Annotated in this window: 49 protein-coding genes, 1 tRNA gene and 2 pseudogenes (1 of these 52 running past the window's edge); 22 read left to right on the forward strand and 30 right to left on the reverse strand. The window is 42.8% G+C overall.

Annotation, left to right across the window (positions count from 1 at the left end; translation table 11 throughout):
- Nucleotides 1-391: 391 nt before the first annotated feature.
- Nucleotides 392-643 carry a hypothetical protein gene (locus FTV14_RS06505; RefSeq protein ID WP_180053578.1) on the reverse strand — a complete coding sequence of 84 codons (252 nt, stop codon included), beginning with the start codon at nt 641-643 and terminating at the stop codon, nt 392-394.
- A 72-nt stretch (nt 644-715) separates the two neighbouring features.
- Here FTV14_RS06505 and FTV14_RS06510 point away from each other — a divergent pair, with 72 nt between their 5' ends.
- The 13 genes from FTV14_RS06510 to FTV14_RS06570 all read left to right on the forward strand — a co-directional run bounded on the left by FTV14_RS06510 (nt 716) and on the right by FTV14_RS06570 (nt 18,588).
- Nucleotides 716-1,255 carry a GNAT family N-acetyltransferase gene (locus tag FTV14_RS06510; protein WP_180053620.1) on the forward strand — a complete coding sequence of 180 codons (540 nt, stop codon included), beginning with the start codon at nt 716-718 and terminating at the stop codon, nt 1,253-1,255.
- Between the two features lie 538 nt (nt 1,256-1,793).
- Complete coding sequence (locus FTV14_RS06515; RefSeq protein ID WP_180053579.1) at nt 1,794-2,669, forward strand: MetQ/NlpA family ABC transporter substrate-binding protein; 876 nt, start codon at nt 1,794-1,796, stop codon at nt 2,667-2,669.
- Nucleotides 2,670-2,741: 72 nt separating this feature from the next.
- Nucleotides 2,742-3,767 carry a methionine ABC transporter ATP-binding protein gene (locus tag FTV14_RS06520; RefSeq protein ID WP_104426216.1) on the forward strand — a complete coding sequence of 342 codons (1,026 nt, stop codon included), beginning with the start codon at nt 2,742-2,744 and terminating at the stop codon, nt 3,765-3,767.
- On the forward strand, nt 3,764-4,459 hold the full coding sequence (locus tag FTV14_RS06525) for a methionine ABC transporter permease (protein ID WP_180003144.1): 696 nt from the start codon (nt 3,764-3,766) through the stop codon (nt 4,457-4,459). The genes FTV14_RS06520 and FTV14_RS06525 overlap by 4 nt, the downstream gene beginning before the upstream one ends.
- Nucleotides 4,460-5,024: 565 nt before the next feature.
- A complete protein-coding gene (dnaE, locus tag FTV14_RS06530; RefSeq protein ID WP_180053580.1) occupies nt 5,025-8,597 on the forward strand; it encodes a DNA polymerase III subunit alpha in 3,573 nt (1,190 codons plus the stop codon).
- A 35-nt stretch (nt 8,598-8,632) separates the two neighbouring features.
- Nucleotides 8,633-9,481, forward strand: coding sequence for an RNA methyltransferase (locus FTV14_RS06535; protein ID WP_034703830.1), 849 nt, complete (start codon nt 8,633-8,635; stop codon nt 9,479-9,481).
- Nucleotides 9,481-10,290: a serine O-acetyltransferase gene (cysE, locus tag FTV14_RS06540; protein ID WP_159122783.1), complete on the forward strand. Its 810-nt coding sequence runs from the start codon at nt 9,481-9,483 to the stop codon at nt 10,288-10,290. The genes FTV14_RS06535 and cysE overlap by 1 nt, the downstream gene beginning before the upstream one ends.
- Nucleotides 10,291-10,412: 122 nt before the next feature.
- Nucleotides 10,413-11,363, forward strand: coding sequence for an ABUW_2363 family tetratricopeptide repeat lipoprotein (locus FTV14_RS06545; RefSeq protein WP_180053581.1), 951 nt, complete (start codon nt 10,413-10,415; stop codon nt 11,361-11,363).
- A gap of 124 nt (nt 11,364-11,487) precedes the next feature.
- Nucleotides 11,488-13,494: a triacylglycerol lipase gene (locus FTV14_RS06550; RefSeq protein WP_180053582.1), complete on the forward strand. Its 2,007-nt coding sequence runs from the start codon at nt 11,488-11,490 to the stop codon at nt 13,492-13,494.
- 289 nt (nt 13,495-13,783) lie between these two features.
- Entirely contained in the window at nt 13,784-16,408 is a 2,625-nt protein-coding gene (gene mutS, locus FTV14_RS06555; RefSeq protein ID WP_180025438.1) for a DNA mismatch repair protein MutS, read from the forward strand.
- Between the two features lie 204 nt (nt 16,409-16,612).
- Complete coding sequence (gene fdxA / locus FTV14_RS06560; protein ID WP_004786212.1) at nt 16,613-16,936, forward strand: ferredoxin FdxA; 324 nt, start codon at nt 16,613-16,615, stop codon at nt 16,934-16,936.
- Between the two features lie 140 nt (nt 16,937-17,076).
- Nucleotides 17,077-17,790 carry a D-Ala-D-Ala carboxypeptidase family metallohydrolase gene (locus tag FTV14_RS06565; protein WP_004786214.1) on the forward strand — a complete coding sequence of 238 codons (714 nt, stop codon included), beginning with the start codon at nt 17,077-17,079 and terminating at the stop codon, nt 17,788-17,790.
- A 132-nt stretch (nt 17,791-17,922) separates the two neighbouring features.
- Nucleotides 17,923-18,588: an O-methyltransferase gene (locus FTV14_RS06570; RefSeq protein WP_180018177.1), complete on the forward strand. Its 666-nt coding sequence runs from the start codon at nt 17,923-17,925 to the stop codon at nt 18,586-18,588.
- A gap of 170 nt (nt 18,589-18,758) precedes the next feature.
- Here the strand turns inward: FTV14_RS06570 and FTV14_RS06575 are convergent, their stop codons facing one another.
- From FTV14_RS06575 to FTV14_RS06670, 20 genes and pseudogenes are all read right to left on the reverse strand, one after another.
- On the reverse strand, nt 18,759-19,601 hold the full coding sequence (locus tag FTV14_RS06575; protein WP_034703837.1) for a universal stress protein: 843 nt from the start codon (nt 19,599-19,601) through the stop codon (nt 18,759-18,761).
- A 187-nt stretch (nt 19,602-19,788) separates the two neighbouring features.
- On the reverse strand, nt 19,789-20,406 hold the full coding sequence (locus FTV14_RS06580) for a DapH/DapD/GlmU-related protein (protein ID WP_180053583.1): 618 nt from the start codon (nt 20,404-20,406) through the stop codon (nt 19,789-19,791).
- Nucleotides 20,399-20,998 carry a YigZ family protein gene (locus FTV14_RS06585; RefSeq protein ID WP_159122803.1) on the reverse strand — a complete coding sequence of 200 codons (600 nt, stop codon included), beginning with the start codon at nt 20,996-20,998 and terminating at the stop codon, nt 20,399-20,401. Before FTV14_RS06585 ends, FTV14_RS06580 begins: the two co-directional genes overlap by 8 nt.
- Nucleotides 20,999-21,112: 114 nt before the next feature.
- A pseudogene (locus tag FTV14_RS06590) lies at nt 21,113-22,300 on the reverse strand (HlyD family efflux transporter periplasmic adaptor subunit).
- The gene (locus tag FTV14_RS06595; RefSeq protein ID WP_180053584.1) at nt 22,297-24,435 is read right to left on the reverse strand and encodes a type I secretion system permease/ATPase; all 2,139 of its coding nucleotides are present in this window, start codon (nt 24,433-24,435) and stop codon (nt 22,297-22,299) included. The pseudogene FTV14_RS06590 and the gene FTV14_RS06595 overlap by 4 nt, the downstream one beginning before the upstream one ends.
- A pseudogene (locus tag FTV14_RS06600) lies at nt 24,432-25,974 on the reverse strand (TolC family outer membrane protein). The gene FTV14_RS06595 and the pseudogene FTV14_RS06600 overlap by 4 nt, the downstream one beginning before the upstream one ends.
- 141 nt (nt 25,975-26,115) lie before the next feature.
- Entirely contained in the window at nt 26,116-26,859 is a 744-nt protein-coding gene (lptB, locus tag FTV14_RS06605) for an LPS export ABC transporter ATP-binding protein (RefSeq protein WP_004786227.1), read from the reverse strand.
- Entirely contained in the window at nt 26,859-27,425 is a 567-nt protein-coding gene (gene lptA / locus FTV14_RS06610; protein WP_004786229.1) for a lipopolysaccharide transport periplasmic protein LptA, read from the reverse strand. Before lptA ends, lptB begins: the two co-directional genes overlap by 1 nt.
- Entirely contained in the window at nt 27,409-27,957 is a 549-nt protein-coding gene (gene lptC, locus FTV14_RS06615) for an LPS export ABC transporter periplasmic protein LptC (protein WP_175967395.1), read from the reverse strand. The genes lptA and lptC overlap by 17 nt, the downstream gene beginning before the upstream one ends.
- Before the next feature lie 33 nt (nt 27,958-27,990).
- Nucleotides 27,991-28,530 (reverse strand): HAD family hydrolase, encoded by a 540-nt coding sequence (locus tag FTV14_RS06620; protein ID WP_034170294.1) that lies wholly within the window; start codon nt 28,528-28,530, stop codon nt 27,991-27,993.
- A 3-nt stretch (nt 28,531-28,533) separates the two neighbouring features.
- Nucleotides 28,534-29,511 (reverse strand): KpsF/GutQ family sugar-phosphate isomerase, encoded by a 978-nt coding sequence (locus FTV14_RS06625; protein ID WP_004786235.1) that lies wholly within the window; start codon nt 29,509-29,511, stop codon nt 28,534-28,536.
- A gap of 274 nt (nt 29,512-29,785) precedes the next feature.
- Nucleotides 29,786-29,861: transfer RNA gene (locus FTV14_RS06630), tRNA-Gly, on the reverse strand.
- A gap of 65 nt (nt 29,862-29,926) precedes the next feature.
- Nucleotides 29,927-31,348 carry a cysteine--tRNA ligase gene (cysS, locus tag FTV14_RS06635; RefSeq protein ID WP_180053585.1) on the reverse strand — a complete coding sequence of 474 codons (1,422 nt, stop codon included), beginning with the start codon at nt 31,346-31,348 and terminating at the stop codon, nt 29,927-29,929.
- Between the two features lie 331 nt (nt 31,349-31,679).
- Nucleotides 31,680-32,318 (reverse strand): autotransporter outer membrane beta-barrel domain-containing protein, encoded by a 639-nt coding sequence (locus tag FTV14_RS06640; RefSeq protein ID WP_180053586.1) that lies wholly within the window; start codon nt 32,316-32,318, stop codon nt 31,680-31,682.
- On the reverse strand, nt 32,288-32,668 hold the full coding sequence (locus FTV14_RS06645) for a hypothetical protein (protein WP_180053587.1): 381 nt from the start codon (nt 32,666-32,668) through the stop codon (nt 32,288-32,290). Before FTV14_RS06645 ends, FTV14_RS06640 begins: the two co-directional genes overlap by 31 nt.
- 243 nt (nt 32,669-32,911) lie before the next feature.
- On the reverse strand, nt 32,912-33,763 hold the full coding sequence (locus FTV14_RS06650) for an IclR family transcriptional regulator (RefSeq protein ID WP_125279305.1): 852 nt from the start codon (nt 33,761-33,763) through the stop codon (nt 32,912-32,914).
- 130 nt (nt 33,764-33,893) lie between these two features.
- Nucleotides 33,894-35,111: a CaiB/BaiF CoA-transferase family protein gene (locus FTV14_RS06655; protein ID WP_180053588.1), complete on the reverse strand. Its 1,218-nt coding sequence runs from the start codon at nt 35,109-35,111 to the stop codon at nt 33,894-33,896.
- Nucleotides 35,112-35,126: 15 nt separating this feature from the next.
- The gene (locus tag FTV14_RS06660; protein WP_180053589.1) at nt 35,127-36,329 is read right to left on the reverse strand and encodes a 3-oxoadipyl-CoA thiolase; all 1,203 of its coding nucleotides are present in this window, start codon (nt 36,327-36,329) and stop codon (nt 35,127-35,129) included.
- A gap of 12 nt (nt 36,330-36,341) precedes the next feature.
- A complete protein-coding gene (locus tag FTV14_RS06665) occupies nt 36,342-37,859 on the reverse strand; it encodes a 3-hydroxyacyl-CoA dehydrogenase (RefSeq protein ID WP_180053590.1) in 1,518 nt (505 codons plus the stop codon).
- A gap of 3 nt (nt 37,860-37,862) precedes the next feature.
- A complete protein-coding gene (locus tag FTV14_RS06670; protein ID WP_180053591.1) occupies nt 37,863-38,642 on the reverse strand; it encodes an enoyl-CoA hydratase in 780 nt (259 codons plus the stop codon).
- Between the two features lie 307 nt (nt 38,643-38,949).
- Here FTV14_RS06670 and FTV14_RS06675 point away from each other — a divergent pair, with 307 nt between their 5' ends.
- The 5 genes from FTV14_RS06675 to FTV14_RS06695 all read left to right on the forward strand — a co-directional run bounded on the left by FTV14_RS06675 (nt 38,950) and on the right by FTV14_RS06695 (nt 45,480).
- Nucleotides 38,950-40,104, forward strand: coding sequence for an acyl-CoA dehydrogenase family protein (locus FTV14_RS06675; protein WP_166135179.1), 1,155 nt, complete (start codon nt 38,950-38,952; stop codon nt 40,102-40,104).
- 57 nt (nt 40,105-40,161) lie between these two features.
- Nucleotides 40,162-41,403, forward strand: coding sequence for an MFS transporter (locus FTV14_RS06680; protein WP_125279311.1), 1,242 nt, complete (start codon nt 40,162-40,164; stop codon nt 41,401-41,403).
- Nucleotides 41,404-41,517: 114 nt separating this feature from the next.
- Entirely contained in the window at nt 41,518-43,230 is a 1,713-nt protein-coding gene (locus FTV14_RS06685) for an electron transfer flavoprotein-ubiquinone oxidoreductase (RefSeq protein WP_180053592.1), read from the forward strand.
- 389 nt (nt 43,231-43,619) lie between these two features.
- Nucleotides 43,620-44,408 carry a PaaX family transcriptional regulator C-terminal domain-containing protein gene (locus FTV14_RS06690; RefSeq protein ID WP_005235191.1) on the forward strand — a complete coding sequence of 263 codons (789 nt, stop codon included), beginning with the start codon at nt 43,620-43,622 and terminating at the stop codon, nt 44,406-44,408.
- A 94-nt stretch (nt 44,409-44,502) separates the two neighbouring features.
- The gene (locus FTV14_RS06695; protein ID WP_180053593.1) at nt 44,503-45,480 is read left to right on the forward strand and encodes a fatty acid desaturase family protein; all 978 of its coding nucleotides are present in this window, start codon (nt 44,503-44,505) and stop codon (nt 45,478-45,480) included.
- A gap of 55 nt (nt 45,481-45,535) precedes the next feature.
- Here the strand turns inward: FTV14_RS06695 and FTV14_RS06700 are convergent, their stop codons facing one another.
- Both FTV14_RS06700 and yfcF read right to left on the reverse strand, forming a co-directional pair.
- Nucleotides 45,536-46,486, reverse strand: coding sequence for a cation diffusion facilitator family transporter (locus tag FTV14_RS06700; protein WP_180053594.1), 951 nt, complete (start codon nt 46,484-46,486; stop codon nt 45,536-45,538).
- 197 nt (nt 46,487-46,683) lie between these two features.
- Nucleotides 46,684-47,331 carry a glutathione transferase gene (yfcF, locus tag FTV14_RS06705; RefSeq protein WP_180053595.1) on the reverse strand — a complete coding sequence of 216 codons (648 nt, stop codon included), beginning with the start codon at nt 47,329-47,331 and terminating at the stop codon, nt 46,684-46,686.
- Nucleotides 47,332-47,556: 225 nt separating this feature from the next.
- Between yfcF and FTV14_RS06710 the strand changes: the two genes are divergently transcribed.
- The gene (locus tag FTV14_RS06710; protein WP_180053596.1) at nt 47,557-48,276 is read left to right on the forward strand and encodes a glutamine amidotransferase; all 720 of its coding nucleotides are present in this window, start codon (nt 47,557-47,559) and stop codon (nt 48,274-48,276) included.
- A 181-nt stretch (nt 48,277-48,457) separates the two neighbouring features.
- Here FTV14_RS06710 and FTV14_RS06715 read toward each other — a convergent pair whose 3' ends face one another.
- From FTV14_RS06715 to FTV14_RS06735, 5 genes are all read right to left on the reverse strand, one after another.
- Nucleotides 48,458-49,051: a YceI family protein gene (locus FTV14_RS06715; RefSeq protein ID WP_159123750.1), complete on the reverse strand. Its 594-nt coding sequence runs from the start codon at nt 49,049-49,051 to the stop codon at nt 48,458-48,460.
- 127 nt (nt 49,052-49,178) lie between these two features.
- On the reverse strand, nt 49,179-49,634 hold the full coding sequence (locus tag FTV14_RS06720) for a GNAT family N-acetyltransferase (RefSeq protein WP_180053597.1): 456 nt from the start codon (nt 49,632-49,634) through the stop codon (nt 49,179-49,181).
- A gap of 183 nt (nt 49,635-49,817) precedes the next feature.
- Nucleotides 49,818-50,033, reverse strand: a complete 216-nt coding sequence (locus FTV14_RS06725; RefSeq protein ID WP_004786275.1) for a hypothetical protein — start codon at nt 50,031-50,033, stop codon at nt 49,818-49,820.
- 135 nt (nt 50,034-50,168) lie between these two features.
- Nucleotides 50,169-52,157 carry a transketolase gene (gene tkt / locus FTV14_RS06730; RefSeq protein WP_180053598.1) on the reverse strand — a complete coding sequence of 663 codons (1,989 nt, stop codon included), beginning with the start codon at nt 52,155-52,157 and terminating at the stop codon, nt 50,169-50,171.
- A gap of 442 nt (nt 52,158-52,599) precedes the next feature.
- Entirely contained in the window at nt 52,600-52,983 is a 384-nt protein-coding gene (locus tag FTV14_RS06735; protein WP_159123753.1) for a prepilin-type N-terminal cleavage/methylation domain-containing protein, read from the reverse strand.
- A gap of 472 nt (nt 52,984-53,455) precedes the next feature.
- On the opposite strand from FTV14_RS06735, the gene metK reads away from it, so the two are divergent.
- From metK to FTV14_RS06750, 3 genes are all read left to right on the forward strand, one after another.
- The gene (gene metK / locus FTV14_RS06740) at nt 53,456-54,622 is read left to right on the forward strand and encodes a methionine adenosyltransferase (RefSeq protein WP_004786281.1); all 1,167 of its coding nucleotides are present in this window, start codon (nt 53,456-53,458) and stop codon (nt 54,620-54,622) included.
- Nucleotides 54,623-54,956: 334 nt separating this feature from the next.
- Nucleotides 54,957-55,301 (forward strand): hypothetical protein, encoded by a 345-nt coding sequence (locus tag FTV14_RS06745; RefSeq protein WP_004786283.1) that lies wholly within the window; start codon nt 54,957-54,959, stop codon nt 55,299-55,301.
- Nucleotides 55,302-55,551: 250 nt separating this feature from the next.
- The gene (locus tag FTV14_RS06750; protein WP_180053599.1) at nt 55,552-56,763 is read left to right on the forward strand and encodes a YeeE/YedE family protein; all 1,212 of its coding nucleotides are present in this window, start codon (nt 55,552-55,554) and stop codon (nt 56,761-56,763) included.
- 47 nt (nt 56,764-56,810) lie between these two features.
- On the opposite strand, the gene FTV14_RS06755 is transcribed toward FTV14_RS06750, so the two are convergent.
- Together FTV14_RS06755 and FTV14_RS06760 are read right to left on the reverse strand one after the other, a co-directional pair.
- On the reverse strand, nt 56,811-57,320 hold the full coding sequence (locus FTV14_RS06755) for a hypothetical protein (RefSeq protein ID WP_179993375.1): 510 nt from the start codon (nt 57,318-57,320) through the stop codon (nt 56,811-56,813).
- 62 nt (nt 57,321-57,382) lie between these two features.
- Nucleotides 57,383-57,671 carry the 3' portion of a TIGR03915 family putative DNA repair protein gene (locus FTV14_RS06760; RefSeq protein ID WP_166135143.1) on the reverse strand. 491 nt of this gene lie beyond the right edge of the window, so the window shows 289 of its 780 coding nt (coding positions 492-780); the start codon falls outside the window, past its right edge; the stop codon is at nt 57,383-57,385.

Genomic DNA, 57,671 nt, shown 5'->3' on the forward strand with positions numbered 1-57,671 from the left:
TAATGGAAAAATCTAAAAGGTATGTTTTACCGAAAAAAAGAAGTAGAAACTACCCACGAGTTGTGAAAGGGAAACCACAGAAATACCCAAAAAAATGCCAGTCAATCTCTTAACTGACTGGCATTACGCTGAGTGCGGGGTTTTTAAATGCTCTCATTTTAAACAATAGGCTCTAATCCATTGCCAGAGCATCTTGGACATCTACCATTCAGCCCCATCACCACCACATTGTTTACAAAAAATTGTATCTACAGTATTAAATGTTTGTTTGTAAATATCTCTTAAATCTTTTTCTTCTAATTGGTTAGGATTTTTTGTATCTAATAAAATTGATGTATCTTTGTTTGCATTTATAAATCCCTTAATCTATTCCAGACTAACAGAACGTCCTTTATATTTTTCTAGTTAAAACTTCAGTTCTATGCTTATATAATTTTAAGCCATTATTTAATTCAATCTCCAACAGCACACACTTTTTATCATTCATACGTGATAATTTCAGAAGTCTTCCATCATCGATACAATAACGATGACTAGAATTTTCTAAAAATATTTTACTTTTCTTGCCAAAAATATAAGCATATAAATTTTTTTCTTGTGCTAAATCCTTTATATTTTCTAATGTTTTTTCTAATAGATCCATTTTTCTACTCTTAATTTGATCTCATACAATTATTACTTCAAATTTACAAATTTCAAGATAAACATGATTGCAATTATAAAAACCCCTCGCCTCATCCTCCGCCAATGGCAAGACGCTGACACTGCCCCATTTATCCAAATGTGTGCAGATGAGGATGTCATGCGTTATTTTCCCGCTCCACTGACATCTAAACAAAGCCTACAGTTTATTGAAAAAGTAACACGGCAAATTAATCAGCATGGTTGGGGTTTATGGGCAGTTGAGCTAAAAGAGACTAAAGAATTTATTGGCTTCATTGGTCTGCAACCACAACCTGATCTGTTTGAGTTTTCGCCCTGTGTTGAAATTGGCTGGCGTCTGGCGAAAAAGTATTGGCATCGAGGTTATGCTACTGAAGGTGCACGTGCAGTCCTAGATTATGCCTTTAATACTTTAAACCTAGATAAAGTTGTGTCGTTTACTGCCAAATCAAATACCCCATCTGAGGCTGTGATGAAAAAGATAGGTATGGTAAAGACTCAAGAATTTCAGCATCCAAAGCTGCCGGAAGATCACCCTTTATGTTGGCATGTATTGTATGAAATCAATCAAAGTAATTACTCAGGTAAATAAGACACGGCTCAAATCCTCCCTAAACATTTATTAAAAAAGATCTTTCAGTAGCTTAATGAGCTGATGTATTTATCATGTTTATTCATTTTTATGATTTCTATTGGATAAAATCTTATAAAGATCAATATTTAAGCGATCAGAAATTTTGGCTTATCTTCAATAAAAATAATATATTGTATTCATTAATATTTTGATCATTTTCATTCAATTTATATTCTATTAAAAAGATAAGTAAATAGTTTTTATCCACTATATTGAATAAATAATAATTGCTATGATTGCGCCCATTCAGAGCACCAAATTTGACTATATCTTTTATAAAACCTCTATTTACTCTCTCCAAATAGGGAATCTCTATAGTGGTTTGGTGAACTCTGACCCGATCGAATTAACGTGAACTGTTGCAGTACATTTGCATTTTCCCTGCCGGAGCCACATGCGACTCGATCTAAGGTCAGCTGAAAGTGTAATAAAACTCCACTTTAACATGACCTTAAAATGCATATACTTTAGGCAACACGAGAATTAGGACATCTTTATGAAAAAGCTACTTGGCGTTTTACTCAGTGCATCTGTATTGACACTAACTGCATGCGGAAAACAAGAAGCGCCTGCAACGGACGCAGCACAAAACAAAGACTCAGGTGAACTTCAAACAGTTACTATGGCATCCACTGGTTCAGATGCTGATGTATGGCGCTACATTTCAACTTTGCCTGAAACTAAACAAGCCGGCATCAAACTTGATGTGAAAAACTTCACTGACTATGTGGCGATGAATACTGCTGTTGCCAACAAAGAAATTGATGTCAATGCATTCCAGTCTTATGCCTATATGGTCGCTTATAATGACGCCAATACGCAAAAGATCGCTCCACTTTCTACGACTTATCTTGAGCCAATGGGGATTTACTCAAGCAAAGTGAAAAAAGTTGAAGAGTTTAAGCAAGGTGCGACAATTGCTATTCCTAATGATGGCGCGAATGAATCACGTGCATTGTTACTTTTACAATCTGCGGGTCTGGTAAAACTTAAACCAAACTTTGACCTGGTAAAAGGTACGCCTGCTGACATCACTGAAAATGCGAAACAGATTGTCATCAAGCCAATTCAAATGGCGACTGCAGTCCGTGTGAAAGATGAAGTAGATGCGATTGTTCTAGGTAATACTTTGGCAATGGAAGGTGGTCTGAACGTATTGAAAGATGCGATCTATTACGAAACGATTGATCAAAGTACTAAAATGAATGTTAACATTTTAGCTGTCGCTGCTGACCGTCAAAATGATCCTGTACTTCAAAAAGTTGGCCAGTTGTATCATACTCCTGCTGTGAAAGCCTATGTTGATGAACACTTCGGTGGTACTAAAGTTGCTGTAAATAAACCAGTGACTTATTTAACCGAAGAAAAGTAATACAATAATCAATATTCAGAACAGGCAAGATTTCTTGCCTGTTTTTTTATTCGTGATGCAGTATTTGACACTATGATTGAATTTAAAGACATCTCCAAACAGTATGAGCTCAAGGGTCAAACCTTACGTGCCTTGAATCGGATTAATTTACAGATTCCAACCGGCAGTATCTTTGGCATTATTGGCTATAGTGGTGCCGGTAAAAGTACCCTGATCCGCCTAATTAATCTGCTTGAACGCCCTACTTCTGGTCAGGTGATTATCAATGGCACGAACTTTACTGCTTTGGATGCCAAATCATTGCGTCAGGAACGTACCCAGATCGGCATGATTTTCCAGCACTTCAATCTGATGCAGACCAAAACGGTGGCTGCCAATATTGAAATGCCAATGAAATTGCTTGGTTGGAGTAAAGCTGAACGAGAAAAACGTCTCGAAGAACTGCTGGATTTTATTGATCTGAAACATAAGCGGCATGCTTTCCCAGATGAATTGTCAGGTGGTCAAAAACAACGTGTGGGTATTGCGCGTGCCCTCGCGAATCATCCGAAAATTCTGCTGTGTGATGAAGCAACTTCCGCACTTGATCCGCAAACCACCAAATCTGTACTGCAATTGCTGAAACGCATTAATCAGGAACAAGGCATTACCATTGTCATGGTCACCCATGAAATGGATGTGATCGAAACCGTATGTGATTATGTGGCTGTCATGGAAAAAGGTGATGTGATTGAAACCGGTTCTACCCTGCAGATCTTTAGTCAGCCGCAACATCCAACGACAAAGAACTTTATTCAGACTGTACTCCAGCAAAACTTGCCAGTGAATATTTTGGCGAATCTGGAAAATCAGAATCATCACAGTATTTATTGTTTAAAATTCTTGGGCAGCTCAGCGCAGGAAACCGTGATTCAAGGTGTGATCAAACAGTTTGATGTCAGTTTAAATATCCTGTTTGCCAATATGACAGAAATTAATGGTTCAGTGATTGGCCAGATGTTTATCCAACTTTTAGGCGATCCAGCGCAAATCACAGCGGCAATGCAATATCTGAGAGATAACGGCGTACAAGTAGATCAGGCAGGAGTACAAGAATGAGAGACTTAATTGTACAGTGGTTGACCACTATTACTGCGCCATTCTGGAAAAGTTCACTATCGATGGATCAGTTTGTTACTGCACTGCAAGAAACCTTTCACATGGTGTTCTTCGCAATGCTGTTTGGCTGTATCTGGGGCTTTATTCAGGCGATCATTTTACTTGTCACTCGTCCAAACGGCATTCTGCCAAACCGTGTGATTTACCACGTTCTAAACCCGATTGTGAATGCACTGCGTTCCCTACCCTTTATTATTCTGCTGATTGCAGTGATTCCACTCACTAAATTTTTAGTCGGTACTTCAATCGGTACTTGGGCAGCGATTGTACCTCTGACTATTTATGTCGGTCCTTATATCGGCCGTCTGGTGGAAACTTCTCTTCTGGAAGTAAATGAAGGCATTATTGAATCTGCTCAAGCCATGGGTGCAACACCAATGCAGATTATCTTTAAGTTTATTCTACCGGAAGCACGTAGCTCACTGATTCTGAATCTCACCACAGCAACTATCAGTTTGATTGGTGCAACCGCAATGGCGGGTGCCGTTGGTGCTGGTGGTATTGGTGACTTAGCGATCTCTTATGGTTATCAGCGTTTTGATACATCTGTGGTGATCATGACCGTGATTGTCTTATTGATTCTGGTGCAGATTGTACAAAGTGTTGGCGACTGGTTATCGCGACTTCGTTAAGCTAAATTCCTAAGTAAATAAAGCCCTCTTTTTAAGGGTTTTATTTTCTACCCATAAAAATATCTGCATCTTAAACATCGAAGCGAACATTTGATACATGACTTAGCAGCATGGATGCTGCCGTTGATCTGTGGCACATGGAAGTGCCATCAGATCAACGAGGGGTTTTGTTACTTTTGGCCCGTCAAAAGTAAGGCATAACTACTCAAAATTTAAATTAAAGTAAAAATAATGAAATTCTAATTTTCAAATAACTTTATGAATAAACTTACTGACACTTGAAATTCTTCTTTTACTTTTGAAAGATGAATAGCACTGCTATGCAAAGTAACAAAAATCTTCTGTTAGCTTGATGATACGTCCCAGTATCACAAGCCAACGGCGACATCCATGTCGCCTCATACAAATTCAATTTGGATACGTAGTTCTATTCCGATAAAATGATAAACATGACTTTAAGTCAATTCTAATTCACAATCTAAAAGTTCAGCATTTCCCCTCAATTTCAAACTGAAACAGTAAATCCCGTGCTAAACTATCGAGTGGTTTTTGCAGGGACTCATTTATGCACTTTGTTCATCTTGGTATTCATACAGAATTTTCGATTACTGAATCCATCGTACGTATACCTGACTTGGTCAAAGCTGCTGCGAATGACGAGATGCCAGCACTCGCGCTGACTGACTTATCCAATCTACATGCTGCTGTTAAATTCTATAAAAAATGTTTGGATAAAGGCATCAAACCGATTCTTGGCTCTGAAATTCGTCTGAATGATGCTGAGCATCGGGTTACCCTGCTTTCCATGACCAACAAAGGCTGGCGCAACCTGACCGAACTGGTGTCTGAAGGTTATATCAGCGGCCAGCAACTGGATATTCCTTGCGTACAAAAAGATTGGATCTTGAATCAGCACGATGACATGATCGTATTGCTCGGTATGCAGTCCGATGTCGGCAAAATGCTGATTACTTCAAATCCCGATAAAGCTGAACCGCTACTGCAAGAATGGGTAGAGAAATTTGAAAATCGTGTTTATCTCGCCCTCACCCGCACTGGCCGTGCTAATGAAGATACTTTCATTGAAGAAGCGGTAAAGCTCGCAAAGAAATATAATATTGGTGTAGTTGCACATAATGATGTGCATTTTATTGCACGCGAAGACTTTGAAGCACATGAAGCGCGTGTCTGTATCGCAGATGGTTATGTGCTTGGTGATAATCGCCGTCCTAAAACCTATAGCCCTGAGCAATATTTTAAAAGCTCAACAGAAATGGCGGAACTGTTTAGCGATATTCCAACCGCGATTGAAAACACATTCCATATCGCAAAACGTTGTAATGTCACCCTACGTTTAGGTTTCAACGATCTACCAGATTATCCAATTCCTGAAGGCCATACTATTGACACCTACTTCGCACATTTATGTGAAGAAGGTTTAGAAGAACGCCTGAACTTCCTGTATCCACCAGAAAAACGTGAAGAAGACTGGCCTATAATCCGTCAGCCTTATGATGAACGTCTGGCCTTTGAGATCAAGATTATTCTGGATATGGGCTTCCCAGGGTACTTCTTGATCGTCATGGACTTCATTCAATGGTCCAAAGGAAATGGCGTACCGGTAGGTCCGGGCCGTGGTTCAGGTGCGGGTTCCCTCGTAGCCTATAGTTTGAAAATTACCGATCTTGATCCTCTGCGCTATGACCTGCTGTTCGAACGTTTCTTGAACCCGGAACGTGTTTCGATGCCCGACTTTGACGTCGATTTCTGTATCGCTGGTCGTGACCGCGTAATTGACTATGTGGCACGGACTTATGGTCGTGATGCGGTATCGCAAATTGCGACTTTCGGTACCATGGCGGCCAAAGGTGCGATTCGAGATGTAGCCCGTGTCTTGGGTAAATCTTATGGTCTGGCCGATCGTATTTCCAAACTGATTCCCACCAAACCTTTGGGTTTAAGTCTGGAAGAATCTCTGGAAGCAGAACCACAGCTGAAGGATATCGTCACCAATCCATCCAATCCAGATTATGACGATGCCTCAGAAATCTGGGAAATGGCACTCAAGCTTGAAGGCATTACCCGTAATACCGGTAAACATGCCGGTGGTGTAGTGATTGCACCGACCAAACTGACCGACTATTCAGCCGTGATGTGTGATGCGGATGGTACAGCACGTGTTGCTCAATTTGATAAGGATGATGTCGAAGCTGCCGGTCTAGTGAAATTCGACTTCTTGGGTCTACGTAACCTGACCGTGATTGAAGATGCCATCAAGCACATCAATGCACGCCCAGACGTGACCGAACCGGTGAATATTTCCTATATTCCGCTGGATGACAAGCCAGCCTATAACATCTTCGCGACGGCGAATACCACCGCGGTATTCCAGTTTGAATCCGTCGGCATGAAAAAGATGTTGAAGGAAGCACGTCCTAGCAAGTTCGAAGAAATTATCGCCTTCGTATCGTTATATCGTCCGGGTCCAATGGATCTGATTCCTGACTTTATCCATCGTATGCATGGTGGCGAGTTTGAATACCTGCATCCATTACTGGAAAAGGTATTAGAGCCGACTTACGGGATCATGGTATACCAAGAACAGGTAATGCAGTCGGCACAGTTCTGTGCCGGCTATAGCTTGGGTGGTGCGGACTTACTTCGTCGTGCGATGGGTAAGAAAAAACCTGAAGAAATGGTCAAGCAGCGTAAGATCTTCATTGAAGGTGCTGCGAAAAAAGATATCGATGAAGCAACGGCGAACCATATCTTCGACTATATGGAAAAATTCGCAGGCTATGGCTTTAACAAATCGCATGCTGCAGCCTATGCACTTGTCGCCTATCAAACAGCTTGGTTGAAAGCGCATTATCCTGCTGAATTCATGTCAGCGGTGATGACCTCGGAAATGCAGAACACTGATAACGTGGTGTTCCTGATTGATGATTGCCGTCATAACGGACTGGAAGTATTACCACCATCGGTGAATATGTCGATTTACCAGTTCCATGCCAGTGATCCAAAAACCATTGTTTATGGTTTGGGTGCGATTAAAGGCGTCGGTGAAGCGGCAATGCAGTCCGTGATTGAATCACGTCAGAAAGAAGGTCCATATAAAGACCTGTTTGACTTCTGTCACCGTATTGACCTGAAGAAAATCAACAAACGTACGCTCGAAGCCTTGATCCGTGCGGGTGCACTAGATTGTCTAGGCATTGAACGTGCTGACCTAATGGCACAATTGCCTGAAGCGGTACAAGCTGCGGATCAGGCGCGTCAGAACCGTGAAACCGGGATCATGGATCTGTTCGGGGAAGTTGAAGAAGTCCAACGTAAACCTGCCAAACCGGTGAAACCTTGGTCAGATGAAGTTCGTCTGAAAGGTGAAAAAGATACCTTAGGTCTATACCTGACTGGTCACCCAATTGATGTATATCGTAATGAACTAAAAGCTTTTGTACCTTGTCAGATCAATGAATTAACCCCAACCCGTCGTGGTGTAACGACTGTGTTTGCCGGTCTGGTAGTCGATGTCGCTAACTTCCCGAACCGGATGATGGTGACATTAGATGATGGTACGGCACGTATCGAAATTTCCACCAACCATGAACGCTTCCAGCGCTTTAAAGACATCGTTCAGGTCGATAAAGTGGTAGTGATTGAAGGTGAAATCTACGAACGTGAAGGTTTTGACCGTCCACTCGGTCGTTTAACTAAGGCCTTTAGCCTGAATGAAATCCGTCAGAAACGTGCTAACAGCATCAAGATTACCTTGCAAGCTGAACATTACAGCAAAACCCTCAGCCGTGACTTGCAGCAGATTCTAGTGCCATATACCAATGTGGACATGAGCACGCATATTCCCGTGATTCTATATCTGGATTATGGCTATGCCACGGCCGAACTGCATCTGGGTTTAAGCTGGAAAGTTGCGCCGCTGGATGATCTTCTCGCCAAGCTGCGTGATTATTTTGGCAAGACTGCGCTCTATATCGAGTATCAGGTGAAGTCTAAAGCTGCACGTGCCGTATCTTATGAACAAGCCAAGCCGGTCGAGGTTCCGCCTCCACCTGCTGACATGAGTATGGACGATGCTCTGGCACAATATGAAGCTGAATCTCAGCCGCAGTATTCATAAATCTCCCATTTTAATATATCCAAACTGGAATCATCATGAGTCAAATTGACAATGCTGCTGTTTCAGCACATCTCTCCCATGTGCGTATTGTCATGGTTAATACCACCCTGCCTGCCAATATTGGTAGTGCCTTACGTGCCATGAAAACTATGGGCCTGTGCAAACTGGTCTTGGTTGCACCAAAAACCTACCCACATCCGGACATTGATGCCCTAGCTGCAGGTGCAACCGATCTGATCGAGCAGATTGAAATCGTAGAAACGCTAGAAGAAGCCATTAAGGATTGCCAGATCGTCTTTGGGACCAGTGCGCGTAGCCGCACCATTCCATGGCCTTTACTAGATGTCCGTCCAGCGGCAGAAAAAGCACTTTCTGCTGTGGTGCAAGAAAAACAGGAAATTGCGATTCTGTTTGGCCGTGAAGACCGCGGTCTGACCAATGAAGAACTGGCAATGGCGAATTATCACTTAACCATTCCTGTGAATACGGATTATGGTGTTTTGAATGTTGCTCAAGCCATTCAGGTGATCTGCTATGAACTGCGTATGGCAGCACTGGATCAGGTTGAACACCCACGTGATCCAAAAGCCACCATGCAAGTCATTGATGGCATTGAAATGGAATGGGATGAACCACTGGTGACCCATGAACAGATGGAACAGTTCTACCCGCATCTGGAAAAAATGCTGGCAGAAATTGAATTTATGGATCCAAAAAACCCACGATTACTTCCTTTACGCTTGCGTCGCCTTTTCGGACGTATACAATTAGATCGTATGGAATATCACTTACTTCGTGGTATTTTCACTCGTGTTCAGGCACTGAATAACGGCACCTGGAAAAAATCTTCCCATACATCACAACAGGATGAGGATCAAAACTAATGCTAAAACAGCTCAAAGAAGATATCCAAGCTGTCTTTGCGCGCGATCCTGCAGCACGCAATACCTTAGAAGTCTTAACCACCTACCCTGGCATCCATGCACTGATTATGCACCGTATGGCACATGAGCTATGGAAAAAAGACTGTAAAGGTACAGCGCGTGTTTTGTCCTCTTTTAGCCGTTTTGCAACAGGTATCGAAATTCACCCAGGTGCCAAGATTGGTAAACGTTTTTTCATTGATCATGGCATGGGCGTTGTGATTGGTGAAACTGCGGAAATTGGCGATGATGTCACCTTGTATCATGGTGTGACTTTGGGTGGTACCACCTGGAATAAAGGCAAGCGTCACCCGACTCTGGAAGATGGTGTTGTTGTTGGTGCAGGTGCTAAAATCCTGGGGCCATTCACGGTAGGTAAAAATGCCAAGGTTGGTTCCAATGCTGTGGTTACCAAAGCAGTTCCGCCGAATACCACAGCGGTCGGCAATCCTGCCCGATTTATTACCAAAGACCAGCCAAAAGAGGATGCTGAAGCACGTCGTCGTGATTATGCGGAAAGCATTGGTTTCCAGCCTTATGCAACGACACAGGATCAGACAGACCCGATTCTGGAAGGTATGCGTGTTCTACTTGACCGTATTCAACAAAATGAAAAACGCATGAATACACTGTGCAACCGCCTGTCTCTGCTTGACCCGACTTTTAAGAAAAACCAGTTAAATGAACAGCCGTTTAGCAAGGAAGAACTTAAAATTCTGGAAGATGCGCGCCGTGAGTGCGAAGCACAAACCAGTCAGTCCAAGGCCTGACTATAAATCGTAATTCTTTTGTAACACGCATTTGCTTGCATGATCGCAGCACTTTTCATAGACTGACGATCATGCATTTTTTGAATAGATGTTTTAAAAAATAACATGAATGGACGGATATTATGACCTTGAAGCCCTTAGCAATTGCTTGCTTAGCTTTTACCATGACGGCGTGCTCTATGGCACCGACCTCAAGCAAACAAGAACAGAAACCAGCTGATCAGGTAGTTTTTGTTGAACCTGAACTTACTCCGCCATTTTATGCTTTAAATCCATTTAACTATAACGAACCACCTCCATTTGAAGTTCATTTGCAAAAAGCCGCTGCGCAGCCAGTGACGAAAATGGTGGTCACTGATCCTAAAGATCCGTCTAAACAGTTAACCCTAGATGTGAACAAGCTGATCATCCCGATGGTGGATAGCAATACACGCAGTATGCGTTATGCAGCACTTGCCAATGAAAATGAAATCGACATTACCGAAATCGATGATTTCTTGCAGATGGTAGAAGGTAAAGCGCGTCATTATCCACCCCGCTTTAGCGACCGTCAGGAACGCCGTGGTTTTGAAGCAAAACTTCGCGAAGTTTCTCAACAGCTGGATACCTTGGCTTCACGTCCGAATGCTTCATTTGATGTCTTAATGCGTGCATTTAAGGCCAGCGTGATGGCACGTAATCTTGATTTGGGTTCTATCTATACCACCAAATCAATGACCTATGCACAGCGCATTCTTCGTATTAACCAGGATGATGCTGAAGCAAACTTCTGGTTCGGTTTTGGTCTGTCTGAAGGTGGTGGTCACCGCGAAGCAATTCAGTATCTGGACAAGGCAATGCAGGTGGGTGTTCAAGAAGCTTATTTATCTGCGGCAAATAACTACATTGCCATGGAGAATAAAAAGAACGCTGTTCAGGTTCTGAATAATTACAAAATTAAATATCCGCAAGAAGCTGAAGTCGCTGATCGTCTGATTCAGGAAATTGAAAAACAGGGTCGCTGGAACGTATGGCAAGTCATGCAAACAGCCGCTCCTGCACCAACAACCCCTGCGCCTACACCAGCACAATAAGCTATATTTCAGATTCATAATATTACAAATAGACCGCTCCGGCGGTCTATTTTTATGGGAAAAAATTAGTAAAATACAAAGCATTATCAAGCTTTATAATTTTAAATGAGTGTTCAAAGTCTTTATGCACGAGAAAATAAATAAGATAGCATTACTTTGCACTGTACTCATGACAGCTGTACTGAGTGGCTGTCAGGTGGTGAGTGTTAAAGAGCAGGCTATTAATGTCACCATCAATAATGAACGCGATAGCATTCTTACACGCGATAAGTTGAGTGAAGCCAGTCTGAATGTCCTGTCCATGACCGGACGTGAAGCACAAGTCTGTGAAAATAATCCAGAAGAATGTGTGAAAGAGCTACAAGAAATTCCACAGATTCTGGATGAGCAATTACTTTCAACATCGAGTGAATTATATCTAGCTAAATCACTCCAGCTGGGTAAATCGGCTGAATGTAAAACCAGTGCTCTGGCTAAAACCCGATCTGAAGAAAAACAGCAACTGCAAACCCAGAACCTGCAAAAATGTCAGGAACAGCAGTTACAAATGCTGGATAAAAGTATCCGCTACAGTTATGCCTATCTGTTCCAGACTAAACGTGCGCCCCAAGACCGGATTTTCGACAACCGACAAGTTCAGATTCGTGACTTTTATAACCTGGCAATTGCTCATTTAATCCAGATCTACGCAGAACGTTATAAAACCAAAGAAGCCGGACAACGCCTGCAGGTTGGAAACAGTATCTATACCATTAATCTGGACAATTTCCCCCAGCTCAAGAATCAGCCAATTGAACAGTTAATGTCGACCTATAACATGAACTTCTCTGGTCTGCGCTCGATTACCCGTCGTGACGGTTTCGGCTCTGAGTTTCTGGTGGTCTTGCCAGAAGAAGAAATTTCCAAAAAAGATAAAAAATATCTGGTCGATCCACTAAATCACCAATATCAAAATGGCATAAATCCTTTTATTCATTCAGCACGTTATCTGGCAACCACGATTACCGCCATTCCAGAATCAGCAAACTCTGTAGAACAGATCCTGAATAACAGCAACTTCCATTTAAAACTTTATGACCCGTATAAATATGACAAGATTAAAGTTGCCAATAAGGAATATGCTTTAGCGGCAAACTTTTCAGCGCCTTATGGGCTATGGCTGGCAGAAAACAATCTGGGACGCGCAGCTTATCTGACACTGATCAATCGTGACGATAATCTGGTCATGCCGCATCTGTTTATGCTGGAACCTTACAATCCAAATAAGAAGGTTTTATTGCTGATTCATGGTTTGGCCAGCAGCCCGGAAGCCTGGATTCGTTTAACGAATGATATTATGGGTGATCCGGTCTTAAGAGAAAATTTCCAGGTGTGGCAGGTCTTCTACTCAACCAACATGCCTATTCTGGAAAGCCGTTTCCAGATTAATGCGCTGCTTCAACAAGGTTTCGCGCGTATTAGCAATAATGCACCAGCCAAAAAAGAAGCTGTACTGGTCGGACACAGTATGGGTGGTGTCATTGCCCGTCTATTGGTGAGTGATGCAGATATTACCGAGCCCGCTTTTAATATTGTAAAAGATTCAAAGCTGACCAAGTTCCGGGACAATCCACTCTTTAAAGCGCGTTTCAAAATGCAGCCTGTTCCGAATTTCAGTCGTGCTATTTTCCTGGCAGCACCGCATAAAGGGACCGATTATGCAGATCGCTGGCATACCAAACTGGCACGTAAAATTATTCGTGTGCCAAGTGCCTTTTTGGGTGCATTTGCTGACACTGTCCAAGGTGAAATTGGCTTAAGTGATTTTCTGCATGAAGTTGGTCATGATCTGATTCAGAATGGGCCGAGTGATCTTAGTAAGAAATCAAAATTCACGGCACTGACTAAAGATATTAATCCGGCACCAGGTTTCAAATTTCACTCGATTATTGGCAATAATACAGATAGTGATGATGAAAACATCATGACTGATGATGTCGTTGCTTATCAGAGTGCATATCTTGAAGGAGCGGCTTCCAATAAAATTATCAAAGGTGGACATTCCGTTCAGGAAACGCCTGAGGCTGTACTGGAACTCCGCCGCCTTCTCAGATTACATCTGGTCGACCTGGGATTGTATGACCCTGATTAAATTTTGATGAAAGATATAAAAAAGCTGCCTCTGGGTGGCTTTTTTTATGGGCAACCCATGTATCAATACCCTTTTATGCTTTATATCGACTAAGTCCGTACAAATACAGATTCCTGCGGATTTATGTTTCTTTCTAAAAATTAAATTTGTTAGACTTGAGACAATTATTTTTGACATTCAAACCAGTCTTTACAGGATTTTAGCTTAGGCTATTTTCCAGGTTTTCCGAGGATAGTGTTTCGGAAAAAGATTCAGGTTTTGCTTTATATATTTAAAGGATTTTTTCTTAATGACCAGTTCAGAACTTGTGGCTGATCTCTCTAGCTTAACGCCCATGATGCAGCAGTACATGTCGGTCAAAATGCAGCATCCACACTCATTGATGTTTTATCGCATGGGTGATTTCTATGAACTGTTCTTTGAAGATGCCCATAAGGCCGCCAAAATTTTAGGCATTACCCTGACCCATCGCGGTAAAGCCAATGGCCAGCCAATTCCCATGGCCGGTGTACCTTTCCATGCTGCTGAAGGCTATCTGGCTCGTCTGGTGAAAAAAGGCGAAACGGTGGTGATCTGCGAGCAGATCGGTGAAGTGACTGGTAAAGGTCCAGTTGAACGTGGGGTCGTCCGGATTATCACTCCCGGGACTTTAACTGATGATGCCTTATTAGGTGCGCATCAAACCTCCAACCTGGTGGCTCTGTGTGTTCAACACCAACAAATCGGAATTGCACTTCTCGACCTGAGTGCGGGTTTATTTAAAGTCCAGCAAATCGATTATGACTTAAGTCAGTTAGCCATTGAATTGGCACGCCTCATGCCTAGCGAAATTGTGATTGATGAAAATCTGCAAGATCAAGCACTGGTAGAACACTTAAAACAACAGCTAGATGTTCCAATCAGTAAACGTCCGAATGTCGACTTCAACCAGAACAATGCCCAGAAGACCTTATGCGACCAATTTGCAGTAAGTACACTTTCAGGTTTCGGAATTGATCATCTGCCTTTGGCCAAAGCTGCTGCGGCTGCATTGATTCACTATGCCAAAGAAACCCAGAAAACGGCTTTACCGCATATCCGAACCATTCAACTGGAACAAAGTTCAGACTTTATTGCACTGGATCCAGTCACCCGTCGCAACCTCGAATTGATTGAGCCTTTATTTGAACATGGCACTTCATTGTTTCAGCTGATCAATGACTGTCAGACCGCTATGGGTGGCCGTCTGCTTAGCCGCACCCTGATGCAACCGCTTCGTGATACTGCGATACTGGATGAGCGACTGGATGCGACACAGGCATTGCTTGAAGGTTTCCATGAATCGCCAGTCCGTCTGGTCTTAAAAGAAATCAGTGATATTGAACGTGTACTCAGCCGTATCGCTTTAGGTAGTGCTCGTCCACGCGATCTGGTTCAATTACGTCAAGCCTGTGCACAGATTCCATTTTTACGCCATGCGTTACAACCGCTGTTAAGTCAGCAGAATTCGAAATTATTGCAACAGCTGAATGAAGAACTGGGCGATTTTCATGGCCTGCATCAGCGCCTGATGTCCGCCATTGTTGAAAATCCACCGGTATTGCTACGTGATGGCAATGTCATTGCAGAAGGTTTCGATAGCGAGCTGGATGAGCTGCGTAAAATCCGTGATCATGCCGGACAGTTCCTGATTGATCTGGAGATTAAGGAACGTGAGCAAAGCGGCATTCCTACCCTGAAAATCGGCTATAACCGTGTCAGTGGTTATTATATCGAACTGACTCGTGCACAAGCTGAACAGGCACCTGAACATTATATCCGTCGCCAAACGCTGAAAAATGCTGAGCGTTATATCACGCCTGAACTAAAAGCTTTTGAAGATAAAGTATTGTCTAGCGAATCCCGTGCACTTGCTCGCGAGAAAATGCTATTCGAAATGTTGCTGGATGAACTGCGTCAGGATATTGGCAATCTACAGATGATGAGCAGTGCGATTGCCCAGATCGATCTGTTGGCAAACTTTGCCCATCAGGCACGTTTACGCAATTGGGCACGACCAAAATTCAGCCCTGAAATTGGTGTGAAAATCGTTGCCGGCCGTCATCCTGTGGTTGAAGCCTTAAGCAAGGCAGCCTTTACTCCAAATGATACCCAGCTGGATTATCAGCACCGTATGGCCATTATCACCGGTCCAAATATGGGTGGTAAATCCACCTTTATGCGCCAGACTGCCCTGATTGCCCTACTGGCTTATTGCGGTAGTTATGTGCCAGCGCAATCGACAACACTGGGTCCAATTGACCGAATCTTTACCCGGATTGGCTCTGCAGATGATTTGTCGACTGGCAAATCAACCTTTATGGTGGAAATGACGGAAACTTCGCAAATTCTGCATCATGCTACCAGTCAATCTCTGGTTCTGATGGATGAAGTGGGTCGTGGAACCAGTACTTATGACGGGCTGTCCCTGGCTTGGGCTTGTGTGCTGGATCTGACTAAACGGATTCAATGTCTATGTCTGTTCGCAACGCATTATTTTGAGCTAACCGAACTGGACAAAGAAGCAGGAATTGATAACTATCATGTCACAGCCAAAGAACTAAATGGCAACCTTATTCTGCTGCATAAAGTCCAACATGGCCCAGCTAGCCAGAGTCATGGTTTACAAGTGGCTAAACTGGCAGGTATTCCTGCGGCTGTAATTAAAGAAGCTCAGCATCGCTTGAAGATTCTGGAAAAGCAGCATCAGGCCAAACCACAGAGTCCGCAGCATGATCTGTTTGCGATGCCTGAAATCATCGAAAAAGTCATCGAGATTGAAAAGCCTTCAGCAGCGCTTGAATTATTAGAAGACATTGATGTCGACAATCTGAGCCCACGTGAAGCATTACAGCAACTTTATGCTCTTAAAGATCTCATGAAACAGCCAAGTTAAAATCTCTTCTAAGCCCTATCCCGCATAGGGCTTAGCTGATGATGATTCTCATTCCCTAAGCCTTTCATCCAATCATCGCAGTTTTTTCAAATTTAACAGCCCTATATATAACAAATATCAATAAAAGGAATTGTTTGTTCCCTCTATTTTTGCCTAAAATACGGTATTCGTCATTAGAACCATATTTTTTAGGTAGCTGTCGCCATGACCTTCGTTGTCACTGAAAATTGTATTAAATGTAAATATCAAGACTGTGTTGAAGTTTGCCCAGTAGACTGTTTCTATGAAGGTCCTAACTTCCTTGTGATTAACCCGGACGAGTGTATCGACTGCGCGTTATGTGAGCCTGAATGTCCTGCGAATGCAATTTTCTCTGAAGATGAATTACCGGAAGGCCAAGAAGTCTTTATCGAGCTAAATGCTGAACTGTCTCAAAAATGGCCGAACATCACACAAATTGGTGAGCAACCTGCTGACCGTGAAGAGTGGAATGGTAAAACTGATAAATTACAATATCTTGAAAAATAATTTTTCAAATCTTAAAAAAAGACCAGCATAGACTGGTCTTTTTTTATACCCCATCCACACATTTCATTGCAATTTATCCTGATTTTCTCCGTAAAAGTGGACTAAAATAGCGCTATTTTAAAATATCTGAATTGCTATCAATGAAGCATTTAATAAAGGGGTTATTGAGTGTTTGTATAATCCCGCTTGTCTTTGTAGGATGTGCTACCACCACAAAACAGTCTGGTAAAGTAACTCCAGATAAAAGGATTTACATCCCAGAAGAACGAGTCCAGTACAACCATAAACCACAGCCTAAACCGGTTCCTTATGTCTATACTCACTGGGTATCGGCACTAAATAACCTGTCTCTTGTACGTGAATATGAAAACTTTTTGGCCCAGCAAGGGGTCGGAAATATTATTCCAAGTTTTGAGCTGATGCGTACTGCACGGGATTGGGCTAAATGTGGTCGATCGCAATATATGATTCCAAGCCGTGAGCTCTGGTCAAATCAGGTGCCTACTTTACGTGTCTTCAAATATCTGGTTGCTGCCAATGTACTGACTGATTTTGAAGTCACTTCGGTTTATCGTGACCTGCCTTTAAATCAGTGTGCCGGTGGAGCCAATTCTTCACGTCACCTGTTTAACTCGGCAATTGATTTTCGGATCGGACCTGAGTACCCACAGGCTCAGGATTATGCAGCAATTGAAAATACCAAGTTCAAACTGTGCCAGTTTTGGTTACAGCATGGACAAAGCCTGAATATGGGGCTCGGTTTATATGCCTCTGGCCAAATCCATATTGATACTCAAGGTTATCGCACTTGGGGCCCGGATTTAAGTCGTCGCTCATCAATGTGTAATTACTAAGTCATTTCATTTTCTATACAAAGCCAGCTTTTGGCTTTGTATAGCCTAAAAAACCAGCGAATATAGAACAATAAATTGCGCTGTGCCCGGAAAAGTTTAAAATGCACGCATCACAACAAAGGTGCGAGTACTATGCAACAAATGTGGACAGATATTGACCGCTACATTGATTCACATTTAATTCCTGAAGATCCTATTCTGAATCAGACTCTTGAAAATACTGCTGCACATGGTTTTCCAGATCATCTGGCTGTTGCGCCGAATCAGGGCATGCTGCTGCAAATGCTGATTCAGATGAATAAGTGCAAACGTATACTGGAACTGGGAACCTTTGCTGCATATAGCACCATGTGGCTGGCTCGTGCCCTCCCTGAAGACGGTTATATTCTAACCATTGAAGGCCGTGATACGCATGCTGCCATGGGACAGGAAAATATTGATCGTGCACAGTTAAAACAGAAAGTTGAGCTGAAATGTGGCCGTGCTGCAGATGTGCTTCGTGCCCTGCCTGAAGATACTGAAGCTTTCGACTTTATTTTTATTGATGCCGATAAGCAAAGCTATCCTGAATATCTGGAGCTGAGCTTAAACCTTTCCCACTCCGGTACCATTATTTTCCTGGACAATGTGATTCGTGCCGGTGATATCATCAATCCGGACAATAAAAAACCAAGTATTGAAGGCATTCGTGACATGTTTAAAGCGCTGGAAAATCATCCACGTATCTTATCTTGTACTGCTTTACAGACCGTTGGCAGTAAAGGACATGATGGTTTTGCACTCGCAATTGTCAAATAATACGACTAGAACAAAAATCAGCCAATAAAGTATTCCTGATAAATAACATCATCTTACAGAATGTAACCACAGAGTTATCCACAATATATGAGGATAACTCTGGTTGTTTTTAATTCAAGCTGTAACAATTTATCAAAAAATACATTTCTGTAGGTTTTATCACCCTCTTTCTACTTCGCTACCAATAATGGCACTTTAGAATTTCGGAAAATCGTTGTCGCAATACTGCCCAAGAAGAACTGGTGGATCTTGCTGTGACTGAATGCCCCCAAGACAATTAACTGAATCCCATGTTCCTGCTGATAAGACAGGATATTTTCAGCTACTTCTCCATAGCGGTATTCTGGAACGACCTCTAGTCCTGCTTCTGTCAAATATTGCAGAGGCTCATTCAGGATTTCCACATGATCCCCGATATAAAGCAGATGACATTGTAATTGTCTTAATAAATCACTTTCTGCAATGCGTTTCATCATCTTCACACAAGTCGGCGAATATTCATAAGCAAAGATAAAACGTGTCGGTGGTCTGAAGTGTTCCCCTACAGTCATCACTGTACAGTTAGCACCACGGATAAAGTTTTCTACATTGGTGCCGATTGGCTTATTTTTCTCGGCAGAACGCTCACCGAGTAGTCCAATGACTGCAATATCATCAGGTTTTAGAATCTGAAAACTTTGTTCCAGAAAATCACCCTTTTCCTGAATATGGGTGGTGCGGATGCCATAATCTTTAAAGATACGATCCGAAATATGCTGGAGCAGATTATTGCTATAACTAAGCGCAATTTCACTTTGCTTTTGCTCCAGCTCAGCCAGCTCTTTAAGCAACATGGCATTGCTTTCAAAGCCAATCACACCGCTAATTTCCCCAAGATGATAACTGGCCGGGTAATAATCCAGAACCTGTAATAAAACCAGTTCACGACCAGTCTGTTTGGCAATCCATGCAGCCGCATCTGCAAGTGCGTTCGTGCATGGTGAGGAGTCTATGCAGGCAATGACACGTTTCATGTTCAGCCTCTCTTTTATAATAAAAATTTCTTAGTTATTTTTAACTTAGCACAAGCATTAGTAAATGTGCACTGAAATCTGTAAGGCTTGAATTGAAATATGTTAACTTTTATGTGATGTTCTAAGGCCTTTACCGAATATTAAGCACCTGATATAAATCCTTTTTCCAAGAACTTCTTTCACTATTTTAATCCCGATATCGAATCAATTTTGCCGGATTTCCGGCGACAATTGCACGCACTTCAATATCTTTCGTGACTATGCTATTCATCCCTATAATCGCCTGATCGGCAATTTTCACCCCATCTTTAATGCCGACATGGGCACCTAGCCAGACATCCCGACCAATCTCAATCCCTTTGGACCTGACTGGCTGCTGATAAATCGGCTGCTCCAGTTCCATCCCATGATCAAAGGCATAAAGATGACAATAAGCTGCGATACGTACCTGGTCATGCAGTTTAATGCCCACCCGACCACCATCCAGAATACAATGATGATTAATGGCGACTTCGTTACCAATCTCCAGAGGACCATGTAGCGTACAATCTGCTGCAATAAAGGTATTATTCCCGATACTAATTTTACGCCCCGGTTCAGCGAAGATATGTGCCAACGGCGAAATAAAACAGTTTTCGCCAATCTCAACTGTTTCCATCTCCATCAAATAGGCCTGATATTCTTTCTGCCAAGCTTCAGCCCAACCACGATTCTTCGGTTTTAAGGACCAATATAGCCAAGGCATATAGTTCAGACGATGTTTATGCTGCTCGCGATATTTCAGTAATGGATCTTGTTCAGTCATCTGTGGCTTCTTCTATGATTTTTAATTGTTCACGACCGCGAGTGACATCCTGAATTTTTAAAGCAAAAGGTTCAATCTGATGTTTCTGGAATTGTGCCTGAACCTGTACGCCTTCAGCCGAATATTCTTCCTGATAGTCAATCTGCTGCTGATTCAACTCATACTGAAAAATCGCCCACTCATTAAACTGGCAAGCAAATTCGACCTTTTTCTTTTCAATCAGCTCAATTTTTTCAGCTAATAACAAACATTGTCCAGCACAGCCGCCATAGGCACGGACCAGTCCGCCGGTGCCTAATTTAATACCGCCATACCAGCGATTCACCAGTACCAGTACATTGGTTAGCTCATTGCCTTCAATAGTCGCGAGGATCGGTCGGCCAGCGGTACCCGATGGCTCACCATCATCATTAAAGCGTACATGATGACCGATTTTCCAGGCCCAGCATTGATGAGTGGTGGTCGGATCACGATAGACCTCCAGAAAATCCTTCACATCCTGCTCATTTTCTACAGGTGTGGCAAAGGCCTGAAATCGGCTTTTTTTGATGTCTTCCTCAAAACTGACAAGGCTGGCAATGGTAAATGGCATAACTTCAGGCATTCAAATTTCACCTGTGCAGTATACCTGTTTTGATGGGGCAAAGAAAAAGCCTCTCTAAACGAGAGGCTTGATTCAATTTAATTTTATTGATTACTTTTAAATTTAACGTTCACGCAATGCTTCTTTAGCCTTGTTGAATGGCTTGATCAGATAGTCCATTACCGTTTTTGCGCCGGTACGAATGTCAACAGAGGCCACCATACCTGGTGTGATATTAAACTCCTGCCCGGCGGCATTTCTCAATTTGTCACTATCGGTACGGATATACACCCGATAATAGAACTGATCCTGTTTGACTTCATCCCGCAAGGTATCTGGCGAAATCACGGTCACTTTACCTTTTAGACCGCCATAAATCGAGTAATCATAGGCAGTAATCTTCACCAGTGCTTCCTGATCAGGACGGATAAAAGCAATATCACGTGGTGAAATTCGGGCTTCAACCAGTAATTTCTCGTCCAGAGGCACGATGGTCATCAGCTTGCCATTTTGTGGTACCACTCCACCCAAAGTCATGACATCAATTTCTTTGACCACGCCACGAACTGGGGATTTAAAAATGGTCCGGTTCAAGGTATCTGACTTGCCGCGTACCACCTGTTGCTGAGTTTCCACATCAGTATTGGCTTTGGAAAGTTCTTCCCGTGCTTTAACATAGTACTGGTTACGAATATCATTCATCTAGTTACGCAGGTCATTGGCTTCTCGCTTCAACCGTAAAACTTCAACTTCACTGGCTGCCCCTTTAGCCACCAATGGCGCGGTCATTTCCAGTTCCTGTTGTACCAGTACCAATGCCTGTTGCAAGCCGGCAAGAGATTCTTCCAGATTGGCACGACGTGACTGATACAGTGCGGTTTCTTCTTTGACGAGTTTTGGATATTTCAATACTTCTTCCGGAAAAGACAACGGCGTACCACTCACTTCTGCACGTAAACGGGCAGAAGTGGCGCGTGAAGCGATCAACAAGGATTCTGATTCACCGACATTAGATTCAAATCGGGTTGGATCAAGCTGTGCCAAGACTTGACCCCGTTCTACAATCTCACCTTCTTTAACATTCAATTTGGTTAGAATGCCACCCTCTAGAGACTGAATCACCTGTTCTTTAGAAGAGGGAATGACTTTCCCCGTACCGGTCGAAACCTCTTCCAGTTTAAATAGCCAGGCCCACGTCAGCAGTATTAACAAACCAATGCCCACAATCCAAATAATCAAACTGGATTTAGGTAATGGCGGTTCCTGAAAGCTCACTTTGTTTGAACGCGTTAATGTTTGTGGTTCACTCATGCGCTTGCTCCCACGACCCGTTTAGTTCCTACCTGTGACTGATTTAATATTTGGTCTCGTGGACCATCCATGACAATTTTGCCATCATTGACCACGAGAATACGGTCAACTAACTCCAGTACGGCACGACGATGCGTTGCCACTACCAGTGTACGATGGGACAGATACCCTTTCAGATGATCAATTAACTGCTTTTCTGAAACATCATCAATCGCTGCAGTTGGCTCATCTAACAACAAAATTTTAGGCTGGCGGATCAGGAGTCGTGCGAGTAATAAGGCTTGACGCTGTCCACCCGAGAAGCCCACTCCACCTTCCAGAATGATATGATCCAGACCTTCTTTTTTCTCTTGAACAAAGTTAAGTGCACCAGTGATTTGTAAGGCTTCCAGAATCTGTTGATCCGTAGCGAGCGGTGCACCCAAAGTCAGGTTTTCACGAATACTACCGTAAAAGAGTTGTGAATTCTGATTGAGCAGGCCCATATCACGGCGTACATCTGAAGGATCGATCAGAGTCAGATCAATACCATCCAGTTTGACCTTACCCTGTGCTGGGGTTTGCATGCCCGACAACAGTTGTAACAGCGTCGATTTACCTGCACCGTTACGGCCCAGAATTGCAATTTTTTCACCTGGCTTAATTTCCAGTTTTGGGATGACCAGACTCGGTTTGGGATCATCATCGCCGTATTTGAATACCACGCCACTCAGGTCATAATGACCATCCAATACAGGACGGTGAATCAGATGTGAATAGTCCGGTTGATCCACCGGTTTTTTCATCAATTCATCCAGACCGCCTTTAGCAACTTTGGCTTGTTGTAAACGGCCCAAGACACCGGTAATTTGTGAAATAGGTGCCAGCATCCGTGATGATAAAATCGAACAGGCAACTAAAGCACCCGTGGTCATCTCACCATCCATCACCGCAAATGCACCCACTAAGACCACAATGGCAAAGGTGAGTCCCTGAATTTTTTGGGTCCATGCTGTCATTAAGCCAACAATTTTACGTTGTTGCATACTGACATCAGCAGAGACTTCATTCATATGATTCCATTGGTTCTGGAAGCGGGTTTCAGCTCTTAACAGCTTGATATCTTCAATCCCTTGTACGGCTTCCACTAATAAAGCATTACGGATTGCAGATTCACGCATTCCTAACTGTGCCAACTTGGCCAGTTTTTTCTGCGCCAGAATCCCAGGAAGAATCATGAGTGGTACTACCAGTAGCATGACCCAGAACAGGTTGCCGCCAATAATCCAGAAGATTCCCAGGAACAGGAAGAAGAATGGCAGATCTGCAATTGCCGTCACGGTAGTGGAAGTGACCAGTTCACGCACACCTTCGAGTTCACGAATCTGTGAAATAAACGTTCCAGTCGATTTGGAACGCTCACTATTTTTAATTCTTAAGGAATGACCAAATACCTGGTCAGATATTTTCAGGTCAGCCCGTTTACCAATAATGTCTGAAAGATAAATACGGGATACCCGCAATACAAACTCGAAAATCGCCGCAATCAGTACACCGCCGGCCAACACCCATAAAGTAGGAATCGATTGTGAAGGAATGACACGGTCATAAACGTTCATCGAGAAGACAATCGTTGCCAAAGCCAGAATATTGGCGATTAAAGAGGCAAACATCACATCGATATAGCGTTTCCAGTCTTTAAGAACAATTGACCAGAACCAGTTTTTCTCAAAGGGCTTGATGTATTCGTCGACACGCGCATCCGGCACAGAAGACTCTGGTCGCAGGATATAAACATGCTTCGCACCTGTTTCTAACTGCTCGATGGTAAAACTTTGCGATAAACCTGCATCACCACTCAGTTGTACACTGACATTACCTTGTGTGTCGATACGTTCAATAACACCGACATCTCCGCTATCAAATTCAACCAATAAGGGCAAACGCCAAGGATTCAGCAGACTGCTATCAAATTTATTTTTGCGGACATTTAATCCCATCTGACGGCTGACAATCTTGAGCATTTCATCAATGTCATGATGCTGGTTCCAGTCCAGTTGCAGACGAATCCGTTCCTCAGATGGTTCAATCCGATAATGCTTGGCAATATTCAAAACTGCCTGAAGCCACGGCTGATAATTTATTATAGTACTCATGGCTGAACTTCAAACCCCTGAATAGAAATACGGTTAAGCGCGTAAATATCCCGTGTACGACCTGTCACCTGAATGTATTGCACAATTGCCGAATAGATGTCATAGCGCGCTGATTCAATTTCCTGTGCTGCGCTGTGAATCGCCTGTTCTGCATTCAATAAATCCACTACAGTCCGAGTGCCCAATTTATATTGTTCTTGATATAGCTCTTTGGTTCGTACCGTGGTTTCACGGCGCTGAGCCAGGACATCCATTTGTCTTTGTTTATTTTCGATCTGTTCCCGGATTAAACGAACCTGATCCAGCACATCCAGATAGACAGTATTCACCTGTGCGCGTGCCGCTTCTTCGGCATAACTGGCAGCACGTGCCTGAGACCGAACAGCGCCCCCCCTGATAAAAATTACTGCTAGCTTCAATCATAATTGAATTATAAAAGCCATCATCTTCATTATTATTTGGATTTCGACCATTGACTGCCTGACTTAAGCTACTTTTCAGATTAATGGTCGGATAACGGCTTAAACGTGCCTGATCTTTTTGCAATCGAGCTACATCTACCCCTGAATGTGCCAAGATCATGCTTGGAATCTGGGTAAATTCAGGATCCTGATAAAGATCAGCCTGGGTCACGATACGATCTGGAATTTCCCATTGGATTGCAGAGACATCAAATCCCAATAAAGTTCGTAGACGTTGCTGATATTGTCTTAACTGGGTCTGTTGCACGATCAGGTTAGATTGTGCAGCTTCCAGATTCGACTGCGCCTGAACCGGATCGGCCTGTGTGCTAATCCCGGCGCGGGCACGTAAATTGGCAATTTCTGCAATGCGTGCGATGCCCTGAATCTGCTGTTCGGCAATCTTGGTAATTTCCTGATAGCGCTTAATATTGACGATGGCATCCGCTACTTCCAGTGCCACCTGATCCAGACTCACCAATACTCTTGCCTGTTCTTCTGCCAATCTCGCCTCTTCAACACTGACATTGGTTTTAATCTTGCCAAAGTCATATAGCATCTGGGTTGCATTCAGAGAAACCACCTGACGTCCACGTTCACCTGAGGTCAAATCTCCGGTACCTACACCGCCAGATAACTGCGGATAATAGGCTGCTTTGGCCACATCAATATTGGCTGCCTGTGCAGATAAAGACGAAATACTCTGGGCAATTTCCGGACGACGCTGAACTGCTGTATGAACCGCCTCAATCAGACTCATTTTTGCAGGAATACCAGCATTTATAGGTCGAATTGAAGATTGTGCCTGCTACGGCCGACTAATCTGTGGCAGTTCGGCTACTTTTGAGGTATCCAGTGAGTACTGACTCAGTGAGCTAATATCAATCGTCTGCGCTGATCGCGTTGGCTCTGGAGCAATCAGTTTTCCTAACCCACTTTTAATATTATTAAAATAATTCTGTGAATTTTCTGCATGTACGAATGGCACAGATAAAGGCAAAAGAAGAATGATCCATATTCCCTTATTTTTATCTATTATCCCCTGAACATTTTTTAAGTGCTGCACCCTAAATTGCATAATAATGAATGTTTCGTGTTTTAGCCTAACAATATATCAAATCATACAAAAAGATAGCTTTTTCGTCTTAATTTAAGTAAAAAAAACCCGCATTTGACGACTAAAGTCTTAATGCGGGTTTTTTCTAATAATGAAAATTTTCTATACAGTAAAGTCATCACCCAGATAAACTTTACGTACCGTTTCATTGGCCAGAATTTCTTGTGCCGTGCCTTCAGCAATGACTGAACCTTCGCTGACAATATAGGCATGTTCACAGATGGCCAAAGTTTCACGAACGTTATGATCGGTAATCAATACCCCAATTCCACGATCTTTCAGCGTCGTAATAATATCTTTAATATCACCCACGGAAATCGGGTCAACCCCGGCAAAAGGTTCATCCAGTAACATGAATTTTGGGTCGGCCGCCAACGCACGGGCAATTTCAGCACGACGACGTTCACCACCCGATACGCTCATACCCAATGAATCTTTAATATGGGTAATTTTAAAGTCTGCTAGTAATTCGGCTAAACGTTGTTGACGCTGAGCTTTGCTTAAATCCTTACGGGTTTCCAGAATCGCCATAATATTTTCAGAAATGGTTAGTTTTCTAAAAATAGAAGCTTCCTGCGGTAAATAGCCAATACCTTTACGCGCACGTTCATGCATTGCCAAGTCAGATAAATCGAGATCATCCAGATGGATCTCACCCTTGTCCATACGCACCAGACCCACCACCATATAGAAACTGGTAGTTTTACCTGCACCATTAGGCCCTAAAAGCCCAACAATCTGCCCACTTTCCATACTGAAGGAAACGTCCTTGACTACCCAGCGTTTACTATAATTTTTCGCCAGATGCTTAATGGTTAAAGTTTGAACCTGATGCGTCTGTGCCATTAATCACGTGCTCCCGGAAAGGATTTCGAAGATGAAGGCGGAATCACGATTTGTACACGACCTGCTGCTGAACCGGTTTTATTTGGTGTACCTGTTGCTTCAATATCGCCTTTATTCATGCTGTATTTCAGTGTATTACCACGGATACTAGCGCCATCTTGCTGCAAGTAGGCATTTCCAGATAGGGTAATAATCCCGGTTTCCGCATTATAGACAATTTTCTGTGCCTGACCTTTGGCCAAACCTTTGGCAGGATCAACTTTCTGCTGAAATTGAGCCGGGCTACCTGTTGCCGTAATCAGGCTGATCTGTTTTTTATTATTCAGATTCGCCACAATCGAATTGGCCTGCAATTTCATGGTGCCCTGTTCAATAATGACATTACCTGAATAAGTCGTGACTCCGGTACGCTCATTAAAAGTCGCACGGTCAGCTAATAAGGTAATCGGCTGGTTACGGTCAGATGGCAATGCAAACGCAGTGGCTGAACCCAATGCAACCAGACTTAATAACGCAGCGCGCTTAAGGAAAGTGTTCATCATTTTAGCTCTAGGAATTTGGTTCATACTTTCCTCGAATATTAAAGAATTCGTATTGACCATCATTAAGATTGGCTTTTAGGCCCTGACTGATAAATTCAGCCTGTGGAGATTCAACAATGACAGTTTTATCGGTTTCAATTTCACGTGTTTTCGGAAAAGCCGTCAGCTCCTCGGTGCGGAACTGCATTTTTCCATTTTGCATGATCTTGGTCGCCAGCACTTCTTGAGAAAGTACAACTTTTGTATTGTCATCATAACCGTTGCCCTGTTTGGCAAAGAATGTCGCATCAACCTGACCGTCTTTATAGGTCGTTGCCTGCAGATTTTTGAGACTCGAAGTCTCTAGCTGCAGGTTTTGTTCAAGCTGGTCGACCTGGGCACGAACAGACAACATGCCCTTTTCATCAGTTTGGGTTAAGTTAATATTATTCGCAGAATAGGTCATGCTACGTGCAGAATCAGTCTGCAACTTGTTGCCTTTACCACTGTAATAGTAATAACCACCACTTATTGCGGCAATGATAATAGCCGTAAGATATAAAACTCTAGTGTCCATAAGCGGTGTACTTAATCCAGGATGTATGACTTATTAATAAGGCGCACGAGTATATTTTTCAAGTAACTCTTGGTACTTACCTTTGGACATCAGTAACATGTCACAAATCTCGCGTACCGCACCACGACCACCATAGGCTTGCGTTACCAGATCAGCACGACGACGCACTTCAACATGGCCGTTTGGAACAGTCACTTTCATGCCTGCAATCGCGAAGGCAGACAGATCAGGCCAGTCATCACCCATGTATAAACAGTCTTCAGGATCGATATTGAGCTGAGTACAAGCTTCACGCAAAGCAGTCCCTTTATCTTCGCGGCCCTGATAAACCAGATCTACGCCCAAATCCGACATACGTTTCTGTACGATATTGCTTTGACGCCCAGTGATAATGATCACTTTGATTCCGGCTTGCTGTACCAGTTTCATACCCAGACCATCACGGATATCAAAAGACTTGATCTCATCGCCCGTGTTGGTCAATGTGACAAAACCGTCGCTTAAAATACCATCTACATCAAGTACCAGTGCCTCAATATGACGTGCCTGCTCTAATAATACATAAGATGCCATTTATTAATTTACCCCAGCCTGAATCAGGTCATGCATACTAATTACACCAATGACTTTATTGGCATCATCAACCACTACAAATTGATTAATTTTACGTTCGTTCATTTTTTCCAGTGCAACGACAGCACGTGCTTCCTGAGAAATTGTCAGCGGATTTTTGGTCATTACTTCCTGAATCGGTAAATTGACATCAAAACCTTGCTGTTTGTCGATCAGGCGGCGTAAGTCACCATCAGTGAAAATACCCAGCAGAAGGTCATTTTGATCCACAATTGTGGTTAAACCTAGGCGTTTATTTGAAATCTCGTATAAAACTTGATTCATTGGTGTATCTGGTGACACTTTTGGCAATTCCGAACCAGTGTGCATTAAGTGTTTTACATGCAGCAATAAGCGTTTACCCAAGGCACCCGCTGGATGTGACAAGGCAAAATCGTCAGCAGTAAAACCTCGTGCATCTAAAAGAGCGACAGCCAGTGCATCACCCAGCGCTAAAGTTGCTGTTGTACTCGAAGTCGGTGCCAGGCCAAGTGGACAGGCTTCCTGAAGATGACCTAGAGTTAAAGCCACATCAGCATTTTGTGGCATTGGGCCTTTGGCATCCCCACTAATGGTAATTAAGGGAATTTCCAGACGCTTGATCAGAGGCATCAGCATCATGATTTCATCGCTTTTGCCTGAGTTTGAAATGGCAATCAGTACATCACCCGGTACCAGCATCCCAAGATCACCATGCCCTGCCTCGCCCGGGTGCATGAAGAATGAAGGCGTACCCGTAGATGCAAAAGTTGCCGCCATCTTACGGCCAATATGCCCGGATTTCCCCATCCCGGTAATCACCAGACGACCTTTGCACTGTAGGATAATTTCACATGCCTGACTAAAACGCTCATCAATCTGCGTGGCTAAAATCTGTAATGCTTGTTCTTCGATACGCAAGGTTTCAAGTGCAACTTTCTGGAAGTCTATTTGATTTGGCATATTTGGTGGGTTCAAAGTAGGTTTACCTTAACTCTATATAGAGTTGACTCAGTCTAGCAAAAAATAATTTTCGCAATTTTATCATATCTATGCAAATGTCAGGTTTCAAAATGTAGAGCTTTTCATAAAACTTAAACAGAATGTTTAGAAATTTCCCTGACCAAAAGCTCTTCATTATTCAGAATTTCATTATGTAAATCAGTTCTGATTGTCCTTTTTATTTTGCGTAGGCAATAAAAAACCCCAATCTTCCGATCAGGGTTTTTTTGAATTTTGGAGCGGGAAACGAGACTCGAACTCGCGACCCCAACCTTGGCAAGGTTGTGCTCTACCAACTGAGCTATTCCCGCAATATGGGAGTGAATTATAGAGAGTTTCTGCTAACTGTCAACTCTCTATTGATTCAACTGTCGAATTAATCAGCACGACGCCATATAGTTCCTTGACGGGTATCTTCCAGCACCACCCCTTGGTCTAATAATGACTGGCGGATTTCATCGGCACGAGCAAAGTTTTTCTCTTTTTTGGCATCTTTACGTTGCTGGATCAAATCTTCAATTTGCTCTTCAGACAAGCCTAAAGCTTCCTGACCAATATCAGACTTCAGGAATTCATCGACATTGTGCTGTACCAGACCCAGAATATTAGTCAGATGACGCAGAGTAGAATAATAAACAGCAGCCTGTTCCTGGTTCTGGTCTTTTACTGCACGATTCAGCTCTTTATTCAGTTCAAACAATACAGCAATGGCTTCTGGTGTATTAAAGTCATCACACATGGCTGTATTGAAACGCTCAACAAAGCTTTGATCCAGAGTTTCAACCAGTTGTTCGCCATATACTGCCTGATAAGCTTTGAAAGAATGATAGAAACGCATCAGCGTATTTTTCGCTTCTTTTAAGGCCACATCAGAATAGTTCACTGGGCTGCGGTAGTGTGAAGACACAATAAAGTAACGCACCACTTCCGGATGGAATTTTTCAATCACATCACGGATGGTAAAGAAGTTACCCAAAGACTTCGACATCTTTTCACCATCAACATTGATGAAGCCGGCATGCATCCAGTAGTTCACATACTGCTCACCTGTCGCTGCTTCAGATTGTGCAATCTCGTTTTCATGATGCGGGAAGCTTAAATCAGCACCGCCACCATGAATATCAAAATGATTGCCCAGGCAGCAGGTTGACATCGCAGAACATTCAATATGCCATCCTGGACGACCATTGCCCCATGGTGAAGCCCAAGAAGGTTCATTTTCTTTGGCATGTTTCCAAAGTACAAAGTCAAATGGGTGTTTTTTCTCAACTTCGACGTCTACACGTTCAGAAGCGCCTGCCTGCATATCTTCCAGTTTACGGCCTGAAAGGCGGCCGTATTTGGCAAATTTTTCAACTTCGAAATAAACATCGCCATTATTTGCCGGATATGCAGTCCCTTTTTCCACTAGCGTACCAATCATGTTTTGCATTTGATTGATGTAATCGGTGGCTTTTGGTGCTTCATCCGGTGCAAGACAGCCTAATTTGGCAAAGTCTTCATTCATGGCATCAATAAAACGGCTGGTCAGTGATGAAATGCTTTCCCCATTTTCATTGGCACGTTTAATAATCTTGTCGTCAATGTCGGTGATATTGCGTACGTATTTCACCTTCCAGCCCTGACTGCGCAGGAAACGGATAATATAGTCAAATGCAACCACCGTGCGTGCATGTCCAATATGACAGTAGTCATAGACCGTCATCCCACAGACATACAGATCAATCTGACCTTCTTTACGAGGCACAAATTCTACTTTTTTACGTTGCTCTGAGTTATATAGAACAAATGGTTGCATAGGTCTTCTAGAATGCTTTTACAAATGATGGTTCATCTTAACCTAAGCATTATTTTTCATAAAGTTTTAAGAAAAGTTTTCAAGACTTTTTCTGCGGTTATTTTTTATTACATAGACAGATCATGCATGGAACGTAAGAGCCTTAAATTGCAATTTGCAGTATGAGTAAAGAAATTAAGGACTTTCAGAAATAAAGTCCATAATGATCTACTAAATACCACCTGTAAAACCATCAGCATGATCCGTGAAAGCTACACCTGATTATTGAAAAATCATAATTCAGTAATTAAAAAAAGCCCTCTATCTTAAGAGGGCTTTTTCATTTCAGGACTTAGAAGTGGTATTTCAAGCCTAACTGAATCAGGTAATCGCTTGATTTAGATGCATTACCTGTCAACTCGCCAAACCAGTTCCATTTACTGCCACTGGTATAGTTCAAACCGACACCATATAAGAAGTAATCCTTGTCAAAGGGCGGAGCCTGATAACCATACTGGATTGTATTATCTACATTGGACGAGATTGTGACCATGCCATTATCACGATCAAAGGCATCGGCATACTCACCATAACCAGTCAGGTAAAGATTCTGGTTTAGCTCATAGTCAAAACGCACACTCACATGCGCTTTAGTTTCAGCCACATCTACATCACTTACAGTCAGACCAATAACAGTATCTTCTTTGACCGCATCCAGTTTTGCAGCGTTATAGCTTAAAGCCATGTATGGTGAAACAGTCAGACGGTCAGCGAAGAAGTCATAACCCAGTTCAGCATAAGCACCGTATTTAAACAGATCAGCTTTATTGGATTCTTTCACCGAGTCAAGCCCATCAGTCACAGCACGGTTAAACTCAACATCACCGAAACCAAGCTGCACATTACCTGAAACATATACACCCTTGTCAGATTGCCATTTTGCATAAGCGCCCAGACCAGTTACATCAGTTTCAGTTGAAGCATCAGCCAAAATGTTGGTGACGGATCTTGAATTGCGATCCCCGCATTGGTCAGGTCTTCAGCCGTGATCGTACCATTCTGATAATCCTGAATGTATTTAAATATCTTTTGGACAGAATGTTGCAGATATGCATTCTTTTGAACATCAAGATCAGCAATCTCGATCCTTACCTGTTTAGTAGGCGCAGCGTTATCCACAACATTAAATTTAGCTTTGTCATAGCTATAAGCAAGCGTAGTCGGTGTAGTACCGCCATTAGTCGGGGGTGTATTCACTGTTGTAGAGGATTTTGCACCACCACATGCAGTCACCATTATAACAACTACCGCCAAAGAAAGAGCTGTTGTAATTGTCTTCATCTTAGTTTTCATACCCCTTATCATCTTTAGTTATCAAGCTATTTTTAATTTAAATTAAGGTCTTATGAGTGATAAAAACACTCATGAATTACCATAGAGGAATTAATTAAGTATTTGTAAAATAATGATAAATTATTATCAGGTAAAAGAATTATTATTTTCAATGAATTTTATAGATATTTTATAGCAGGTATTTAATTGAAATACCTACTATTTTCTAAAATTAATCAATTGAGAAATGTATTATCCCAACTCATTTCTAATATTGTTCACCATATGTAATAAACGTGGTGCAATATCATTTTTGATTTTCTCTTCATTGAGGAGAAAACTTGGACCGCCGCAGTTAAACACCAGTAGACCATGCTGTTCATGGACAAAAGGAACTGCAACCGAATTCACATCCTTATGCCATTCACCGATTGAAAAGCAGAAACCATATTCCTGATAGTCTTTAAATGACTTCTCCAGATTTTTTTGGATCTGTGGCCATTCTTCAACATGTTTACGGCGAATCGCATCAAGCAGAAAATCACGCTCATCTTCTGGCATTGCAGCCAGACAGGCACGCCCCATTGAACTTAAATGAATCGGCAAATGGGTTCCTACCTGACGACGCATGGTGACATTGCCTTTGCCCTGCACCACATCCAGATAAATCATGTTCAAACGGTCGCGGGTCGCCATTGCAACGGCTGCCTCAGCATAGTCTGCCAGATTTTTCATTAATGGATGAGCAACCGATCGCAAGGATAAATTCGACAGCATCGAATAACCAAAAGACAGTACGCCGACTGAGAGCTGAAACTTGCTCGAATTCGGAACCTGCTTTAAATATCCTAAACGGGATAAGGTATGGGTTAAACGGGTAATCGTCGGTTTAGGTAAACCTGTCATTTGTGACAGTTCCTGATTGCCCAGATGCTGATGTTTTGGACTAAAGCAGCGCAGTAACTCCAGACCACGTGCTAAAGCTGTAATAAATTGACGGTCATTTTCATCCTGCATATCTTCGATCGGATGCAATAACTCATGGCGCAAAGGCGCAATTAATTTTTCTTCCGACTGATCGGTTTCAGGTACATCATCAGACATGTCTTCACCGTCCTTCAAATTCATAATAAGTGTTTCGCATTGCGAAATTATAAATAATTATCTTGTATATAGCAAAGAAGCAACTTTGATTAAGTTGCTTCTTTATTGGACTTATGGGTTTTCTTTTTGATTAACCAACAATACCTTGAGCTTTTAGGGCCTCCAGTTTTTCCTCATCCACGACACGTGAAAGAATTTCATTCGTATGCTCACCTAACATTGGTGGTGCTTTACGATATTCCACTGGTGTACGCGATAATTTAATTGGTGAACCAATCACCGTTAATTTTTCTTTTAACGGATGGGGGATCTCAACCAGCATATTACGCGCTTGCACTTGTGGTTCCTGGAAAGCTTGTTCAAGGTTATTAATCAGGCCTACCGGAACTTTCACTGCATGAATTGCTTCTACCCAATGCTTCGCAGTATTGCTTAAGAAATGTTTGGCTAGCAGCTCTGTGATTTCTGCACGATGCTGAATACGCAGTGCATTGGTCACAAAACGTGGATCTTGCGGTAAATCAGGCAAACCAATTGCAGCGCTCAAGGCAACAAATTGCTTGTCATTACCACAGGCAATAATGAAGTCTTGGTCGGCAGCGCGGAATACCTGATAAGGCACAATATTGGCATGTGCATTACCATAGCGACCCGGGATTTTGCCTGAAGCCAGGTAGTTCATCCCTTGGTTTGCCAGCAAAGCAACCTGCACATCCAACAGTGCCATATCAATATGCTGACCCAGGCCAGTCACATGACGATTCAGCAAAGCTGCCTGAATGGCAATGGTCGAGTACAAACCCGTGGTCAAATCCGCAAAAGCCACACCGACTTTTTGTGGTCCGCCCCCCGGTAAGTCATCTTTCTCACCAGTGACAGACATTAAACCGCCCATCCCCTGGATAATGAAGTCATAACCTGGTTCAGGTGCACGAGGGCCAGTTTGACCAAAGCCAGTAATTGAGCAATACACCAGTTTCGGATTAATCGCGCTCAGGCTTTCATAATCCAGACCGTATTTTTTCAAAGAACCCGCTTTGTAATTTTCAATGACCACGTCAGAATCTACAGCCAGTGCTTTGACCAGTTCCTGACCTTCAGGCGTTGAAATATCAATCGCAACTGACATTTTATTACGGTTGGCTGACTGGTAGTACGCCGCTTCACGTGTATTTTCACCATGGTCATTTTTCATCCAAGGTGGTCCCCACATACGGGTATCATCACCCGTTTTAGGACGTTCAACTTTAATCACTTCAGCGCCTAAATCCGCGAGGATTTGACCACACCAAGGACCTGCAAGTACGCGACTTAAATCCAGTACGCGAATACCCTCTAATGCACCCATGTGTTTTTCCTTTGTTTATACGCGTTCGATGACCAGTGCCAGACCTTGGCCCACACCGATACACAGACTAATCACAGCATATTTTTTGCCGCTGCACTGCAATTCACGAGCGGTGCTGAGCACTAAACGAGCACCTGATGCACCTAATGGATGACCAACTGCAATTGCACCACCATTTGGATTGACACGTGCATCGTCAAATGCCACATCTAAACCTTTTAGACATGCTAAAACTTGAGATGCAAATGCTTCATTGATTTCAATGATATCCATGTCATCCAACGTCAAGTTGGCACGTTTTAATGCTAGTTTGATCGCATCAACCGGACCGGCGCCCATAATACGTGGTTCAATACCCGCAGCCGCTGAAGCGATGATTTTCGCCATTGGCTGGATGCCCAGTTTTTCCTGAGCGGCTTCAGAACCAATGATTAGCGCTGCTGCACCATCATTGACACCAGAAGCATTACCCGCAGTCACTACACCGCCTTCAAACAGTGGACGTAGTTTCTGTAGCGCTTCCAAGTTAGAAGATGGACGTGGATGTTCGTCTTGATCGACCAATTTTGCTGGTAATTTACGGCCTTGAGGCACTTCAACACCCACGATCTCGTCAGCAAAGAAACCTGCCTGTTTAGCTGCTTCATATTTGGCTTGTGATGCTGCAGCAAACTGGTCTGCATCTTCACGGGTTACACCGTATTCTACTGCTACATTATCGCCAGTTTGCGGCATGGTGTCATTGCCGAACTGTTTTTCAATGGCAGGGTTCGGAAAACGTGCGCCGATGGTTGAATCGAATACTTTAAAATCACGGCTAAATGGTGTTTCAGATTTGGCAAAGACAAACGGTGCACGAGACATCGACTCGACACCACCTGCAAGGAAGATATCCCCTTCATTACAAGTAATTGCACGAGCAGCATCAATCACCGCAGCCAAGCCAGAAGCACATAGACGGTTCACAGTTTGTGCTGGCGTTTTCACATCCAGACCCGCCAATAACGTTGCATGACGTGCAATGTTACGACTGTCTTCACCCGCCTGATTGGTATTACCCAGAATTACATCATCAAAAATATCAGCAGCTAAATTATGCTTCTCTACCAGTGCCTTAATCACATGTGCAGCAAGATCATCTGGACGAACCTTTGCCAGGCTACCTGCATGACGGCCAAATGGCGTACGTAATCCATCATAAATATATGCATTTAACATGAGTTTGATTCCTTAAACTGCTGCAGTGTGAAGAAGAGATAGTTTTAAACGGGCGCGGCGTTGTAACCATGGACTTGGACGATAACGCTGGTCACCAGTATTCGCCAGGATACGTTCCAGGATCAACAGGATACGTTCTGCGCCCAAAACATCACCCCATGAAATTGGTCCATGTGGGTAGCCCAGACCAAGTTTTACTGCTTTATCGATATCGGCTGCAGTTGCGATTTGTTGTTGGGCAATATCACAAGCCAGATTCACGACCATTGCCAATACGCGCTGTGCGACAAAGCCAATACTTTCAGCAATTACCGATACGCCATGACCATTTTTAGCAAACAATGCATGTGCCTGGTCGATATAGGCTTTTTGAGTTGCAATCGAAGGCATGATGGTACGGTGCTTGGCAAAATCAGTCAGCATATCAATGCTGATTGCACGAGTCGCATCAACCTCAAAACGTAATGCAGCTGTTGTCGTGTCTTCACCATAAGTGGCCAATAGAATCAGACTGTCAGCTGCCGGAGTTTCAGCACTGTCGATGATCAAGCCTTGCTCACGGATATAGTCACGCAAGATGCTGGCATCCTGCTCAAGATCTGCTTTGATCCAGACTGGGCTGAATTCAGTTACTTCAGGCGCAATCTGAGCCGGAGCTTCATTGGTCTTTTGACCATCCTGATATTTATAGAAGCCTTCACCGACTTTACGACCGACTTTTTTACCAGCCAGCATTTGACGGGTTAAAGCGCTTGGACGATAACGATCTTCCTGATAATACTGGTTGAAAATCGATTCCATCACTGGATGAGAAACATCCAGTGCAGTCAGGTCAAACAATTCCAGTGGTCCCATACGGAAACCGGCACCTTCACGCAGAATACGGTCGATTTCTGAAACTGAGACAATCCCTTCGCCTAGGATTTTCAGTGCTTCCGTACCATAAGCACGGCCGGCATGGTTAACAATAAACCCAGGCGTGTCTTTGGTACGCACACCGAAGTGCCCCATACGTTGTGCCAGTTCGAGTAGATCTGCAACGACCTGTTCATCTGTTGCTAGGCCAGCAATCACTTCGACAATTTTCATCAAGGGCACTGGATTAAAGAAATGGAACCCAGCCATGCGACCTTGATGCTCAAGATTGGAAGCAATCGCAGTCACTGAAAGCGATGAGGTATTGGTGGCCAGAATGGTTTCTGGAGATACGATACTTTCCAGCTGTTTAAATAAACCTTGCTTGATGTCCAGATTTTCGATGATGGCTTCAACCACCAGATCAACACCAGCCACTTCTTCAATGCTATTCAGGATTTTGAAACGTGCCAGAGTTGCATTCAGAACTTCTTCAGTAAATTTACCTTTGGCTTGCAGCTTTTCAAGCGTAGCTTTAAGTTTAGCCAAACCTGCTTCTGCCGCACCTGCTTTGGCATCGAATAAGCGCACTTCCAGACCTGCCTGGGCTGCGATTTGCGCGATACCCATGCCCATTACACCAGTACCAATGAGCGCCATAGATTGAATGGTCATGTCTTATTCTCCAGTGTATTGTGCAGGACGTTTTTCAAAGAACGCATTCACGCCTTCTTTCTGATCTTTGGTATCAAATAAAATCTGGAAAGCTTTACGTTCCAATGCCAAAGCACCTTGTAAAGATTGATCTTGGCCAAGATTGGTCACTTCTTTAATTTGCTGCACTGCAATTGGAGAGAAAGACGCAATGGTTTGAGCAATTTCAATGGCATGCGTAATAGTGTTTTCATCTTCCACGACTTCAGAAACCAAGCCCATACGCTCAGCTTCAGCAGCTTTCACCAGTTTACCGGTCAACACCCAAAGCATGGTTTGATATTTACCAATCGCGCGCAGTAAACGTTGTGTCCCACCTGCACCTGGCATCAAGCCCAGCTTCACTTCTGGCTGGCCAAATTTGGCATTTTCACCGGCAATGATGATGTCCGCATGCATGGCCAGTTCACAGCCACCACCGAGTGCATAGCCATTCACGGCTGCAATAATCGGTTTTGCACAGTCAGTAATGCTCTGCCAATACTGTTCAGTATGGCGTAAATACATTTGGGCTGTAGTAGCAGTGGTGAAATCTTTAATGTCTGCACCCGCAGCAAAAACCTTTTCACCGCCGGTCAAAACAATGGCTTTTACAGCATCTAATTTTGAAAGGTATTGAAATGCTTCAGAGAGTTGCTGACGTAATTCCAGGTTCAAGGCATTACGTGCTTCCGGGCGATGGATTTGAACAATCGCGACGCCATCTTCCTGTATAGTCAATTTTAAAATTTCAGTGCTTTCCATAATCTTCTCATTTCGCACAGCGGTATTTAATTAACAATATACATAAATTTCGTTCAAAGTAAACTATTCAAATTTGAACAAAAAATATTTTATAACGCCTTAAAAATAGCATTAATCACATTAAATCAATTATTTAAATCTAATTTTAAATCAAAACATAAATATCGCACAGCGAAATATACTTTCGTATATATTGATCCTTGTTTTAATTTTAATTAGTATCCGCATAAATTTAGCTTAGTGATGAGTTTTTATTCACATTGGACAAGATGTGGACAGAACGAAATCCTAGATACGGAGTTAGGACATGATTCGTGATCAGGAAACCTTAGACCAGTTGGTAGATATGATTCGCCAATTTGTAGAAGGCGTATTAATCCCAAATGAAGAAATTGTTGCAGAAACGGATGAAATTCCTGCAGAAATCGTGCAACAAATGAAAGAGTTGGGCTTATTTGGTTTAACCATTCCTGAAGAATATGACGGTCTTGGCCTGACCATGGAAGAAGAAGTCTATATCGCTTTTGAACTGGGCCGCACTTCCCCTGCTTTCCGCTCATTGATCGGTACGAATAACGGTATCGGCGCGTCTGGCCTGATCATCGATGGTACTGAAGAGCAAAAACAGCACTTCCTGCCAAAACTGGCTAGCGGTGAAATCATTGGTTCTTTCTGTCTGACTGAACCGGATTCTGGTTCTGATGCAGCATCGCTTAAAACCACTGCTGTAAAAGATGGCGATGAGTACATTCTGAATGGTACCAAGCGTTTCATTACCAATGCCCCACATGCGGGTGTGTTCACGGTAATGGCTCGTACCAACCCAGAATTGAAAGGCGCTGCTGCCATTTCAGCGTTCATCGTTGATAGCAAATTACCAGGTATTTCACTGGGTAAACGTGACAAGAAAATGGGCCAAAAAGGCGCACATACCTGTGACGTGATCTTTGAAAACTGCCGTATCCCTGCATCAGCTTTGATTGGCGGTGTAGAAGGCGTTGGCTTTAAAACTGCGATGAAGGTTCTGGATAAAGGCCGTATCCACATTGCCGCACTAAGCGTGGGTGCTGCAACCCGTATGCTGGAAGATTCATTGCAATATGCCGTTGAACGTAAGCAGTTCGGTCAGGCGATTGCCAACTTCCAGCTGATCCAGGGCATGCTGGCAGATTCTAAAGCTGAAATTTATGCAGCGAAATGTATGGTGCTTGATGCAGCGCGTCGTCGTGATGCCGGCCAGAACGTAAGTACTGAAGCATCTTGCGCAAAAATGTTTGCAACAGAAATGTGTGGCCGTGTCGCTGACCGTGGTGTGCAAATCCATGGTGGCGCGGGCTACATCAGTGAATATGCAATTGAGCGCTTCTACCGCGATGTGCGTTTATTCCGTCTTTATGAAGGAACCACGCAGATCCAGCAAGTCATTATTGCTCGCAATATGATTCGCGAGGCGACTCAGTAACAAGTTTGGCCTGATCAACTCTCCTTGCGATCAGGCCTTTTTTATAGGTAATGGATGATGGCTATAACGAATACAATTTCAAAAATTGGCCCAAATACCTGGAAAATCGCATTTATCTTTGCATTCCTCGCCCTGCTGGTCGATGGTGCGGATTTAATGCTGCTTTCCTACAGCTTAAACAGTATTAAAGCTGAATTTGGTCTAACCTCTGTCGAAGCTGGGATGCTCGGAAGCTTTACCCTTGCAGGTATGGCAGTTGGAGGTATATTCGGAGGGTGGGCTTGTGATAAATTCGGTCGTGTACGTACCGTCGTTGTCTCAATCCTTTTATTTTCGGCATTGACTTGTGGTCTTGGTTTTACCCAAAGCTTTGCTCAATTTGGTGCATTACGTTTCTTCGCTTCTCTTGGCTTAGGTTCTTTGTATATTGCATCGAATACTTTAATGGCTGAGTACGTGCCAACTAAATATCGTACAACTGTTTTAGGAACATTACAGGCTGGCTGGACAGTTGGCTATATCGTTGCGACTTTGCTTGCGGGCTGGTTAATTCCAGATCACGGCTGGCGCATGCTGTTCTATGTAGCTGCGATTCCAATTGCCTTGGCTATTTTGATGCACATTCTGGTACCAGAACCAGCGGCATGGCAAGAAAACCGCTTCAAGAAAGTTGAAGTGACTGACAAACCTGCTGAGTCGACCTGGAAGCTGATTTTCCAAGATAAGAAAAACCGTAACATGTTTATCTTATGGGCTTTGACTGCCGGTTTCCTTCAGTTTGGTTACTATGGCGTTAACAACTGGATGCCGACATACCTTGAAAGTGAACTCGGTATGAAGTTCAAGGAAATGACTGCCTACATGGTGGGTACGTATACTGCGATGATTCTAGGTAAAATCCTTGCAGGCTTAATGGCAGATAAATTCGGACGTCGTTTTACTTATGCCTTCGGTGCAATTGGTACTGCGATCTTCCTACCACTGATCGTATTCTATAATTCACCAGACAACATTCTATACTTATTGGTGATCTTCGGTTTCCTATATGGTATTCCATATGGTGTGAATGCGACTTATATGACTGAAAGCTTCCCAACCAACGTACGCGGCACAGCAATTGGTGGTGCATATAATGTCGGTCGTTTAGGTGCAGCGATTGCGCCAGCTACGATTGGTTATCTGGCAACAGGCGGTTCGATCGGTCTTGGCTTCTTAGTAATGGGTGCTGCATACTTTATCTGTGGTCTGCTTCCTGCCCTGTTCATCAAAGAAAAACTCTACGATCCTCAGAAATCTTAATCCGTTTTAGAAAAAGCCTCCTAGGAGGCTTTTTTCATAATCAATTCCCAACTTTCTATTTAAAAACTTTTTCACTGTGGTAAAATACCGCTAAGCGAAACAGGATTTCTTATTATGGAAGATATTTCTAGAGAATCGATGGAGTTTGACGTTGTGATCGTAGGTGCGGGCCCTGCCGGCCTGTCTGCTGCAATCAAGATCCGTCAACTTGCAATTGAAAACAATTTAAATGGTCTGTCCGTTTGTGTCGTAGAAAAAGGCTCCGAAGTCGGTGCACATATTCTTTCGGGTGCTGTGCTTGAACCACGTGCCATGAACGAACTATTCCCGAACTGGAAAGAAGAAGGTGCACCTTTAAATGTGCCAGTGACAGAAGACAAAACTTTCTTCCTTCTTTCAGATGAAAAATCACAAGAAGCCCCGCACTGGATGGTGCCGAAAACTATGCATAACGATGGTAACTACGTGATCTCACTGGGTAACGTGGTGCGCTGGTTAGGCCAGAAAGCCGAAGAGCTGGAAGTATCGATCTTCCCGGGCTTTGCTGCTTCAGAAATTCTGTATCATGAAGATGGTACGGTGAAAGGTATTCAAACCGGTGATATGGGGATTGGCAAAGATGGCGAACCGACGCATAACTTTGCACCAGGTTATGAGTTGCATGCCAAATACACCATTTTTGCTGAAGGCTGTCGCGGTCATTTAGGTAAACGCCTGATCCAAAAATTCAATCTGGATAAAGATGCTGATCCGCAGCACTACGGGATCGGCATTAAAGAACTCTGGGAAATTGATCCTGCCAAGCATAAACCAGGTCTGGTAATGCATGGTGCAGGCTGGCCTTTATCTGAAACCGGTTCTTCAGGTGGCTGGTGGTTATACCATGCTGAAAATAACCAGGTGACTCTGGGCATGATCGTGGATCTTTCTTATGAAAATCCGCACATGTATCCATTCATGGAAATGCAGCGCTGGAAAACCCATCCACTGATCAAACAGTATCTGGAAGGCGGTAAACGTATTTCTTATGGTGCGCGTGCCGTAACCAAAGGTGGTTTTAACTCTCTGCCGAAATTCACCTTCCCGGGTGGATCTTTAATCGGTGATGATGCCGGCTTCCTGAACTTTGCCAAGATCAAAGGCTCACACACTGCCATGAAGTCCGGCATGCTCTGCGGTGAAGCGGTATTTGAAGCGATTGCTGCCGGTGTAAAAAAAGGCGGTGATCTGGCGATTGCGCGTGTGACTGAGGGTGAAGACTTCTTTGTAAAAGAACTCACATCTTATACAGACAAGTTCAACAACAGCTGGTTGAAAGAAGAGCTGTATAGCGCGCGTAATTTTGGCCCTGCGATGCACAAGTTCGGTCAATGGATGGGTGGTGCATTCAACTTCATCGACCAGAACGTGTTTAAAGTGCCGTTCACGCTCCATGATTTAGTGCCAGACTTTAAAACTCTGAAAACAGTTGATGCAGTGAACTTCAAGCCGAACTATCCAAAACCGGATGGTAAGCTGACGTTTGACCGTCTGTCTTCTGTGTTTGTATCGAACACGGTGCATGAAGAAAACCAGCCGGCACATTTAAAACTGACCGATGCTTCGATTCCAGTAGATGTCAACTTGCCGAAATGGGATGAGCCTGCACAGCGCTACTGCCCGGCAGGTGTTTACGAAATCATGGAAAATGATGACGGTTCGAAACGCTTCCAGATCAACGCCGCGAACTGTGTACACTGCAAGACCTGTGACATCAAAGATCCATCTCAGAATATCACCTGGGTAACACCGGAAGGTGGCGGTGGTCCGAATTACCCGAATATGTAGGGTAATTTGTGTGAGTAAGAAATCTTTTTCTTGTTCATATACCCAATTTTGAAGCAGTTATAACTAACACTTCACTTTAATTTTTTAGGTAATCCCAGTTCCCTAGGGAGCTGGGATTAAAAATAATCAAGAATAAAAAAATAAAAACAGATTCACGTCTTTTTCGCTGACTTGCTGCTTAGACCAGCTTATTGACTGTGAAATACTGTGCCTCAGTAGAAAACCAACACCTTATCTAGTCATTTTTATCCATATACGTTGTCTTTAATTAAAATTAATTGCCTGAATATACAAACACTTTAGTCGTATTCCTCTTTGGTTCTTCCTATTCAAAATGCTATTGTACAAAAAGTTTCCAATTTCTCATTTTCTAATCACGATCTAGTTTCATGACTTATAAACTGAATGCCCGACATCTGGTGCTAGACCTGCTCTATGCCTCACATAACTCTACTGTTAGCATCAAACAGATGTTATGTGCAGCAGATTTATTAGGAATCTCTGACAACAGCTTGCGGGTTGCAGTCGCACGACTCAATCAGGATCAGATCATTCAGTCAGTAGAACGCGGCATTTATCAGTTAATTGAAAAAAAATTTGATACTTCTTTTATCAGCCTGAACAAACATCCCAATATGCAGACCGCTACGGCTTGGGATGGTAAGTACATTCTGGTTTATACCGGTGCTTTGGGGCGAGTAGATCGTACGGCCTTATCTAAACGGGAAAAAGCCCTGCGTTATTATGGATTTCAGGAACTGGAACAGAACGTGTTTATCCGCCCGGACAATTTGCAACTTGGTTTGAACGAGCTTAAATCAGCAGCCGTCAAGTTTGGTCTGGATCAAGGCGCACGATTTTTTCAGGTTAGCGAGATCGATCAGCACACCCATGTATCTGCACTTTGGGATATTCATGGCCTGCATCAAACTTATTTGAATATCAGTCAGGAAATTGAACAATGGTTTGAAAACCATCAACAGTTATCCTTGGCTGAATCAGCTAAAACTGCCTTTTATCTGGCAAAATCTGCTGTATTTAGTCTGCGTGCAGATCCGCTATTGCCTGAAGAATGGCTAGACGCTCCAGCCCGACAAAAATTTGAACTGGCTGTACGGCGTATGGAAGAACAAGGCCAGCAGTTATGGCAGCAATATTTTCAGCAGCAAGGCGTATAATTTATTTCCTATACACTCACAAAAATAAATTGACTGTAATATTTTAATTCAAATATAGTGACAAGAAATACAAGAACTAGATCAAGGCAGAATAATGAACAGTAAAGTGAGTGTCACAGAGCTATTTAGCCGTGAAGAAATCAGGGAGCTGACCACCCCATCCGACTTACAGGGGGCTCTGGCAGTGGGCTCAACTTGGGCTGTGATTGTTTTGACCTTTGGCACAATTGCTTATAGCTGGGAATATTTACCAGTCTGGGGAAAAATATTGATGTGTGCCTTGGCATTAGCCATTCTGGCGGGTCGCCAACTCGCTATGGCCATTTTGATGCACGACGCCTCACACCATAGTTTGTTTAAAACCAAGTGGCTAAACACACACTTCACTGACTGGCTATGCGCCCGTCCGATCTGGAATGAGGTCGGCAAATATCGACCATATCATTTGAAACATCATGCCCGCACCTCTCAACCTGATGATCCAGATTTAGGTCTGGTCAAAAACTTTCCAATTACTAAACAATCATTATTCAGAAAATTCTTTAGAGATCTAAATGGTCAATCTGGCCTGAAATTTCTGGCTGGCCGAGTCTTGATGGATTTAGAACTTCTGGAATGGAGTGTTTCCAATGATCCGAAACCAATTCCTCGGGGTAATCGCAGTAACTTGGAACTGGCAAAGAATCTGTTAAAAAATAGCTCGGGCATGCTGATTTCTAATGCTGCCCTATTTTCTGCACTTTGGGCCAGCGGTCATCCGAAACTTTATTTATTGTGGCCGTTAGCTTATATCACTCCTTTCCCACTCTTTATTCGTATCCGGGCAATGGCTGAACATGCAGGCCTGGAAACCAGCCATTCTGCACTGACTAATACCCGTACCACCCGTGCAGGCTGGCTAGCGCGTGCTTTCGTTGCACCGATTCATGTAAATTATCATATAGAACATCATTTAATGGCCTCTGTTCCGCATCAAAATCTGCCCAAAATGCATCAGATGTTGCGAGAGCGCAATTACGTGAAAGCGCCACCGAGTTATAAAAATGTAATTGTTTCATTATTAAAAGGTTGAAATAAAAGATCGAAGTTTAAAAATACATTAAGTGTGATGGCAAAATTTCTCAAACTTAATGTTGATGGCTTTCTTTATGCCTATGATGCTCATGCAAATGGGCTGATTGCCGATGCTGTTCTGGGGGACAATCTTCTGCTTCAATTTGCAATGTCATCTCGGTGATGTGATGTTCATGATGCAACATCTCAAACGCCTCCTGATGCAACTTTTTATAGTCAACTTCTGGCGCAACCAGATGAACGGTCAGTATGACTTTCTTGGAAGTAATCGCCCAGACTTTTAGCTGATGAATATCTTCAACACCGTCTAGCGCCAGTAGGTCATGGCGCAGTTTTTCAATATCGATTTCATCGGGAACCCCTTCCAGCAGAATATTGATGCTCTGTTTCAATAAAATCCATGTCCGTGGAATGACCCAGAATCCGATCATGACTGCAATCACGGTATCGATCCACATCCAGCCGCTGAAATAGATGATGATTGCGCCAATAATGACACCCACCGAACCCAGTGCATCACTCAGTACTTCCAGATAAGCCCCTTTAATATTCAAGCTTTCCTGACTGCTAGAAACCAGAATTTTCATGGAGATCAGGTTAATGACCAGTCCAAGTATGGCGACAATCAACATGCCCAGACTTTCAATTTCAGGGGGATGGCTCAGGCGCTGGTAAGCTTCGAACAAAATATACATCGCCACCAGAAATAGCATAATCGCATTAAACAAAGCTGCCAGAATTTCAAATCGCTGGTAGCCAAAGGTACGTTTATCATCTGCGGGTTTTTGCCCGATCTTAATCGCAGCCAGTGCAATCGCCAATGCAGCGGCATCGGTAAACATATGTGCTGCATCAGAAAGCAAGGCCAGACTCTGAGTCATAAAACCGGCAATAACTTCTACAATTAAAAAGGCTGTCGTCAGGGCTAAGGCGATGGACAGTTTTTTGGCATTCTTGGCACTAACTTCTACATGACTATGATCATGATGATGTGATCCACCCACCTTATACTCCTTTTCATTTGAATTTGATTCTAAGTTTTAGCAACTTCTTATTACCTATACTTTCTATACTACGCTTGCTCTGCTGATATTTAAGCAATTTTTTGTATAACTTGGCTCTCTTTTAAAATATCCATGTCTATTCATTAAGCAAACTTAGTACTTAAATTATTAAATTAACCTCTCTACCGGACATAGAATCAAAACTCAGCATGAGTCCTCAATTTTTCATTTTCCAAAATCCAGGACTGCACTGAAGATCGCTGAAAATTACGCTGGATATAAGCCTGAATTTTTTCGGGAAGCTCAACATCATGACTAAGCAGACGATGCAGCATAAAGGCTAGATCAAAGTCTGCAATTGACCATTGTTCAGTGAGCCACAACTCTTCAACTAAAATTTCTGTGATTGCCAGTAAGCGCTGAATATCCTGCATGGTTTCAGCCGATGCGATTAAAGGCCTTTTAGGTGGAACAAAGATCGAAGTTGAAAGCATATCCTGCCGGATAGAGGAAAAATCAGTTTTAATCAAAGCCTGAACGGCGCGACATTTTGCTCTGGCTTTCATCTCTGCAGGATATAAAGCAGGATAATCCGGTGCCGGAAAAGCATCTTCCAGGTATTCAGTAATCGCCCACGATTCAAATAAATGAAAATCATCAATGATCAGACAAGGAACTTTGCCACTCGAACAAATTTTACGATAAGCTGAAGATTGCTGTTCCAGCAGATCCAGATCAATCATTTTTTCCTGAAAGTTGAGTCCTTTCTCTTTTAGAGCCACATAAACCGACATGGCATAAGGACTGATACGTTTTTTATCGACATATAAGCAGATATTGTGCATTTCTTATCCTGCCTCTTATGATTATCCACTGCTTTCTACTCTAACGCCATTCTTATAGAAAAGGACAATATCGCTGCATATTGATACAAAGCGGAGTCATAGGCTTACAGAGAGTTGCCGATTCGGATGAATCACCTACATAACGCTAAATCAGCGGATTAAAAAGACTTCTATTTTTTTGCAGAATAACGTTAAATAAATATTTTCCATTTAGACCTGACTGCTATGCTGAACCTTGACCACTTCCCTGATACCGTATATGCCATTCAACATCTGGCTTTTGAAGACCTAGGTGCCTGGGAAGATGTGTTTTATCAGCTGGGATTACGTGTTCGCTATTTTGAAGCCGGTATTGATGACCTGCGTAAAGCGTATGAATATAAAGGTCTGACAATTATTTTAGGGGGTCCAATTGGTGTTTATGAAACGGAGGACTACCCGTTCTTACAACAAGAAATAGACTTACTTAAAGTGCGTTTAGAAAAGAATTTACCCACTTTAGGTATTTGTCTGGGTGCTCAACTCATTGCTCATGCACTCGGTGCTAAAGTCTATGCAGGACATAGCAAAGAAATTGGCTGGTCTAAACTTAGTCTTCTAGCCGCTGAGAATAACCCGCTGCAACATCTGAAAAATATTGAAGTGCTACATTGGCATGGCGATACTTTTGATCTGCCTGAACAGGCTGAATTATTAGCCAGTTCCAATCTCTACCCAAATCAGGCTTTTCGCTTAGGATCAAATATTCTGGCTCTGCAATTTCATCCTGAAGTCGCTGGCGATAGCCTGGAAAAGTGGCTAGTTGGTCATACCTCTGAATTACGCCAAACCAAAATTAATATCCCCGCTCTTCGGGCAGCCAATCTTCAATTTGCGCCTGCACTGGAAAGCACTTCTAAATCTGTCCTAGAGCAATATCTGACTCAGTTAAAAATAGTATCTTGAGCAAAGGTACTGGATAAATATTTATGATTGAAAGTTTGTCAAAATAGATTAATGGAATCATAGCTAAGATTTTTTAGTTTCAGATAAATGCCAATTCTGATTCATAACTCATCTATTGGCCCAAGAAAAAAGCACCTTTATAAAGGTGCTTTTTTCTTTTTATGCAGAATGGAAATAAATCTTATTTCTTTGCAGGTTCTGCCGGAATGGTCGCTTCAGTGGTGATCTGAACAGTAATCTTGTCACTCACATGCGGAACATTCGCGCCTAAGCCGAATGCAGAACGGTCAAATGATGTTGTGGCATTAAAACCAATTGCCGGAACTTTTGCCATCGGATGTTCACCCTGTTTATTTAACACCGCATCCAATACCACTGGCTTGGTCACGCCTTTAACGGTTAAATTACCGGTAATCTTGAAGTTCTTTTTGTCCTTGGTTTCTACCTTAGTACTTTTGAACGTAATATTTGGATATTTGGCTGCATCAAAGAAATCTTCTTTCTTTAAATGGTCATCCAGTGCAGTTACGTTGGTATTAATACTAGAAACTGGAATGGTCACATCTACAGAAGATTTTGCTGGCTGTTCATTGTCGACCACAATTTTACCCTGAATATCAGAGAAATTGCCTGATGGCGTAGAAAACCCAAAATGGTTCCAGCTAAATACCGTCGCAGTATGACTCGGATCAATTGTATAAGTCACCGGTTTTGCAAAGCTGAAAGTTGCAATAGATGCGGCTACCAAGCCTAAAGTTAATGTTTTCAAATTCATGTTGTTATCTCTCGTCTGAATTAACTTCAGTTTATAGAATCTTGAACCGTTTACATCCCTAAAGATAAAACGTTTTGTTGCAACTATGAAACGATAAAATTGTAAATTCTCGTGTAAATCTAAGCATTTAAGACATGCGATACTGGACAAATCCGGTTTTTTTGGCCACTTTATCATAGAGCAATCTGGCTTTATGGTTTGATTCCTGGGTCAGCCAATACACCCGATCACAATTACGCTGCTTTGCTACGTCATAGACATGCTGAATCAGTGCACGTGCTACGCCCTGCCCGCGATAATCCGGATGAACAAATAAATCCTGCAAATAGGCATAAGGACGCATGGTCCAGCTACTGTCATGCTCAACCACATGAACTAGTCCGACCACTTTTTCATCAATCAGTGCAGCAAAACCGTACATATTGTCCTGTCCAGCACTAGTGAGCTTGGCCCAGGTATTTTCACTGATTTCTTCTGAAATTTGTGCCTCATAAAAGGTTTGATAGCCTTTCCATAAAAACAGCCATTCCGGCTGTGATATTTGCTCTAGAGATTTGATCTGGATCTGGGATGATATTTCCATATTGAGTAACTTCTTTGGTTTATGTCTTTAATTATCTTTAAGTCAATTATTTACGATACGAGTCATTAAGTTTTTATGATGGCACGAACTTAGATTTATCTTATCTAATGTTCATAAGCAACTGCCAGATGAAAATCATCCGACATAAAAAAAGCCCCATTCAGGGACTTTTAGTATTTTCTGTTAAAGTTTTTCAACCAGAATACGATCCACCTGTTTCAAACCAGAATGCTTTTCATGGTTCTTACGACGTACTTTAATGATTTTTTCTTCAGCCATTTCCTGAAGTAATAGCTCAACCGCAACCATTGCTTCAAGGGGTAGATCCTGCCCGATCCATTTCTGCTCGCCTGCATCCATTAAAGTAATTTCATCACTAATTTGTTCATACAAGCTCATGTTTATCTCACTCTTTCATTTCAATTATGGGAGAACACTTTTTAGCGGTTGCCACATGAAAACAAGGCTAGAAAGCGGAAAAACAAAAGACGCCCCAAAACTGGGGCGCCCTTAAAAAACGACTTAATCAGTTGATTAAGCAGTAATCTCTTTTACAGCTGCTACAACAGCTTCAGTTGTAATGCCGAAGTGTTTAAACAGGTCTTTAGCAGGTGCAGATTCGCCATAAGTGGTCATACCGATCACACGGCCATCCAGACCTACAAATTTCCACCAGTAATCCACATGCGCAGCTTCAACCGCTACACGCGCACGAATATTTGAAGGAAGAACCGCTTCACGATACGCAGCATCCTGTTTCACGAACTCTTCAGCACATGGCATAGAAACGACACGTACACCTTCGAGCTGTGCATAAGCTTCCATTGCAAGAGAAACTTCAGAACCAGTGGCAATGATGATCGCCTTCAATTCGCCTTTTTCTTCAGCCAGAACATAACCACCTTTCTCTACATTCTCAATTTGTGCTTGAGTACGCGTTTGGAATGGCAGGTTTTGGCGAGAGAAGATTAACGCTGTTGGACCTTCTGAACGCATCAAAGCAGATTTCCAGGAAATCGCTGCTTCAACAGTGTCGCATGGACGCCATGTATTCAGGTTTGGTGTACCACGTAAAGATGCGATTTGTTCGATTGGCTGGTGTGTAGGACCATCTTCACCCAGACCGATTGAATCGTGAGTGTAGACATGAATCACACGTTGTTTCATCAGCGCAGACATACGTACTGCATTACGTGCATATTCCATAAACATCAGGAATGTTGCTACATAAGGAATGAAACCGCCATGCAATGCTACACCATTGGCAATCGCAGTCATACCAAATTCACGTACGCCGTAATGAACATAGTTACCTGCTGGATTGTCCTGTACGCCTTGTGCACCTTTCCAAAGTGTCAGGTTAGAACCTGCAAGGTCAGCAGAACCACCTAGTACTTCTGGTAATGAAGGTACAAGTGCTTGTAACGTATTTTGGCTCGCTTTACGTGTTGCAATGGTTTCTTCTTTCGCATTTACTTCAGCGATGTAAGCATCTGCTTTTGCAACGAAGTCAGCTGGAAGATCACCAGAAAGACGACGTTTTAATTCAGCTGCTTCTGTTGGATATTTTGCTGCATAAGCGGCAAAAGTTTCGTTCCATGCTGCTTCAGCTTGTGAACCTTTTTCTTTGGCATCCCAAGCTGCGTATACATCCTCAGGAATGACAAACGCTTCGTCTGACCAGCCTAAAGCTTCACGAGTCAATACGATTTCGTCATTACCCAAAGGTGCACCGTGACAGTCTTCTTTACCCTGTTTGTTTGGTGAACCTAAACCAATCACTGTTTTACACATGATGATGGTTGGTTTGTTCGCTTCAGCTTTTGCTTCAACAGTGGCTTGACGGATTGCATCAGCATCATGACCGTCAACTTTGATCACTTGCCAGCCATAAGACTTGAAGCGTTGTTCTGTATCGTCAGAGAACCAGCCTTCAACTTCACCGTCAATCGAAATGCCGTTGTCGTCATAGTAAGCAATCAGCTTGCCTAGACCTAAAGTACCTGCCAAAGAACATGCTTCGTGAGAAACACCTTCCATCAAGCAGCCATCGCCCAGGAAGCAGTAAGTGTAGTGATCAACAACTTTAATATCGTCTTTGTTGAATTGCGCTGCTAAAGTTTTTTCAGCCAGTGCGAAACCAACAGCATTTGCGATACCTTGGCCTAATGGGCCAGTGGTTGTTTCAATACCCGGTGCATAGCCCAATTCTGGGTGACCTGGAGTTTTAGAATGAAGTTGACGGAATGCTTTAAGATCTTCAATTGAAAGACCATAGCCCGTTAAATGAAGAAGTGCGTATTGAAGCATAGAGCCATGGCCATTCGACAATACGAAACGGTCACGGTTAGCCCAATTCGGATTTGTTGGGTTATGGTTTAAGAATTCGCGCCAAACCACATCAGCGATATCTGCCATCCCCATTGGAGCACCTGGATGTCCTGAGTTTGCTTTTTGCACAGCATCCATTGCCAATACACGAATTGCGTTTGCAATACGACGTTCATTAAGCGGGGTTGTCATAAATCAGCGTCCAAATAAATTCAGAAGAAATAGGAAATGATGAAAAGACTTTCAAAACTGCCGTCTATTGTCTTAAAAAAACAGCGAGGGGTAAAGACTAGCCTACAATATTTATCAATTTATTGATCTTGTATTTACCTATCGGATAAATATTCTGCACTTTTAAGGTGCATTGATTGACTAGAGTCTAAGTTAAATTCTAATAAGATGATAAATCTGGGATTATTCTTAACTATTTTTTATAAATTAAACTTTTACAATATGTTGAATTCCTCTTCAGGATACCTCCAGCTAGGAGTCAAAACAGAAGATCCAGACTTAAATAAGTGATCTTTTTCCAGTCCATAAAAATGCATATGTGAATATCTAATGTCTGCCCAAGATCATCAGACATGAAAAGATAAAGGTTGAAGTTCAATCAGGCTAGTCGATACCACGAAAATCATTGTCCTCGACACTCTTTAGGTAAATAACGCTGACTGATATCGCTCGAAGAACAACTGCCGCCATAGACATCAAAGGCGATGGATTTGCCACGGATTGCCGTATCTATCCCATCCTGCCGTAGCTTAAATTCAATCCGGCAAGCTGCATTGATCACGACTTTTTCAATATATTGGGTTCCGCTGCCAATTTGACGGCCTGCATCACAGTGACCATCAGAGGCAATAAATTGAGTTCGATAGCTACCTGCCTGCTCAAAAACCTCTGCTAGTTGGCTTCGCACGACATAACTGTGATAACTCATGCCTGCTACTGTCGCCAGAATGGCAATAATTGTGAGTACAATCATGACTTCAATCAAGGTAAACGCCTTTTGATACATGCTTTTCCATCTCCGTACAGTCTTTTAAACAAGTCCATACCAAAAGATTTCGCCACTTCCTGACAGGCGGTTTCTGAAGGCTTGAAGCTACTATGCAGAGTCGTACTATTTGCAGCAAGGCTGTCTGTCGTATGATCAATACACCCGCCTTAAGTTATTAATAGAATGATCACTTTCCTTGATATTTTAAACACTCTAATTTTTATATTTTTCTTAGTATTTAGTTCTGCAAATTTGTTTGGAAATATCACTGCTTAATTAGCGTCTCTTATCAATTCACAGACTATTTATTAAGTTTATTAAATGAATCTAGCCTGCTGTTTAATTAGGCATATCAGTTTTTTTAATTCCAATAATCAAATAAAAGCACAATAATTTGAAACAATTTCGTGCAATTTTGTCGAGTTGCGCTAGTCCTAGAGCACAAGTCGATGTAACATATCGGGTCTTTAAATTTAACTGTGATAGGACTATGCGCGAGTACGCTGTATTTACTTCGGAATCTGTAAGCGAAGGCCATCCAGATAAAATGGCTGACCAAATCAGTGATGCTATCTTGGATGCAATCTTAAAAGAAGACCCATACGCACGGGTTGCTTGTGAAACGCTTGTAAAAACAGGTGCGGTTGTACTTGCCGGTGAAATCACAACAACTGCGAACATCGATTTTGAAGCGGTTGTCCGCCATACCGTTAACAGTATTGGTTATCATCATTCTGACCTTGGCTTTGATGGTTCGACTTGTGCGATCATCAACATGATCGGTAAGCAGTCTCCTGAAATTGCTCAGGGTGTAGACCGTCAGAAACCTGAAGATCAAGGTGCTGGCGACCAGGGCTTGATGTTTGGTTATGCCAGCCGTGAAACTGATGTACTCATGCCTGCGCCAATTTCTTATGCGCACCGCTTAATGGAAAAACAGGCTGAATTACGCCGTAACGGTACATTGCCTTGGTTACGTCCAGACGCAAAAAGCCAGGTGACTTTCGCTTATGAAAATGGCGTGCCTGTTCGTCTAGATGCTGTTGTGCTTTCAACTCAACACGATCCTGAAATTTCACAAGCTCATTTAAAAGAAGCTGTGATTGAAGAAATCGTGAAAAAAATCATTCCTGCCGACATGTTCCATGCAGACACCAAATTCCACATCAATCCGACCGGGATGTTTGTGATCGGTGGTCCTGTAGGTGACTGTGGTCTGACTGGCCGTAAAATCATTGTAGATACTTACGGCGGTATGGCCCGTCACGGTGGTGGTGCATTCTCTGGTAAAGATCCATCAAAAGTTGACCGTTCTGCTGCTTATGCAGGCCGTTATGTTGCGAAAAACATTGTCGCTGCGGGTCTTGCTGATAAATGTGAAATTCAGGTGTCTTATGCAATTGGTGTTGCCGAGCCAACTTCAATTTCAATCAATACCTTCAATACAGGCAAAGTGTCTGATGAATTGATCGTACAATTGGTACGTGAGCACTTTGACCTGCGTCCATACGGTATTACCCGTATGTTGAACCTGATCCAGCCCATGTATAAACAGACTGCGGCTTATGGTCACTTTGGTCGTGAAGGTTCAGATACTGCATTTACTTGGGAAAAAACTGACAAAGTCGAAGCACTTAAAGCGTCTGCTGGTCTATAAGTTTTCAAGTTTTAAAAGCTCGCTTTATGCGGGCTTTTTATGGCTTCTACTTTTAGCCTGACAAAAATTGAGCTGGAAATAGTTGTGTTTTGTTACATCTAAAACTCATATTAAAACGGATAAACTTATTCTTTATAAGCAGTGAGAAGCAATCCATATAAGGGTTGTAAGAAAATACATTCAAATAATCAGACGATTTATATTTGGCAAAAATTGTATAAGCCTTTATAAAAATTACATTTAGTGAACAAATTCTGATCTAATTATTAGCATAAATTCAAATAAATACTCGCTAGACTGTTTTCGACCTTACAACTACAAAGGATATGACACGATGAATAAATTACTTGTTGCTTTGGGTTTAGCTGCAACCGTTGCTTTAGTGGGTTGTAATAAGAAAGAAAATCCTGAAACAGGTGCGACAACTGGCGAACATTTAGAAAATGCTGCTACTCAAGCCGGCCATGATATGGAAGATGCCACTCATGAGGCGTCTCAGGAAACTGACCAAGCCATGGATAATGCGGCTGCAAATGCTTCCCGCGCTGCTGATGAAGCTGCAGCTGCGACTTCTCGAGCAGCCGATGCCACTGCTGAAGCCGCTAAAAACGCGACTGCTGCAACTGCGGGTGCTATTGAAGAAGGTGCAGGCAAAGTACGTGAGAAAGCTGAAAATTAATTTTTAAAGCTTTCGATCTTTAAAAGCCTGCTTTGCAGGCTTTTAAACTTTTTATACGTTTTACTATTAGGCAAATGATTCTTGTGGTTAAACTGATATCTTTTGAAATAATCATGACCTTATATCATTTAAAGTCATAATTATTATCAGTTATCAGAATGTTTAATTAACTCTTAGAAGCCCTAGATCAGCCCATTTTAGTGAGAAATTACGTAATATACGCGACTTTATTTTTAAAACTTGATCTCCCATGTCTGTTATTGCTGCGTCTTCCCAGCGATCGAATCTCTCGGTCTTGGTGGCTTTTATTTTACTTGTATTAGGAACTGTCGGTGCCTATCACATCGTAGGTCTGAACCAGGATCTATTATTTCTGGTGGGTGGTGCACTGGGTATGACCTTGTATCATGCCTCGTTTGGTTTTACCTCCAGCTGGCGTGTCTTTATTAAAGAACGTCGTGGTCGTGGCTTACGTGCCCAAATGATCATGCTGGGTCTTGCTGTATTGCTATTTTTCCCTGCTTTAGGCGCAGGTGAACTGTTCGGTAATCCAGTTCAAGGCTTTGTCAGTCCGGTTTCGCTTTCTGTGGTAATCGGGGCATTTATTTTCGGGATTGGGATGCAGCTCGGTGGCGGTTGTGCATCAGGCACACTTTATACCGTTGGTGGTGGTAGTGCCCGTATGCTGGTAACCCTGTTCTTCTTCTGTGCCGGCTCACTGATTGCGACTTCGCATATTGACTGGTGGTTTAACCTACCTCATTTCGCACCTATCTCTATTGTAGAAAGTTTTGGTGTCATTCCTGCACTCATTTTGAGCTTTATCATTTTTGCAGTTATTGCTGCTGTAACTATCTTTTTTGAAAAGAAACGTCATGGCAATTTAGAAGTTGAACCTCAAAGCCAGCATCAGGGCTGGAAACGCTTTTTGCGTGGTCCATGGCCATTAATCTGGGGCGGAATCATTTTAACCCTGCTTAACTTTGCTACTTTGGCGCTGGCTGGTCGTCCATGGGGGGTTACTTCTGCCCTTGCTGTCTGGGCCGCGAAATCTGCAAGTTTTGTTGGAATTGATGTAGCCTCTTGGGCGTATTGGCAGCAACCAGCAAATGCCAAAGCCTTATCTGAATCGCTCTGGTTCGATATTACGTCTATGATGAACTTTGGCATCATGCTTGGTGCATTATTGGCCGCCAGTCTGGCAGGTAAATTTGCTCCAAACTTCAATATTCCAAAACGTTCATTGGTTGCTGCAGTTATTGGCGGTTTGATGCTTGGCTACGGCGCTCGTCTGGCTTATGGCTGTAATATCGGGGCCTATTTTAGTGGTATTGCTTCAGGCAGCGTACATGGCTGGTTATGGCTGGTCTTCGCATTCCTTGGAAATGGTATGGGTGTAAAACTTCGTCCAATTTTCTTCCCCGGTGAGAAACCTCAACCAGAAAAATTAACTGGTTGCTAAATAAAAAAGCCCATCTTTGCGATGGGCTTTTTTATTTAGCTTACTACTTATAACGCAGCTTTTAGATTACAACCATAATTCATGGTTTGTTGAACCTGACGATAAGCCGTATAACGGTCCAGAATAAAAGTATAGAACTGATCGCTAGATGCAAAATTGGATTTCAGGTCTTCATTCTCGGCTTTAGGCAATTGAATTTCGTCGACCAGATTCAGATTATAATGCCCCAAGCGATACATCTCAGCAAAATAACCATTCATCATGTCACAATAGGCCACTTTACTGGATTTTAGCGCAGTCCGGCTGACAGGATGCTGATTCAAGGTTTGCAGGTTATTCACATCCAAAGGCAACTGATGAGAAAAGGCAATGCTTTCTACTTTTTTAAATTGCTGAAAGTCCTGTGCCAACTTACTGTTTAGATCATCAAAACGTTGCTGTAATTCCTGTGCACTTTTAACCTGATATTTACCCGGATCTACTGCTATTTTCTGTTGCTCTGCTGAACATGCAGCCAATCCAGTTACCATAGCTAATGATGCCAGCCATACCTTCATATCTATACACTCGATCTAAATATTAGCTGTCATTATGCCTTAAACTTGGGCGAAGATTTTATTTAAAGTACTTTCTCATTCATATAACGCCAGTAGCGTTTAGGTACATACTGGATATGCAGCTTCATATTTTGTCGTGCCTGAATATTCACGCTTTTAAAATAATCTTTCCAAAGCTGATCATAGAGTACTTCTTCATCATCCAGTTCAATGCTAAAAGACTGACTATGTCCAATCCGGATTTGTGGATCAACTATTTCTGCATTCATCTCTATCTGGTGCACATCATTTAAATCGTAATAGATGCCGTACTGGCGCTGCTCATCATAAATTAGCCAACGCTGGTCTTGG

This window comes from Acinetobacter sp. YH12236 (assembly GCF_013417645.1).
In the GTDB taxonomy this organism is placed as follows: Bacteria; Pseudomonadota; Gammaproteobacteria; order Pseudomonadales; family Moraxellaceae; genus Acinetobacter.

Bases quoted from the DNA above. Each gene is read 5' to 3' on its own strand.
- FTV14_RS06715 (WP_159123750.1), bottom strand. From the start codon at position 49,051: ATGAATTTGAAAACATTAACTTTAGGCTTGGTAGCCGCATCTATTGCA.
- FTV14_RS06525 (WP_180003144.1), top strand. From the start codon at position 3,764: ATGAGAGACTTAATTGTACAGTGGTTGACCACTATTACTGCGCCATTC.
- cysS (WP_180053585.1), bottom strand. From the start codon at position 31,348: ATGCAACCATTTGTTCTATATAACTCAGAGCAACGTAAAAAAGTAGAA.
- FTV14_RS06670 (WP_180053591.1), bottom strand. From the start codon at position 38,642: ATGGAAAGCACTGAAATTTTAAAATTGACTATACAGGAAGATGGCGTC.
- FTV14_RS06710 (WP_180053596.1), top strand. From the start codon at position 47,557: ATGCTGAACCTTGACCACTTCCCTGATACCGTATATGCCATTCAACAT.
- FTV14_RS06755 (WP_179993375.1), bottom strand. From the start codon at position 57,320: ATGAAGGTATGGCTGGCATCATTAGCTATGGTAACTGGATTGGCTGCA.
- FTV14_RS06625 (WP_004786235.1), bottom strand. From the start codon at position 29,511: ATGCCAAATCAAATAGACTTCCAGAAAGTTGCACTTGAAACCTTGCGT.
- FTV14_RS06565 (WP_004786214.1), top strand. From the start codon at position 17,077: ATGAAGCATTTAATAAAGGGGTTATTGAGTGTTTGTATAATCCCGCTT.
- FTV14_RS06650 (WP_125279305.1), bottom strand. From the start codon at position 33,763: ATGTCTGATGATGTACCTGAAACCGATCAGTCGGAAGAAAAATTAATT.
- cysE (WP_159122783.1), top strand. From the start codon at position 9,481: ATGCTAAAACAGCTCAAAGAAGATATCCAAGCTGTCTTTGCGCGCGAT.
- FTV14_RS06515 (WP_180053579.1), top strand. From the start codon at position 1,794: ATGAAAAAGCTACTTGGCGTTTTACTCAGTGCATCTGTATTGACACTA.
- tkt (WP_180053598.1), bottom strand. From the start codon at position 52,157: ATGACAACCCCGCTTAATGAACGTCGTATTGCAAACGCAATTCGTGTA.
- FTV14_RS06535 (WP_034703830.1), top strand. From the start codon at position 8,633: ATGAGTCAAATTGACAATGCTGCTGTTTCAGCACATCTCTCCCATGTG.
- FTV14_RS06595 (WP_180053584.1), bottom strand. From the start codon at position 24,435: ATGAGTACTATAATAAATTATCAGCCGTGGCTTCAGGCAGTTTTGAAT.
- FTV14_RS06690 (WP_005235191.1), top strand. From the start codon at position 43,620: ATGACTTATAAACTGAATGCCCGACATCTGGTGCTAGACCTGCTCTAT.
- FTV14_RS06685 (WP_180053592.1), top strand. From the start codon at position 41,518: ATGGAAGATATTTCTAGAGAATCGATGGAGTTTGACGTTGTGATCGTA.
- FTV14_RS06720 (WP_180053597.1), bottom strand. From the start codon at position 49,634: ATGGAAATATCATCCCAGATCCAGATCAAATCTCTAGAGCAAATATCA.
- FTV14_RS06745 (WP_004786283.1), top strand. From the start codon at position 54,957: ATGAATAAATTACTTGTTGCTTTGGGTTTAGCTGCAACCGTTGCTTTA.
- lptB (WP_004786227.1), bottom strand. From the start codon at position 26,859: ATGGCACAGACGCATCAGGTTCAAACTTTAACCATTAAGCATCTGGCG.
- dnaE (WP_180053580.1), top strand. From the start codon at position 5,025: ATGCACTTTGTTCATCTTGGTATTCATACAGAATTTTCGATTACTGAA.
- FTV14_RS06660 (WP_180053589.1), bottom strand. From the start codon at position 36,329: ATGTTAAATGCATATATTTATGATGGATTACGTACGCCATTTGGCCGT.
- fdxA (WP_004786212.1), top strand. From the start codon at position 16,613: ATGACCTTCGTTGTCACTGAAAATTGTATTAAATGTAAATATCAAGAC.
- FTV14_RS06665 (WP_180053590.1), bottom strand. From the start codon at position 37,859: ATGACCATTCAATCTATGGCGCTCATTGGTACTGGTGTAATGGGCATG.
- lptC (WP_175967395.1), bottom strand. From the start codon at position 27,957: ATGGACACTAGAGTTTTATATCTTACGGCTATTATCATTGCCGCAATA.
- FTV14_RS06520 (WP_104426216.1), top strand. From the start codon at position 2,742: ATGATTGAATTTAAAGACATCTCCAAACAGTATGAGCTCAAGGGTCAA.
- FTV14_RS06725 (WP_004786275.1), bottom strand. From the start codon at position 50,033: ATGAGCTTGTATGAACAAATTAGTGATGAAATTACTTTAATGGATGCA.
- FTV14_RS06735 (WP_159123753.1), bottom strand. From the start codon at position 52,983: ATGTATCAAAAGGCGTTTACCTTGATTGAAGTCATGATTGTACTCACA.
- FTV14_RS06585 (WP_159122803.1), bottom strand. From the start codon at position 20,998: ATGCCATTTACCATTGCCAGCCTTGTCAGTTTTGAGGAAGACATCAAA.
- FTV14_RS06580 (WP_180053583.1), bottom strand. From the start codon at position 20,406: ATGACTGAACAAGATCCATTACTGAAATATCGCGAGCAGCATAAACAT.
- FTV14_RS06620 (WP_034170294.1), bottom strand. From the start codon at position 28,530: ATGGCATCTTATGTATTATTAGAGCAGGCACGTCATATTGAGGCACTG.
- FTV14_RS06680 (WP_125279311.1), top strand. From the start codon at position 40,162: ATGGCTATAACGAATACAATTTCAAAAATTGGCCCAAATACCTGGAAA.
- FTV14_RS06750 (WP_180053599.1), top strand. From the start codon at position 55,552: ATGTCTGTTATTGCTGCGTCTTCCCAGCGATCGAATCTCTCGGTCTTG.
- FTV14_RS06575 (WP_034703837.1), bottom strand. From the start codon at position 19,601: ATGAAACGTGTCATTGCCTGCATAGACTCCTCACCATGCACGAACGCA.
- FTV14_RS06695 (WP_180053593.1), top strand. From the start codon at position 44,503: ATGAACAGTAAAGTGAGTGTCACAGAGCTATTTAGCCGTGAAGAAATC.
- lptA (WP_004786229.1), bottom strand. From the start codon at position 27,425: ATGAACCAAATTCCTAGAGCTAAAATGATGAACACTTTCCTTAAGCGC.
- yfcF (WP_180053595.1), bottom strand. From the start codon at position 47,331: ATGCACAATATCTGCTTATATGTCGATAAAAAACGTATCAGTCCTTAT.
- metK (WP_004786281.1), top strand. From the start codon at position 53,456: ATGCGCGAGTACGCTGTATTTACTTCGGAATCTGTAAGCGAAGGCCAT.
- FTV14_RS06505 (WP_180053578.1), bottom strand. From the start codon at position 643: ATGGATCTATTAGAAAAAACATTAGAAAATATAAAGGATTTAGCACAA.
- FTV14_RS06645 (WP_180053587.1), bottom strand. From the start codon at position 32,668: ATGAAGACAATTACAACAGCTCTTTCTTTGGCGGTAGTTGTTATAATG.
- FTV14_RS06675 (WP_166135179.1), top strand. From the start codon at position 38,950: ATGATTCGTGATCAGGAAACCTTAGACCAGTTGGTAGATATGATTCGC.
- FTV14_RS06550 (WP_180053582.1), top strand. From the start codon at position 11,488: ATGCACGAGAAAATAAATAAGATAGCATTACTTTGCACTGTACTCATG.
- FTV14_RS06545 (WP_180053581.1), top strand. From the start codon at position 10,413: ATGACCTTGAAGCCCTTAGCAATTGCTTGCTTAGCTTTTACCATGACG.
- mutS (WP_180025438.1), top strand. From the start codon at position 13,784: ATGACCAGTTCAGAACTTGTGGCTGATCTCTCTAGCTTAACGCCCATG.
- FTV14_RS06655 (WP_180053588.1), bottom strand. From the start codon at position 35,111: ATGGGTGCATTAGAGGGTATTCGCGTACTGGATTTAAGTCGCGTACTT.
- FTV14_RS06570 (WP_180018177.1), top strand. From the start codon at position 17,923: ATGCAACAAATGTGGACAGATATTGACCGCTACATTGATTCACATTTA.